The sequence below is a fragment of the Brevibacterium aurantiacum genome (assembly GCF_007558825.1).
GTDB classification, from domain to species: domain Bacteria; phylum Actinomycetota; class Actinomycetes; order Actinomycetales; family Brevibacteriaceae; genus Brevibacterium; species Brevibacterium aurantiacum_A.
In genome coordinates this window covers 1-40970 of record NZ_VLTK01000019.1, presented here as the reverse complement: position 1 = coordinate 40970, position 40970 = coordinate 1, and the positions used below count along the sequence as shown (strand labels likewise).

Here is a 40970-nt window from a genome sequence, read left to right as displayed (position 1 = left end):
TGCCTCATATACTTTTGCCCGCGAAATGGTGGACCCTCGGAAGCTATGGGGAGTGAACTGTCGATGGCGACTCGCACCGAGATCACCACGAAATACGCCAGGCAATACAAGAAGGCCTCGAAGAAGAACAAAGGGGCTGTTCTCAACGAGGTCGTCGCGGTGACCGGCTGGACTCGCGACAATGCTCGACGGCGATTGACCCAGGCAGCCAAGCACCCGCCAGGACCAGGCAGACAGGTGACGAAACAGCCCCGGAAGCCCCGGGCCAGGAAATACTCCTACGACGCAGTCAAGGTCCTTCAGCGTGTCTGGGCGATCTCGGGCGGCCAGTGCGGCAAATACCTTCACGCCACGATGCGCATCCTCCTTGACCTACTCGAAGCCCACGGCGAACTCACTCCCGGGGTCGACCGCTACACCACGACAGTGCGCAAGGAACTCTTAGCGATGAGCCCGGCCACAATCGACCGCTACCTGGGACCCACCCGCGCCAAGGACGCCATCTGTGGGATCTCGACGACGAAACCCGGGTGCCTGTTGCGTTCAACGATCACGATCCGCCGCGCCGGTGACGACATCGAAGACGAACCCGGCTTCTTCGAAGGCGACACCGTCGCCCACTGCGGCCCCGTCGAGTCCGGGGAATTCGCACGCACCCTCAACCTCACCGACTTCCACACGGGATGGACGTTTACTCGCACTGTGCGCAACAACGCGCACACTCACATTCTGACCGGGTTGAAGACCGCAGCTCGTGAGATTCCGTTTGAGATCACTGGACTGGACTTCGATAACGGGTCGGAATTCCTCAATCAGTACGTCATCGAGTGGGCCGGGTCGAGGGGTATCTATTTCACGCGGTCGCGACCGTATAAGAAGAACGATCAGGCCACGATCGAGTCGAAGAACAACCACGTCGTGCGCCGGTACGGGTTCTACTACCGTTACGACACTGACCTGGAAAGACGAGCACTCAACCGGCTCTGGCACTTAGTCAACGATCGAGTGAACTATCTGATGCCCACGATCAAACCCACAGGGTATGGGTCGACGCGCAATGGGCGACGCAAACGTGTCTACGATGCTCCCCGGACACCCTTCGACCGGCTCCTCGACGCCGGTGTTTTGTCCCCGCAGCAGGTGAAGGAAATGACAGCGTATCGAGATGGTCTCAACCCGGCGAAGATCGCTGCTGAAATTGCTAGGATCCAGGACCGGTTGCTGGTGTTATCGAGTAAGAAGACCGAGCAACTGTACCTGGCCTCGTTCCCGTCAGCCCTACCGGATGTGCGCAAGGGTGTACGAGTCAAGACTGGGTAGATTACGCGGGCAAATCTATATGAGGCNCGCAAGGGTGTACGAGTCAAGACTGGGTAGATTACGCGGGCAAATCTATATGAGGCACCGGAAACTGTTCGCGGGCATATTGACGTGAGGCATTACGGTCCTCGACGAGACTCATAGATAGTCCCCGCGTAGCCAGGGGTCGTGCCTCACATAAATTTCCCCGCGAAACTCTTGACCCGGGAACACGGACACGACGACGATGGGGTCATGGTTGTGAGATTCAAGGGTGAATGGCGGTGTTGTCTCACCGCTATGCGGCGGTGGCTTGCTTCCCTCTGGCTCATGGCTCTCCCTTGAAAGATGTCACACCAGATTACCCATCTCGGCGGATCTTGGACCCTGTTCAGAGAAGACAAACGCCCGCCAATGGCTGTTCAAAACCTGCCGCCAAATAGCGCTGAAGCTCACACCCCAGCCGTCAGTCGCCACGCAGGCGTTGAGTCGGAAGACTCGGCCAGGGGGCTCGGCTTCATAGCTGCCCAGATTTCGATGGACCGAGTCAATCCGGCTGAGCCTGATCAAGTCCTCCACCGGTTGCGCCAGTGATTCGTCTATTGCCGATGAGGCTCGCTGCCAAAAGCATCGGCAGGAAACGACTGTCTGCCATATCAAACCAGGTAGAACGTCGACTAGGGTGGAAATCGAGACTGCATAGCTAGTCAACGAGAAGGGGATCGTTATGCGTGGAAAATCTCGAGGCGAGAGTCGAAAGCAGAAGGTCCTGCGATCACTGCGCAACGCGAATTCGGACGTTGTTTCCGCAGTCCTCGGTGTTGTACTTGGTGTTCTGGCCGACCCCGGTCAATCGATCATCTTCTATTCTGCTCTGGTCGGTGTGCTTGTTGTCAGCTGCGTCTTAATTTGGGTTGGCCGCAGGGAGAGAAGTCATCAGCCGATGACACTGGCATTGATTCTGAACATCGCGTTTTACAGCGCTCTTGCTGGAAGCAATGGCACGATTTGGCTTATCGGCGGGCTGTTCATGGTCGGGGTATTGTCCGTGGTGCGACACCTCATGGAAGCGTTTCCGGATTACCCCTCGAGCCAATCATCCGGAACTGTCGACGCAGCGTGAGCCTTGGTCGGTCCTCGCACCGCCGCAGGTAGCTGAGACCATGGCCGCCCCGAGGTGGCAGTCCGTCGACCCCAGTCATGAGCGGTGCAGAAACGAACGTTTCCGCGACGTCCCATCTCCACCGTTGTGTTTCATCGTGACAGTGCGTCTGCACTGTCTCACAAACGTGTACCGCAACCAGGTGCGGTCCTCTAACGGGAATTGACACATCGTCCGTGTCAGAGACATGTGGTGTGAGCTTTAGCGTTGAACGGCGGTGATTGTTCACCGCACAATGGCGTCCGTTCCCTGCGGATGACGGGGATGCGCCTGGCTCTACCATCTCACTTCGACTGGGCCAGAGGGTCGTGAGTTCTGGAGGCTTGCCGATGACGGTACAAGGTTGCTATCGACCAGCCTAGAAGACAGCTGCGTCTTCGGCAGTGCGCCCTTAAATATGGTCGCCTCTTTGCCAACTCTGGTGCTGCTGATCGCTCATCCTCGAAACTTACCAGGACATGCCGGGACCATATAGCGCCTGCACCGCCACTGTGCGATGGAAGGGCNCACCGGAAACTGTTCGCGGGCATATTGACGTGAGGCATTACGCCCCCATGGTCCGCCCCATGGGATCGCTCGCTCCTGCAATGCGGGCCGTCTTCGCGGGGCTCCATCGCCGAGGTCGTTCTGCCCTTTTCCTCGTCTCCGTCGTTGCAAGCGAGTAGCGTACAGACCACAGGAGGTGTCCATGTCACGCAAGGAGCAGAAGGTCACCGTCGACGGGCATCGGTTGACGGTGACCAATCTTGATAAGGTCTTCTATCCGGAGACGGGCACGACCAAAGGTGAGGTGCTCGACTACTACGCTCGCATCTCTGAGCACCTGATCCGGCACGCCCATGATCGCATCGCCACCCGCAAACGCTGGGTCGACGGTGTCGGCACCCAGAAGAAACCGGGTGACGTGTTCTTTGAGAAGAACCTCCCCGAATCCGCACCATCGTGGATCACCTCCCGTTCCATCCGTCATTCCACCGGATCCAAAAGGTACCCGCTGGTCCAGGACCGTGCGACATTGACCTACCTTGCCCAGATGGCCTCGCTCGAGATCCACATCCCCCAATGGCAGGTCGCGAAGGGATCGTCCGACCCTGGCACCATCGACTCGACGACAAGGCATCCTGATCGAATGGTGTTCGATCTCGACCCCGGTCCGGGACGTGAACTGGCCGACTGCATCGAGGTTGCACAGTTGGTGAGGGAGCTGCTGACTGGGATGGATCTCGACGTCTATCCGGTGACCAGCGGTTCGAAGGGGATCCATCTCTATGCACCGCTCGATGGATCAGCCTCCAGCCAGCAGATCTCCGACGTCGCCCATGAGTTGGCGCGCAGCCTCGAAGCCGATCATCAGGATCTCGTCGTCTCAGCCATGAAGAAGACGCTGCGAGAGAACAAGGTGCTCATCGACTGGTCCCAGAACTCAGCGGCGAAGACGACAGTGGCTCCCTACTCGCTGCGCGGCCGGTTCACTCCCACCGTCGCGGCACCGCGAACCTGGGACGAACTCGACGACCCGGCTGCTGTCGACCAGCTGCACTTTGAGGAGGTCCTTGCGCGGATCGACGACCTCGGCGATCTGCTCGAACCGTTGGCGAAGACTGCAGGCGATTCCGCAGATCCAGCACCCACCTCGGCGCGGCCCTCACCTGCTTCGACGAAGGAATCGTCGAACTCATCGAAGGCGCCCCGCGACCGCCTGGACACCTACCGATCCAAGCGTGATCCGAAGCACACCAGAGAACCGGTGCCCGAAAGCCACGGCACCAGCGGGGACGAGCTGTCCTTCGTGATCCAGGAACATCACGCCAGCACCCTGCACTGGGACTTCCGACTCGAACACGAGGGTGTGTTGGTCTCGTGGGCACTGCCGAAAGGACCGCCCACCGACCCGAAGCACGATCATCTGGCCATCCAGACTGAGGATCACCCTCTTGAATACGTCCGCTTCAAAGGCACGATCGAGAAAGGGCAATACGGCGCAGGGGAGGTCACGATCTGGGACTCCGGGACCTACGAACTCGAGAAATGGAAAGACGGCCGCGAGATCATCGCTGTTCTCCATGGGGCCGAATACGGCGGGCTCGGGGGAGAACGACGATTCGCACTGTTCAATACCGGCGAGCACGGGCCGAACAAGGAACCTGAGAAGAATTGGATGATCCACCTGACCAAAGACTCATCCACGAAGCCGCCACGGCGGGGCGGTCCTTCGACTGCGCACACCGATTCCCAGCGAAACGGGCCCACAGGCCCCGAACGCAGCGGTTCCACAGATGTTCAGCCCACTGACATGACACCGATGCTGGCCAGTATCGGAAGCCTTCGCTCCGTGCGCCGACAGTCCGACGACTGGGCATTCGAAATGAAGTGGGACGGCATCCGTGCGCTCGCCTCCGTGCGTGCCGGAACCGATGATTCGTCCGGGTCGATCGCGCTGACCAGCCGCAATGGTCACGATATGACGAAGGCCTACCCCGAACTCATCGAGCTCGCCGACTGTGTGGACGGTGATTGCGTCCTTGACGCAGAGATCGTCGCTCTGGGCCCGGGCAGTCGCCCCGACTTCGGGCGGCTGCAGCGCAGAATGGGACTGACGCGTGAGAGCGACATCGAGCGTGAACGAGAGCGCACACCGGTGTACCTGATGGTCTTCGACGTGTTGAACGTTGACGGCATTTCCTTGCTGAAGACCCCGTATCTCGAACGACGCGAACGTCTCCATGATGTGGTCACCGAGGGTGAGTACGTCCATGTGCCGGCAGCCTTCGAAGGAACCGTGGACGAGGCGATGGAGGCCAGTCGTGAACTCCACCTCGAAGGAGTCATGGCGAAGCAGATCGGCAGCACCTATCTTCCGGGCCGTCGAACTCGGACGTGGGCGAAGCTCAAACATTCCTCGACCCGAGACGTGATCATCGTCGGGTGGCGCACCGGCAAGGGGGAGCGTTCCGAGACCTTCTCTTCGCTGCTGCTGGCGGCCCACGATCAGGACGGTCTGGTCTATCTGGGTCGTGTGGGCACCGGCTTCGATGACTACCAGTTGAAGGCTCTGCGGGCACAGCTCGATCGTCTGAGTCGGAAGACACCTTCACTGGAGGTTCCTGCCGCCGAGTCACGTGATGCGAACTGGGTGCGGCCCAGCCTCGTCGGGGAGGTCCAATACGGAGGAATCACCGAGGCCGGTCGGCTGCGTCATCCCGTATGGCGCGGGCTCCGAGACGACATCGACTCCGATGAGGTGACCGCCTGAGTCAGGAGGAGCTCGAGCATGATCCCCCGCAGACCACGTCGGTCACAACGGGGGTTACACAATGGGGGTTACGAGACTCCCGGGAGACTGTTACCGTGGCGACACTGGGCGGTGCTGAAGCTTCCTGGAGCACCGTGCTGATCGAGACCGAAACGAGTCTGATCCTTGCGTAAGCGGGATCAGCCGAAAGGGGATCAAGCGCATGAGCGACCAACTGACCTTCCAAGATCCGGTGACACGATTTCCAGACATCTCCCCACCCAAACAAGATCAGCCTGAGCCGGGCCTCGACGTCGAACTGATTCCAGGGACAGACCGTGGTGAGCAGAGCTATCGCGGCACCGGTCGGCTCAAGGGGCGCAAGGCGCTGATCACCGGGGCTGATTCCGGCATCGGCTCGGCAGTCGCTATCGCCTTCGCCCGAGAAGGAGCAGATGTCGCCCTGTCCTACCTGCCTGCCGAGGAGGAGGACGCACGCCATGTCTGCGACGTCATCCGCGAGGCCGGCGGCACAGCGGTCCCGCTGCCCGGTGACCTGTCTGATCCTGACTACTGCCAGCAGGTGGTCCATGATGCGGCAGATGGGTTGGGTGGACTCGACGCCCTGGTGAATAACGCCGGACGACAGATTGCAGTCGAAGAGATCGAAGATCTGTCCGACGAGCAGTGGGGCTCCACCTTCGAGACCAACATTCGCGCCATGTTCCGAGTGACGAAGACAGCCGTGGGTTATCTGCCCGCCGGCGCAACGATTGTGAACTCGACGTCCGTGCAAGCATATTCTCCGTCGACCCACCTGCTGGACTATGCGTCGACTAAAGCTGCGATCAACAACTTCACCAAAGGACTGGCCACTCAACTGGCTCCACGCGGCATCCGAGTCAACGCGGTCGCACCCGGCCCGATCTGGACGCCCCTGCAGGTCTCTGATGGTCAGCCGAAGGAAGCACTGCCCCATTTCGGGAAGAACACTCCCTTGGGGCGAGCCGGTCAGCCGACGGAACTCGCGCCGGCTTATGTGTTCCTCACCTCGGCGGAATCGAGTTACGTCCTGGGTGAGACCCTCAACGTCAATGGGGGCCAGCCCACGCCCTGACAGTGTCTGAAGCGGGAATCGGCCCTGTCGTGATGCAGGCTGCCTCTGCAACCGGACCGTTGAGGGCATCAGGGCTGAATTGCCCGTTCGGCATTGTCACGGCCCGCAGGCAGGTCGCCGATGTGGGACAGGCGCAGAGGCGCAAAGGGCCCGCTGGTCTCGCTTGAGATCACACGAGCGGTGATGGCGACGTGGTCTCCTCCATCGTCGAGCATGGTGATGCGCTCAACGATCACCCGGTTCGGCAGAGTACTGAGCAACGGCACTCCCTGCTCGGCGAGGTGAACATCGAGTCCGCGGAACTTGTCGGTGTCCTCACCAGATCGGGCACCGAAGCGCTGCGCCATGGCGAGATCCTCGGCAGTGAGGAAGTGAACCGCGAAATGAGTGGACCGTAGGCTCACCTGGTAGGTGTGATTGGCCTTCGACAGCCAGAAACCGTACTGCTGAGGAGACATGCTCGCCTGCGAGTGGAAACCCACCAGGCAGCCAGCCCATTCGCCCTCGGCGGAGGTGGTCACCACGATCAGACCGGCATCGGCGGAGACCATCAGGTTGTCGAACGTCTCCTCATCCATGACGGTTCCTCTCTGCAACACGGCGGTGCAGCGTTGAGCCGAGTTCGGCTGCCGTTCCTGCGCCGGTGCGCAGGCACCCGTGCGCACCACTGTCCTCGTGCGTCAAACGTACGCCCCTGTCCGACAGCGGACAAGGGGCACTGGTTCAAGGCGTCTCCGCCGGGCACAGACCACCAGCGATATGTCTGCGAAGCGATATCGACGCAGGCGATATGCGGCACGGTTCCTGACATGCGAGGGTGATCTGCGTTACCGTCGGGATAACCGTGACGTTCGCGTTCGTGAGGAGATGTGGTCACCATGCCGAAGATGAGCAGTTCAGGAGTCCCGAAGAAGTCAGAGCTTCCAGCAACTTTGCGACATTCGGATGCCAAAGCTCAGCGGACTTTCGCCAAGACCTACGATTCCGCAATGGAGGAGTACGGCGACGAAGAGCGCGCTCACCAGGTAGCCTACGATGCGCTCAAGCACACTCATGAAAAGGTCGGTGACAGATGGGAACCGAAATCCTCACCGGGGCCATCAGATGCCCAAGCCAAGGGCGGGAAGAATACCGATCGCTCGACCGCTGGTGGGGTGGACGCGAATGCGACGAAGGACCACCTGTACCAGCAGGCGAGCAAGCTGAAGATCCCAGGACGTTCGTCGATGACCAAGAAGGAACTCGTCGAGGCACTCGAACGTGAGAGCAGCCGGCGAACGAAGAAGAGCGACTGAAGTCTCGCCCACCCCTGGAATCGGACCTCAGAACACCGGGGGAGTCATCGTGGCGATGAGGACCGCCTCGGCGTCACCGAGGACACGGAACCAGTGCGGCTGATCGCCCCAATAGGTGATGCTGTCACCGGCTGCCAGCGTGTATCCGTCATCGCCGACCTGGAAATAGCAGGTTCCCTCGAGGACGAACAGGCACTCTTCGGCGCGGTGATGGTTGAAGGGCACCGACTCGTTGGAGTACCCCGATGGGACCCGCACTTTGAGGACCAGCAGCGCGCCGTTCATCGTCGGCGTCAGCAGCTCGTAGACGAGTCCGCGATCGGTGACCTGCAGCTGACGACGCTTGTCGGCGCGGACCACGCGATTGTCGGCCGGTTCCTCACCCTGGGTGAAGAACCGGCCGACGGGCACATCGAAGGCCTTCGCGATCTTGAGGAGCGTGAGATATGCAGGATTGCCACGACCGCGTTCGATCTGGCTCAGCAATCCCTGGCTCACCCCGGCGACGCGGCTGAGGTCGGTCAGGGTCATCCCCGCCGATTCCCGCAACTGGTGGATGAGCGCACCCATGTACTCCACACTGGGATCAGCCGCGTTCGGCGAGACATTCTCGGTGCTCATGGATACCTTCGGTCACAGGGTCATCTGAGGCTGAGAATATCAGCACCCAGCCGACGCGATCTCAGATCAGACCGAGACCGGTCACCGTCTCACGCTCCTCGGCGAGCTCTGCCGTGGTGGCGTCGATCATCCGGCGGCTGAAGTCGTTGATCTCCAGCCCCTGCACGATCTCCCAGTTCCCGCCCGAAGTTGTCACGGGATAGGAGGAGATCAGCCCCTCAGGCACCCCATAGGAGCCATCGGAGACCACAGCCATTGAGGCCCAGTCGCCTTCGGGCGTGCCGTGCAGCCAGTCGTGGGCGGCGTCGATCGTCGCCGCGGCAGCCGAGGCCGCGGAGGAGGATCCACGCGCCTCGATGATGGCGGCACCGCGCCCGGCAACGGTGGGGATGAGATCGTTCTCGATCCAGGTTTGGTCGCCGATGACCTCGGCGGCGTTCACCCCGCCGATCTCTGCGTGGTAGATGTCGGGATACTGGGTGGCTGAGTGGTTGCCCCAGATCGTCATTCTGGATATGTCGGCGACCGATACTGCGGCCTTTTTGGCCAGCTGTGCTAGGGCGCGGTTGTGGTCCAAGCGGGTCAGCGCGCTGAAACGGTCGGCGGGGATGTCGGGCGCGTTGTGCATGGCGATCAGCGCATTGGTATTGGCCGGATTCCCGGTGACGCCGATGCGGACATCGTCGGCGGCGACTGAGTTGAGGGCCTTGCCCTGAGCGGTGAAGATCGCACCATTGGCCTCAAGGAGGTCGCTGCGCTCCATGCCCTGAGACCTGGGGCGAGCGCCGACGAGCAGGGCGAGGTTGACGCCGTCGAAGATGTGCTCAGCTGAATCGCCGATCTCAACCGAGTCGAGAGTGGGAAAGGCACAGTCCTCGAGTTCCATGACCACGCCTTCGAGGGCGGTCAGTGCTGGGGTTATTTCCAGCAAGCGCAGCTGAACTGGAGTTTGCGGGCCGAAGAGAGCGCCGCTGGCAATGCGGAAGAGAAGACTGTAGCCGATCTGACCGGCCGCACCGGTGACGGCGACTTTGATGGGGGTATTCATCGATTGTGCTCCTTACCTGTAACGGGAGTTTGCCGCAGGCGATGCAGGCTTTCTTCTCGTGTGCAACGGCGTTCTTCATCGGTGAATACGCCGTCAGGTCACTTGGGTGAAGAGGAGGCCGAGCGGCATGACGAGGAGTCGACTTCCTTGTTGAGGCCCGTCAAGGTCGCTTGTGCGGCATCGCTGCGTTGGACGTCACTGCAACTCCTCAGGAGAGAAGTATGTGACCAGCCGATTCTATCGGTTGGCCACCGCGGGACATCAGGAGCGCGTCACATTGTGTCTCCGCGCACTCAGGTTGCGGTCATCCGGTGGCCCGGGCCTCACGAGTTCGGCCTCGGACAGTCGTCAGAACTCTGCTGACTTTCCGAGGCCGAATACGTTGCCCTCTGGTTCGGGGCATCGCCCGCTAGTTCGTCCAGGCGTCGTCGGTGAAATAGCCGTCGATCCAGCCGGGCAGGCGGTGCCCGTCCTTCGACGTCGCGAGGGTATAGGGCGCAACGTGGAAGCCTGCCTTGTCGAGTTTGCGCAGGTCTCGGGTCGGCAGATTCTTGCTGGGTCCGACCCATTCGATGCCGGCATCGGAGATCTCGTCGAACGATTCCGTCGGCAGCGTTGCGCCTGTGAGGTAGAGCGAGGTGTATCCGCGCTGCGCGATTGTCTTCGCCGCTTCGAAATCGAAGGACTGGACGACGAGTGAGTCCTTGAGTCCGCGTTCGTCGAAGACGTCGAGAACCTGATCGACCTCCGCCGAGGTGGCTCCTGGCTTGATCTCGGGAACCATGACGACCTCCCCGCCGAGTTCGTCGAGTGCCTCATCGAGGGTGACCGTCTGCGCCGGCTCTCCGCCTTGTGGGTGCTTGATGGTCGCGGCGTCCCATTCCTCGAGGCTGAGATCGCGGATCGGTCCACTGACACCGTTGAGGGTGCGATCGGCTGTGTCGTCGTGGATGAGGACCGGGGTGCCGTCTTCGAGGAACTGAATGTCCATCTCGGGCAGGAATCCATCCTTCGCCGAGGCGGTGAATCCTTCCATGGACTCTTCCGGATAGACGTCGGCGCCGCCGCGGTGAGAGACCGTGACGGGAAATTCGATTTCGGAGACCTTGTCCGGTGCGGCGAAGTCGGATCCCGGTGACGAGTCGAGACCGTTCGCGCAGGCTGGGGCGGCTCCGGAGCCGAGTGCTGCGGTGAGGGTGAGAGCGGCGGTCGCGAGGATCGCTGACGAACGGGGACGGATGAGTTTCGCTGGGTGTGTATTCACCTCGGCGACGCTACGGCCGCCAAATGATCTCCCGACGACTCAGGAATGAACAAGGAGCCTAGGGGAGAAGAACGAGTAACATCACATCCACTTCTTCACCTTGAATACGATGTAAAGAACTACGCCTAGTCCTACCATCAGTCCGAGTGCCATGGGATAGCCGAAGGCCCAATGCAGTTCCGGCATATCGTCGAAGTTCATGCCGTAGATCGCTCCGATCAGGGTGGGAGCAAAGAGAATCGCGGCCCATCCTGAGATCTTCTTCATGTCTTCGTTCTGGCGCTGGGCTACCAGGGTGGAGTTGACGTTGAGGATCTGTGACAGTGCTTCGCGCAGTTCGGCTGCCTCGGCGAGGACCCGAGTCAGATGGTCGGTGACGTCGTCGAGGTAGGCCTGCAGCTCGGTTGGTATCGAATATTTGGCGGCACCGTTGCCCAGTCTCTGGGTGAGGCGGTTGAGGTGCGTCGTCGTGTGGAGGACATCGATGACCTCTTGGCTGAGCAGGTAGATCCGTTCCGCTGCCGCGGTGTCTCCGCTGAAGACCTGTCGTTCGATTCCGTCTTTGTCGTCCTGCAAGCCATCCAAGACAGGGAAATAGGTGTCGACTGCGGTGTCGAGCAATCGGTAGACGAGCGCCTCGGGGCCCAAAGATAGAAGCTCCCTGTCCGAGGCCCACTGGTGTTTCTCATCCCCGAAATAGTCATCCATGTCTTCAATCCGTTGTGGGATGGGTGATCCGTCGATGAATCGATCGTCCTGGCAGATGATGACGAGAACATCGTCCTTCATGAGCAGGTGGAATTCCTTGAACTCGACCTCCTCGGCCGAGTCGATGTAGACCGCGGATTTGAGGACGACGAAGAGAACATCGTCGTAGCGATCGATCTTGGGACGTTGGTTTGCATGGAATAGGTCCTCGACGAGGACCGGGTGCAGCTCCCACACCGAGGCGATTTCGGCGAGAAGCTCCGGCGTGGACTTGGGGACGACGACCTGCGTAAATGATGCAGGACTGGGGGAGTGATCTGTCGGCTTCTGGGCAAGAGCTTCGGCGAAGGTCGACGAGGCCGACAGCTCGCCGGGCTCGCTGTCGACGATCCGGCGACTGAGCAGTACCGGCTTCTCAGATTCGCTTAAGGCAACAGTGCTGCGCCTGCGCTTGGAGATCGGTTCGGACTTGTGTCTGTGTGCTCGTGCCATGGTGGATCTTTCGGTCGACTAAGACTCAAACGTAGTCGAGGACGAGGAAGTGAGCACAGCTCTTCACTCAGCTCGACCGATCATAATGTCAAGTCGTGTTGTGCAAAAAAGGAGAGTCGGTTCAGGGTCTTCGAATCTGCACGTGCACAATAGTCCTATGACCAATCTCCCGGAAGACCTGTCGCATCAAGCGGTCAAAGGCGCTAATTTCGCCCAGTCAGCGGCCAAGCTTGGAGCGCGAAAGTTCCGCGACCGCATTCACGAGTCGAGGCTCTCCGCTGACTTCTATCCTCAGGACACGGACGAGTTCATTGCCGCTGCGTACTTCGGCGTCGGGATGGACTCGGTGTATCAGCTTGAACAGTGGCTCTGGCCATTCGAGCAGCTGGAGGCCGAAATGAAGCGATCAGGCCACGGTGAGCAACCATTTGGAATCATCGTTCGCAGCCCAATGGTGGCGAAGCACTTGAGGAATGTCACCCATCTCCCGGTTCGGTTCTCGCGTCTCACGAAGGGCCTTGACGAGTTCATGACGTCCTCGTCGTTGAGGACCGTCTTCTATGTCAATCAGTCAACTCCGAATTTTCAGGCCTTGCGTTATCCGAACCCGGCCCACGTGCATCTCAGCCACGGTGAGAGCGAGAAGATCTCGATGATCTCCAACCAGCTCAAAGCCTACGATTATGTTTTCACCGCGGGGGAAGCGGCTAGGGAGAGAATTGAGCACACCCTAGTGGGGATGGACTCGGAGCGTTTACTCGATGTCGGTCGTCCCCAACTTGACCGCCCGCGTGAGATCGCCCAGGCATGGCGTGAGTTCGACGCCGAAGCTCCTGCAGGAATGACCGTGTTCTATGCGCCAACGTGGGAAGGCGATTCACCATCGATGGCCTATGGCACACTTGCTGACAACGGGGCCATGCTCGTCTCCGCCATGCTGGCTGCGGGATATCGTGTGATCTTCCGCCCGCATCCGCGTACGGGAGTGCGCGACCGCAAGTTCAAAAGAGCGTTGGACGAAGTCCGTTCGATCATCGAGGCGGCTCCGAGGGGATTTATGGATCTCACGTCAGACGTTTCGTGGCAGTTCGATGAAGCCGATCGGGCACTGGTCGAGATGTCATCTGTGGCCTTTGACTGGCTGTCGACCAGCAAGCCGCTGGTGATGATCAAGCCCTGTCATTCGGACTCCATGGTGCTGCCTGGCGGCCTGCTCGATCGCACTCCCACTATCGGCAAGGGTTCAGAAGATAGCCTCATCGAGCTGTTGTCCGATCAGACCGATTCTGTCGAGACGGCTGCGCGACTGTGTGAGCACTATCTGGGCTCAACCGTCCAGGGAGCGCAAGTCAACCGATTCATTTCGGCTGCCAAACAAGTCATAGTCGAACGCGATACCAGCCTTTCTGGCAGCTTGTGAGTGGCAGACTGAATACACGAGCGCCGACCCGTGGTTGACCGTCGGAGGGTGTTGAGTTCAGCCCTCAGGTAACAAAATGGTAAAGTTGCGATGAAATTCTTTGGGTACCTGTGTCCAGAAGTTCTGGCCTGTGCTCTCCTGGACGTTTGAAAAGAGGACTGATGCGCCGAGTCATTACATATGGCACCTTCGACCTGCTCCATTACGGTCACATCCGTTTGCTGCAGCGGTGCAAAGAACAAGGTGACTATCTGGTGGTTGCACTCTCTAGTGACGAGTTCAATGCCGGCAAGGATAAGAAGTCCTACTTCTCTTACGCGGAACGCAAGCACATGCTCGAGGCAATTCGCTACGTTGATCTTGTCATCCCGGAAGACAATTGGGAGCAGAAGGTCACGGACGTCGAAAAATACCATATCGACACCTTTGTGATGGGCGATGACTGGGAAGGCAAGTTCGACTTCCTCAAAGATAAATGCGAGGTCGTGTACCTGCCCCGCACTCCCGAAATTTCAACTACTCGGATCAAGACGGAGCTCGGCAAGTCCTGACTGCTTGGTTGCCACCCCTATTCGTTTCACCCTTGTGCATTCTCACGGGCATCAGATGTGGTGAAAGTAGAATGCCTCACAACACTAAACACTTGCCTTGAAGCAGAGAGGAGCGGGTGTGTCTACACGGGAACCGCAGAGCCACCCGACCTTGTCTGAGCTTCGAGCTAAAGCTCAGCCCATCGAGGTCCGCAGCCGTAAGAACGCCGAGCACTGGAGCGCGCAGCTCTATCTCAGACACTTTTCGATCTATTTCACGATGATCCTTGTACGTACGAGGATCAGTGCCAACGGAGTCACAGGTCTGATGATCCTCGCCGGTTGGTGCATTGCGGCCAGCTTGCTGATTCCTGGGATCTGGGGAGCAGTCCTGGCGGTTTTCTTCTCCCAGGTTCAGATGTACATCGACTGCTGCGATGGTGAAGTGGCCAGATGGCGCGGGACCAGCGGAGCAAAGGGCGTCTTCCTCGACAAAGTCGGGCATTACACTACGGAAGGCCTAGTCGCTGTAGCGCTGGGCATTCGAGCGGTGGGGGAGTGGAAGAACCTTGGAGACGATCCCGCTGGAACCTACCCTTACCTGCTGGCCGGAACCGTCCTGGCTGGATTCGTTTTGCTGAACAAAGCACTCAATGACATGGTTCATGTCTCGAGGGCGTTCAATGGTCTGGACAAACTCGCGGACTCACAAGCGGCGACTGCGCTGAACCCGGGGTTTGTTGCGAAGCTCAAAAGAGCAGCTCGATTCGTACCGTTCCATCGCATCTATCATTCTGTGGAGATGTCGCTCCTCGCTTTGGTTGCGAGCATCGTCACCATTATTGCTGCGTCGGCTGGTGCTGCTCCTCTGTTCGGTGAGCGTTGGCTTGTCGTTATTCTGGTGCCCTTGTGTCTCCTATCTGTCATCGGACATTTCATGTCGATTATGGCCTCGAGGAGATTGTCATGACTGAAAAGACGAGAATCCTCAACCAGCGATTCGAATCCACACGGAAGTACACCTTCGGTGTCGTCGTCCTCTCACAGGGGAAGCGCCTCGATGATCTGAATCGTGGATTCCAGACGCTGCTCGCACAGAAGGGCGTCGAGCTCGACATCGTGTGCGTGGGCAACGGCTGGGAACCAGGGGGAATCCCTGCCGGAGTCAAGAAGCTTGCGCTTCCTGAGAACCTGGGCATACCAGCTGGTAGGAACGCCGGAGTACCGCATGTCGATGGGGAATTCCTGTTCTTCCTCGATGACGACGCATGGCTGCCTGATGACACAACGTTGATGCGCATGGCACAGCTCATGCGCACCAAACCGAAGATCGGACTGGTCCAGCCGCGAGTGGAGGAACCCGGGGGCCCCGAAGCGCCGAAGCGATGGATTCCTCGCTTGAAGAAGGGTGAAGCTGACCATTCGTCGAACGTCTTTTCTGTGTGGGAAGGAGCTGTCTGCATGCAGCGAAAGGCATTCGACGAATGCGGCGGATGGCCTGCGCCGTTCTGGTACGCACACGAAGGAATCGAATTGGCTTGGCGTGTATGGGACGTCGGCTACACAGTCTGGTACATGGGTGACGTCTCCGTGGCACACCCGGTGATCGATCCCAGGCGACACGACGAGTACTTCTACATGAACGCTCGCAACAGAGTGTGGCTGGCCAGACGGAATTTGCCGTGGCCATTCAACTGGGCCTATGTCGGATCGTGGACGGTGATGCAGTGTCTGAAATGGGCCAACAAGCCTGAACAACTCAAGCCATGGTTCACCGGCTGGAAAGAAGGCTGGAGGCTCGACCCGTGGAGCGAAGACGAGGAACCTCGCAAACTGTCCGGCCGAGGTGTTTTGAGGATGTCCCGGCACGGACGACCACCGATCATCTGAACCGCTGAATGAGCACACTGATTGGTCTGGCGGGCACCGTGAGGTGCCGAAAGATGAATCTCCATCGAGCCCACAGTGTCCTCTCCGAGTTTGAAGATAAGACAGCGACTGCAACAGAGTCACTGCCAACCGACTGAGAAAAGTTCTGGACGCGAAACATGCAAATGACGGCCACCGGTAATGACGCTTCGCCGAAAGCGGATAGTCGCAAGGGCAAGGGAGGATTCCGATCCGATATCCAGGGTCTCCGGGCGCTGGCCGTCGGAATCGTCCTTCTCTATCACCTGTGGCCTAACCGTTTCACGGGGGGATTCGCAGGGGTAGATGTCTTCTTCGTCATCTCCGGTTTTCTTATCACGAGCCACCTGATCAAATCGCCGCCTCGGACGTGGAAAGACGTGGCGAGCTTCTGGGCTCGGCGCATCCGTCGATTGCTGCCAGCGTCCCTGCTGGTTCTTTTTGTCGTGGGCGTGGCCACGTATCTGGTGGCGCCGCAGTCGATCTGGGTTGATACCGGACGGCAGATATTTTCCGCGGCTTTTTACGTGGTCAACTGGGACTTCGCGAACTCGAGCGTCGACTATCTGGCAGCAGACAATGCGCCGTCGCCTGTGCAACATTTCTGGTCATTGTCTGTCGAGGAGCAGTTCTACTTCATCTGGCCCGTCATCATCGGGCTGGCGTTCCTCATCGGGACGAAGATGAGGAGGTCGAACGCGGTCATCGGATTCACTGTTCTCGGCATCTTCACTGCGTCGCTCGTCTTCTCTGTGTGGTACACGATCGCCCAGCCGGCGATGGCGTATTTCATTACGCCGACCCGTATGTGGGAGCTGGCGACCGGTGGTTTGGTCGCGGTCTTCGTTACCTATGTTCGCCCGAAGCGCCTACCGTTCAGCTCGCTGATCGGTTGGGTCGGATTGGCAGGAATCGTCGGAGGGACCTTCCTCATTCGGCCGGACATGCCATTCCCTGGGTATATCGCGCTTGTCCCGGTGGTGTCGACGGCATTGGTCATTCTCGCTGATTCGCGGGGACGTTTTTCCGTGCTGAGTGTGCTGTCATTGCGCCCGGCGCGGTTTCTTGGTGATATCTCCTACTCCGTCTACCTCTGGCATTGGCCACTCATCGTTCTTGTTCCATATCTGTCGACGAAGATGGGACTGTCTGAGAACCTGGGTCGTCTCGACAAGGCGGTGATCATCCTCGTATCACTCGGAGTCGCTTGGGCCTCGACGACGTGGGTGGAGAATCGCTTCCGGAAGACCGCGGTCCTCGGAGGGCAGAAGAGGACCTTCGGCTTCGCTGTAGCTGCCATGGTCCTCGTGGGAGCTCTCGGGTTGAGTCAGATGTGGGTGTCGGACAGGATCGTGGAGGAGAATCAGGACGATCTTCAGATTGCGATGGATGATCCCAACTCGTGTTTGGGAGCGGCGTCGTTGCTTCCCAGTGCTAAGGACAACCCGAAGTGCGAGGACACGAAATCGATGATGATGGAGCCGGCTGCAGCGAAGAACGACAAGTCGAAAGCCTACGCTGACGGGTGCTGGGCAAGTTCTCCGTATAGGGGCCACCCTGAATGCACCTATGGACATGGCAAGAAGAAGGTCGCACTCGTCGGCAATTCGCATGCGGGACATTGGCTGCCGACCCTAGAACGACTAGCAGAGAAGAATGATTGGACGATTACCACGTTCCTCGCTTCCAACTGCAGCATCTCCACCCTGCCCCAAGACATCAAGACACCGGAAGGTATCAAGGGCTGTCAGAAATACGCTGACTGGGTCGTCGATCGGACAACCTCTGGCGGGTTCGATGCGGTAGTCACCTCTGAGCGACAGTCGACCCCGTTGCAGGGCAAATCATGGGAAGAGACTGAACAGCAGGCACCTGATGGACACAAATCGATCCTGCAGAGCTGGGTAGATGCGAAACTCGACGTCGTGGTTATTCGGGACACGCCGTATCCGGGCGGAGCCGACATCCAGGTCCCAGACTGTGTGGCGAAGCATGAAGATGACTTGGAGAAGTGCTCGGGGACACCGAAATCGTGGCACTGGATGGATCCGCTTGCAGCTGCGGCCAAGTCGATCGATTCGAAGCACATGTCGATCATCTACCCTCAAGATTGGTTCTGTCCCGGTGGTCGTTGCGAACCTGTCATCGGCGGAGTCATCACGTACTTCGATACAGCACATATCACGGCAACGTACGCACAAACGCTGGCTCCCCAGTTCGACTATCGGCTCAGACATACAGGGCTGGAGACGTTTGAATGACGCGACATTAGGTGTCGATTATCCGGATCTGCCAGATATCAGCGTTTCAACGACATGCACAATCGATACAATCAGCCAATCACCCAATCATCTGTAAAGGACTAGGCGAGTGAGCAATCAGCCAAATGCGAAGGACACATTCATCAGCAAGGGACGAGAGCTGGTGAAGCCTGTCGTCCATGGCATCGCTCGCCGTGCCCTGCCTGTTGTGGAGCGTGCCTCCGGAACGAGGTATGTCCGTGAACGGAGTGCAACCGGAGCAGCCGCTTCGCCGTCCAGCGCCAAAGGTGCGAAGAAGATCGCGCTCGAAACTGCGCGCTCGTATCGCAATCTGGCATCGGCGGTCAAAGGCCGTACCGCAGCCGATATCGATGGCTGGACCGTTGCTCCCGCGAAGAAGGAAGTCGATTCCAAACTTCGCGAGATCGCGCGGCTGAACGCAGACTCGATTCTTGCTGAGTCATTGATCAGTGGTTCCTCTCTCGGCGATTCAATGGTTGAAGCCGGAAGGGCGCTGATTGATGCGGGGCTCCATGGCGAGGCAGTGTCGATCGGCCTGAACCTGCGCCAACGTCCCGGCCACGAGCAGATCGGTCGCGTCCTGTTGGGAATGGCCTACCAGGGGTCCTCAGATTCAGAGTCCGCATGGGCCGAGTTCGAGCGCGTCGAGGATCGCGAACTCATCACGGCTGCCGCGCTCGAATACTATCCGACCGCGATCGACACTCTCGGCGACAATGCGCTGCCGCTGATCGAGGAATCGAATCAGAAGGGTTATACGGAGGAATGGAGCTCCAAAGCTGTGCTCCGGACAGCGGAATCCGCTTTCTGCATTGATGCCTTCGACCATGTCCGGACCTTGATCGAGAGCCGACTAGCCTGGGGTGAGGACAAGCTCAACGAAGCCGTCCACTACGAACTCAAGCGGATGCGCGAATGGCTCCCCGGCGGAATTCACCTGCAGCCGTTGCCGACGACGCCTGGCAAACGGAATTTCGGAGTTCTTAGCTACGACCAGCCGGGGATCCGTTCCCGGAACATCGGAGACTACATTCAGACGCTGGCTTCGATCGGTCACCTTCTCAGGTATGAGAACCTCGGGTTCACTGGTGATAAGGGGCTGACTAACCTTTTCACCGAGCTGCGCAAGTCGGTGAAGCCCGAGCGCAAGTACGCCGGGCCCGAAGCAGAGCTCAACCTCGTCGAGGTCTACCGCGACGGCAACGTCTACCAGGACATTCCAGAAGACACCTGGTACATCGCCTTCGGCTGGTACATGCATGACATTTTCGGCAAATCATTCAACATTCCGTTCCATCCCAATCTCCGTCCGATCCTTCTCTCAGTGTTCGTGCGCTACCCCGAAATGCTGACTCCTGACGCGATCGCCTACCTGAAGAAGTACGGGCCTGTGGGGTGCCGTGACTGGCAGTCAGTGGCTCTGCTTCGCGCGGTCGGAGTCCCGGCTTTCTTCTCTGGCTGCCTGACGACAACGGTGGACACAGTCTTCCCTGTTCGCGAGCACGACAAGCGGTCGGGAACCCTGCGCGTCGACTGGATGAAGGGTGGAAAGGGGCCATCGAAGAAGCAGACAGTCACCGCGATCAGGGACAAATCGTTCCCTGAAAACATCGAACTGGCTCGCAGTTGGGTCGCCGACTACGCATACAAGTACTCACGCGTCCTGACCTCGCGCCTGCACGCTAATCTTCCCGCACGTTCGGTCGGAGCCGAGGTCGAATTCGAGCCGAAGAACAGGTCTGATTCTCGATTCGGCGGGCTCTACGGCATCAACGACGCAGAGTTCGACGCCATCCGCTCGGGCATTTTGAACAAACTGTCGATCATCATTCCACTCATCGCCGAGGGCGCCGCCGAAGAAGAGGTCTACGCCAAATGGATCGAAATCACCGAAGAGGATATGTCAGCCGCCGACGCGTATCTGGCTGACTCGGCCCTTCCCGATGCCACCAGTGCTGACATTGCGTCCGCGCTGAGTACAGTCCAGCGACCGGAGCCGGAAGCTGGGACGACTGATGTCTACCTGTCTGTGAACAAGGGCGAAGAGTATCTTGTCGCAACGGCGGCGAAGTCCATCGATGAACACGTATCCGGCCGCTATCGCCTGTGGCTGGCATCGGGGGCGATTGAGGATTCGCGAATCGCCGAGATCGATTCGAGCCTCACCCAGGGCAGCGTTCATCTCCTCGATTCTGTGTCCTATCCGGGCGTCAGCGCGCGGGAGGATGTTGTGCAGGCTCTCCTGCCGCAGCTGTTCGCCAACCATGATCGTCTTGTGGTGCTGCCCGCAGCGGCCGAGGTGTCTGCGGACATCGCAGAACTCGTCGGTCTGAATCTGGGCTCTGCGCTTCTCAGTGCGAAGAAGGACGTCCGGAAGACACGGACCAGTGGACTGACTCTCATGCGTCGCGTGGCCAGCGCCTTCAAGAAGGATCACGTGGGGGCCTTGGACTTCGTCTTCTCCAGCCACAGCACACTCAACGAGGACTTCGTCGTGTTCGATCCGCAGATCGCAGTTCTCGACCTCGCCCGCCTTCGGAGCGAGAACGTGGTCGAGCGAGTACTCGGACTGCTGAAGACCGTCGGCATCAACTACACAGATTCGCTTCAGTTCGCAGTTGGTGGGCAGTACACGGAGCTTGCTCCCGAATGGAACATCCGAGCGAACTGGGAGACTACGGACAGCCCTAAGATCGTCAACTGGCGCGGTCAGATTCGTCACTTCGGCAACATGGCGCTGCCAGCATGAGCACGATGCCGTTCATGACTGTCACCGCCGCTGAGAGAGGGCATCGATGAGCCTTTTCCAGCGACTGCTCCGAACGGTGTCGGAGGGCGGCACTGAAGTCCCGCGGCGTGCGGTCGTTGCCGGCACGGACCGCGTTCATGTGTACAGCGCGACCTGGGGAATACCGCAGTCAATCGGAGGAATGACGACTGCTGCGCTGCGGCGGATACGAAGTTTTGAGAACTTCGGTCAACCGCTGTCTCAGACGTTGCTGACCTTCAGCCCACGGATGGATGCGGACGAGGCAAGAGACCGTCTGCTGTCCGAGGGGCGGATTGACGTATCGCTCAAGCTGCTCAACGTCTGGCAGGACCTGCGGGGGAGGTCTGACTCGGAATGTGCAGAGTTGGGAGGAATGACCCCGACCGATCCCGTTCCAGAGGAGGACGGAGAGGTCGAGAGCATCACCGATTTCTACGATGTTTTCCGTGCACCTGGCCGTGGCCGCGTTCTCCGTCGTAACTATCTGAGAACCGATGGCAGCCTGTTGCTCGCTGATGTCAGTGACCCGAAGATCGGCCGACGCTTCGTGCTCTACTCGTCGGCAGGAGCGCCGATGGCAGAGTGGCGGCGTCCTCGAGATTTCTACAATTCGTGGATTTCATCAGTCATCAGCGAAGACCCCGCAGTCCTCATCGTCGACGACAAGAAGATCAGCGAATTCGTCCATGAGATCACTGATCGAAAGTTCGCCCTCATCCTGTTCATGCACGGTTCCCATCTTCGGCAACCGTGGAACGGCGCACACGGGGAATTTCTTCAGCGGCGCGTGGAGACCATGCGCAACTTCGATCGCTTCGATGTCGTCGGGGTGCAGACGCAACAGCAGGCAGTGGCGATGAGGGCCCGAGGCATCTCTGGGGCGAACATCCGACTTCTCACGGGGGAGCTTCCGCCGACCGCAGTGGTTGACGAAGCCCCGACTGATCGCTTGCAGAACAGCGGTGTGATGATTGCCAACCTCATCGGTCTCAAACGTGTGGACCATGCGATCAGAGCCGTGGCGAAGCTGAAAGACAGAGGGGTGGATGTCACTCTCACAGTCCTTGGCGAGGGCGCAGAACGTCCGCGTCTGGAGAAGCTCATCACCGAGCTTGACGTCGGCGATCGGATCGAACTGCCGGGGTATGTCAATGACGTACCTGCGCGTCTGCAAGCCGCGTCATTCTCAGTTCTGACGAGTACCAGCGAGGGCCTGCCTCTGGCCATGATGGAGTCGATGGGATCCGGTTGCGTGCCGATCGTCTACGACATCACCTACGGTCCTCAAGATCTGGTGACGTCGGGATGCAACGGGTTCATCACTCCGCGTGGAGATATCGATGGGCTCGCAGATCAGATCGAGAGCTTCCTCGAGATCGAACCGGAACGTGTGGCGTCAATGCGTGCCGCAGCCGTGGACACCGTCGCGAACTACCTTCCCGAGGTGGGATACCGGCGGTGGAAGAAAGTTCTGGAAGAGCTTGAACCCGTGCCCCTGCTGCCCGTTGACCCCCGCAAGAGCGGCGAAGCGATCAGCGTGAAGGCAGTGAGCGTGACGCCTACCCCGAACGGATCGCAGGTGGCAATCGAGTTCAACCAGATTGCTGATTCGACGGCGGCAGGATTGCAGCTGGTCCTTACGGGACGTACGCTGAACTCGTATTTCCTGTGTTCCAAGCCGAAGATTGAGTCGCGAAAAATCAGCCGGGTGACTGTTGCCACGTTCTCCGTCGATGATGGCAAGTTCTCGGAGTCTGACGGCGAAATCTTCGATGTCTTCCTTCGGCGTCCTCATGACCCGTGGAACGGCAAACGCAGAATCCGCACACCAAAGGAGTTCATCCCAGCACGCTCAGGAGGCCGGGAGTGGTACTCGACGAAACACGGGAACCTGTCGGTTCGGCCTCGAGCCTGAGGCCTCCGCGCCGCCCGAAGGTGAACGACGAGACTTACTCGTCGTTTGCCTCGTCGTTTGCCTCGGCGTTGGTGGGCATTTCGAAATGATGGCCCGCCATCTCTGCGGTCCTCTCGGCGATGAGTGAACTGATCGCCTGGGTGAAGAGAACAGTGGACGTTCCCTTCTCGCCTTCGCCGAAGTAGTACTTCCGAAGTTCGCTGCGAGCATCAGCCGAGGAGTCGTCGCTCAGCATGTCCTGGAGCAGAACACCGGCCTCGGCGACCGTCGAGCTGTTGATGATTGGGGTGGCCCTGCTGATGGGCGCCTCGTCGTTGAGCTTGGCCGTGTCGTCGCGGCGGTCGGTCAGAATCAGAGGCTTGCTGGGCTGCAGGTAGAGGAAATCGAGACCGACGCTGGAGATGTCCGTGACGAGCAGATCAACAGTGTCGAACATCGCCAGTATGTCGCCCTCCAGCAGGATTTGGTGCTGGAGAGACTCGTCGGCAATTGATTCGTTCGTTGTTTCGATGAGCTCGAGAATACGGGCATTGGCATCGGCCATGGCCGGATCCTTCGAAGCATTGACCCGAGGATGAGGCTTGTAGATGACACGAGCATCGCTGAGTCCTAATGCTGCTTCGACGATCTGCGGGCCAAAAAGGTCGACCGACGTGTAGTTGTTCGCGTCATTCTCTCCCTCCCACGTGGGTGCGTACATGATCGTCGTCTTCGGTGAGGGTTCCAGCTCAGAGGGCCGCTCGATGTCCAACTGCGGGCGTCCAACTTTCACCAAGGAAGATTCGTCGAAATCGGCGAGCGACATGCGGTGACGGTTGATTGCGGCGTCGCCTGCGACGAAGACTCTGTCATATGACTTGGCCTGGTTGGAGACCATACTCAATTTGTCCGATTCGCCATGATTGACGTGAACATGGACCATGGGAGCAAATCCGAGGGACTGGAAGTTCGTCATTCCGTTGTTCACGTACAGGGCGAGGCGGAAGTCATTGGCGTGGTAGAAGGTCTGCAGGGGGTCGAATTTGCGCTTGAGGACCATCGGCAGGTTCGTGACCTCGCGGGCTGCGTTCAGCGCTGAAGGCTTGCGAAACACGAGAACTACCCTGTGGGTCCTATGCAGCTGCTCGAGCACTGGAAGCCACTGATCGAGCTGATAGAACTTGGGTTTGCGGTCACCGAAATAGACGACGACTTCGGCCTTGACGTAGCTGCCGTCGTATTCGTCCTCCATCTGATTCCAACGTTCGGTTCCGCGGATCCATTTGCTGGTGTTCTTCCAGGCAGATGATCGCACAGCCTTCAACGCCGTCTTACGAAGCAGATTCTTCACTGTGGACCTTTCAAGATACAGAGCAGGCTCGTTCTGGACAGCAAATCGCTATAGGCAACGATGTCACCCATAATCGTACGGGCAAAATTTGAATGTGAAATCTGCAGGGGTCCTCTGCGCTCTATCAATCGTTGCTTGATGGGGAGTGGGCCTTCCGAGCAACGCGGCGGGAAAAGCCAGGAGTTGGTCGACCCGTGCAAACGAGGCAGAATTGTGTTGGGTTGTTGGGAGCCATCTTCGTGTCCTTGAAGAATGAGGACTGTAGCGGCAATGCGGCAAAGTTGCGCGACTCCCTAAGCCCCATGATGGAAGTCATCGTTCAATCTGCTGTCCAACTATTCTTGGGCCGACACCAAGTTGGGCGACAGCAATACGGCACAGGAGACCTCGCCACTGGCATCATGGTCAGAACTAAGACTTCAAAGGATTGGTGCTCAATTGACCGGAATTCGTAGGGCCCTTGCGAGTGTCAAGAAGATCGTCAGCGGACAGCGGCCTCACAGAGAGAGCGAGCAGATCCGACTGGCAGACGCGCACGTCTACTCCGGACTATGGAGCGTATTCGCTGACTTCGGCGGAATGACCCGCGCTGTCATTCGAAGGACAAACAGTCTTTTGAAGCATGGGCACGTTCAATCGGCCACTATTCTCACATATGCGCCGAATAACGACGCCGAGGCTACTCACGAACGGCTAGTTGCCATGGGCATCATGGACGAGCGTACTGAGATCAGGAATCTCTGGTCTGAGATAAGAGGCTGGAACGATGACGAGCTCCAAGCGCTCAAGGGCAACGCCGTCACAGGCCCCGTTGAGGCGCCTGTAGGCGTGAGAACTGAGTTGTCACCACTGTACGTACTGTACAGAGACAGTGAGAGCCGTTCCATCATTCGTCAGGAACACTATCGGCCCGATGGGTCGCTTCTTCTGATAGACATAAAATCAAACGGCTCGAGACGGTTGATTCTGTATCAAACTGACGGGGAGCCTCTAGTTGAATGGGACAGGGCTAGGGATCTCTATCTGCAGTGGACTGATCACGTGATCGTCCGCAGACCAGCAATCTTCATCGTCGATGCCGGGCCGGTATCGGTCTTCGCACATGAACTGCGACCTCGTGATTTCGTGATGATTCACTATCTGCACGTTTCTCAGTTAAAACGGCCTGAGCGCGGTCGAAATGGCGAAATAGTATCCAATCGTCTAGAGTCTTTTCGAAACTTCGACAGTTATGATTTCACTGCAGTGCAGAGTCGGCAGCAGATTGACGATTTAGCGCACAGGGGATTCTCCGGTGAAAAGATGAGACTTCTGCCGAGCGAAATTTCGGAGAGCGCGTTTCAATACCCCGAGGGTGGATATCGAGATGAACTCAGGGGATGTATTGTTGCCCGTCTGGTGGAACTCAAACAGATTGATCATGCAATACGTGCCGTGGCTGAAGCGCGGCAGGAGTTCCCCGGGCTGAAGCTGGATATCTATGGAAAAGGAAATGACCTCGGCAGACTGAAAGAACTTGTCGCTGAACTTGGAGCAGACGACGCGGTGATGTTCAACGGGCATGTAGATGATTTACCAAAGCGATTGGCAGAATCTTCATTCTCGTTGTTGACAAGCAAGCACGAGGGACTGCCGCTGGCTGTACGGGAATCAATGGCTGCAGGGTGCGTTCCAATTACTTATGACATTACTTATGGTCCTCGAGATATCATCACGCACGGGGTTAATGGGTATGTTGTGCCGCAGGGCGACGTCAAGGCATTGACGGATCATATCGTCGAATTTCTCGGAGCGGAGCCCAGTAATCGGCAGTTAATGCGCGAATCTGCTGTCACGCGCGCTAAAGATTTTCTCTCCGAAAGTATCTATCCGGAGTGGAAGAAGGCAATTGAGCAGTCAACGTCGATTGTCGATCCTGAGCCGTTCCGTGATGAGAGATATATTCGCTCGCGCGAAGTCTCTCTAGAAGCCGTCGACGCCGGATTTGTGCTATCTATTGCTTTTGCTGATGAAGAATCGGTCTCCGCAGAACATTTGCAACTTGTATTGGCATCACGGCGCTCGAATACCTTCTTTTTGCGCATCAATAGGCCAGAGGTCAAGCGTGGTAGAGGCAAGTCGGCACAATACAGATTCTATGTTGAATGCGAGCTGTTCGACGAGTCAAAGAAGCAAACATTTGACGTTTTCGTTCGCAAGCCGGGTGCAGCATGGGAATCCAAAGTGCGCGTGAAGGTACAAGAGCAGTTCGAGGCGCTCGAGGCTGGCGGAATGAAATGGTATCGGACGGAATACGGAAATTTCAGCGTCAGCGTCTCGGGCCGATAATCATTTTCTTACGTTGGCAGTGTGGTGCACCCGGGTTTCGCGCTCTGATTGAGCCCATCCGCCGGGCTCGCTGTTGCTAAGTGATGCCACACGGCAGGGAGAGCCGGCCGCGAGGCGCTCAAGAGATTGAGTGAATTCAAATTGAACTACAGGCAAAATTGCACTGGTAGACTTGCAACCGTTGTTCGCGGGACTGCGAATGTTCCGAGGCGAAGTAGCTGGGAGTGGGTCATTGGAAAGTACACGCAATATCGCGGTCATCCTCGCGGGAGGCGTCGGCACCAGGATCGGTCTCGACACGCCCAAGCAACTGATCAAAATTGCGGGGCGTCCGATCATGGAACACACTCTCGCCCTCTTTGACGACCATCCGCTGATTGACGAAGTCATCGTTCTGATGGCTCGGGGTCATCTTGACAAAGTTCACGAAATCGTTCGAAAGAACGGGTTCGAAAAGGTCAAACTGGTCATGGAGGGCTCGGGGACTCGTAACGATACGACTCAAGTGGCTCTCAACGCGATTTCTGAACAATTTGACGAGGAATCCAACGTCATCTTGCATGATGCAGTGCGACCACTGCTTGCTCCCTCGATCATCAATGACGTCGTTCTCGCTCTGGAAACGAATGATGCCGTGGACGTTGCAATTCCATCGGCGGACACCATCATCGAGGTCGAACCCGGCACCGGGTCCTACCCGGTGATCAAGGATGTGCCTACGCGCGCGAATCTGCGCCGTGGTCAGACTCCGCAGGCTTTCAAACTGTCGGCCATTCAACGTGCCTACGCGCTCGCTAACCAGGACCCCAATTTCGAGGCCACCGACGATTGCACAGTCGTGCTTCGTTACACTCCGGACGTGCCAATTGCTGTCGTCACCGGTGACGACAGCAATATGAAGGTTACTGAACCGATCGACATCTACATTGCGGACAAGCTGTTCCAGTTGCCTGCACGAAACGAACATGCGGTAACAGAAGAGAAGCTGAAGAGTGCTTTGACAGGCAAGACGGTAGCTATCTTTGGCGGTTCCTATGGAATCGGCGCGGACATCGCCGCACTGGCAGCTGATTTCGGGGCGACAGTCAAGACATTCTCTCGGTCAACGACGAAGACTCATATCAATAATCGTGAGGATCTCGTTGCTGCTCGAGAGGAGATCGTGAAGGACACAGGTCGTGTCGATTATGTCGTGAATACGGCAGGCGTTCTGCCGCTTGCCCGTTTGGAAGATACGAGCGATGAAACGATCTACGAAGCCACAGAGATCAACTACATCGGACCGATTCTGCTTGCACAGACTTTTTACCCGGAACTGGTCAAGACACAAGGATCGTTGCTGCTCTTTACGTCAAGTTCCTACACTCGTGGCCGCGGCAACTACAGTTTGTACAGCTCGGCGAAGGCTGCAACCGTGAATCTGACACAGGCACTGGCCGATGAATGGGCTAATGAGAAGGTTCGGGTCAATTGCGTGAATCCCGAAAGAACAGGAACGCCGATGCGGACCAGAGCCTTCGGCGAGGAAGATCCGAATTCGCTTCTGGAATCAAAGACTGTTGCCAGGGCCTCGCTCGAGGTGCTGGTGGCCAATAAGACGGGGCATGTGATTGATGTCCGCCGCGAGGACCCGCTTGCAGGTTATGCAGACGACGTCGGCTGATCACATTGATTTTTTAGGCTAGTCCGAAACTATGTGGTTTCGGTCTTCCGGACCAGCTGACCTCGGATGTCTTCGGTCCAGGAGTTGAGAACCAGACAAGGTAGTACAGAGTGACAGATACCGATCTCGCGTCGTCTCAGGATATTCACGCTGGCAACGGCCCGGCCAGAGCTTTCCTGAGAAGTGCATTGACCTCGCTTGCGTCGTATGGTGCGCTGGCGTTGCTGGCCCTAGGTTGTGTGTTCATTGCGTCGGCGGATGGTGCCTCGCTGCCCTTCATCGTCGGCGTAGTGGCAATAGCAGCGTGGGACACTTTCCGGCTGTGGAGAAAGCGTTCACGGTTGGGCCATCGCGCAGTCATCAGAGCCGTATTGGCAATTGCAGTCAGTACTGCATTTGCGACGGCGGATGTTACCGAAGGCCTGTTGAGCGCCATCGCTGGAGTTGCAGTGGTCGGTCCCATCTTCTTCGAGAGTCTGCTGGCTAAAGGAACGAACAGCAAAGAGACTTTCATCTCCGGGCTGCCAGGAATCCGTACCTATGCGCCGTTGAAGAATTATGACGGGCCGCTGCTCACTGCGAGTGAGGCTGTCATCGTCTTCGGCGCGTTGACTGCCTGGGCCGGATCTGGTCCGTGGGTTTGGCTTGTGGCTACGCTCGTCCTCGACGGTCTGTACTTGGCCCTGGCGGTCGCTGCATATCGTCGGATCCGTCGGAATGCTCAAGCCAAGATGGATCTCCAAGATGCCATCAGAACTTACCAACCAGAGTTCTATGTCTATACCTCAAGGCCGGACGACGCTTCGTACCAAGTAATGATGTGGTTGCCCTATCTGGCACGAACCGGGAAGAAGTTCGCCATCATCACCCGCAACAATATCCCGGCAAAAGCTCTTGCTGAGCTGACAGACGCTCCGATCATCACCTGCCCGAAATCGGCAGACCTTGAAAAGACCTTGGTTCCTTCATTGGGTGCCGTGTTCTATGTCAATGCCTCCTCTCGCAACGGCGAGATGATCCGGCACCAGGAATACACGCACGTGTATTTGGGGCACGGCGATTCCGATAAGCCGCCGTCTTACAATCCGACGCACGCGATGTACAACCGGATCTTCGCAGCCGGCCAAGCTGCAACCGAACGATATGCGGCGCATGGAGTGACGATTTCGCCTGAGAAGTTCGAAGTTGTGGGACGGCCGCAGCTGGAAACCGTCGAGGTGACTGCTGAGCTTCCCGCCGACGGAAGTTCAACGGTGCTCTATGCCCCGACCTGGCGGGGACATGTCGATGAGACGATGCTCCACTCCTTACCTGTTGCTCAGCATTTGATCTCTGCGCTGATCAACAGGGGAATGATCGTGGTATTCCGTCCACACCCGTTCAGCTACGAATTCGAAGAAGATGCGGAAACTATCCGTCAGGTCCAAGAAACCCTCGCAGACGATCGTGCGAGGAGTGGCCGGCAGCATGTCTTCGGTGATGCTGCCGAGAAGGACATGGATGTCATCGAATGCATGAACGTGTCCGACGCCATGATCTCCGATGTCTCAAGTGTGGTGTCTGACTATCTATATTCGGGCAAACCGTTTGTTATGACAGCAGTGAGTGCTCAGGGCGACGACTTCATCGAGCAGTATCCGATCGCTCGAGCGTCCTATGTCCTCAATGGGGATCTAAGTAACCTCGACGAGGTGCTCGACGCGATTCTGCAGGAGGACCCTGATCGACAGAACAGACTGCAGTACCGAAGCTTCTATCTCGGCGACTTTCCTGACGAAGGCTACGCTGAGAATTTCGTATCTGCAGCAGCACGCATGGTCACCGATACTCACAACAGAGTGAACGAGATCGACGAGCCAGACAGTGACGTAGACGATGTCGAGCCTGAGACGAGCTTTGAAGGCAACGGAGTTCTGCAAGGAAGCGCCGACCCATCCGACGACACAGAAACAGCGTCACTGGAAACAGACGCGGACCTGGCTGACTCCAAAACCGCTTCAGCCACTCTGTCACTGATCTACCGAAAACTCGGCGGAAGAACCCTCGTCCCGGCTGGATTTGCAGCGCTAACTCTCATTTTTGCTTTGGCCCAAGCTCCTACTCTGCTGGTGTGCGCATCAGGGATTTTGGTTGGCTTCGGCTTCCTTTTCGTTCATCGTCGCAGCCTCAAATCGAAGAGCCGATTGGCTGGAGTGCTGCGCGCGAGCAATTCTGCACGAGCAGTTGGAGCCGCAGTTCTTGCAGGCTTTTGGGAGTACGAATTCGGGTCAAGCTGGGCCGTGAATACGTGTGTCGCCATCCTGACATTCACCATTGTCATGGAGTCGAGTCTGGCCAAATCGTGGAAGGTGACCGGACTCGAAGCGCGGAATTTGCCGAATGCCGAGACCCGCGGGTTCCAACCGATAGGGCGGGGCGTAGTTGCTGTTGCTAACGCGATAGTGATTTCTGTGGGCTGGTTCTTCGCGATATTCGGCGTGCTCGAGTACCTGCTTCTGGTTCTTTCCATTGTTCCGACAGTGCTCGCAATTGCTCTGTTTGCGGCCGGTCTCAAACGCGGGATGCGCAGTCTCCGGTTGGAAAGCAGGCTGCACGACTTACTGAACGAGTACGGCGCGGAGTTCGTGGTCTACTTCGGCTCGAATGTCGGGATCAGCTATCAGTTGGGTATGTGGGTGCCGTACTTCGAGCGGATCGGTCAGAAATTTATCGTTGTCACCCGTAGCCTGAAGATGATGAGGGCTGCAGGGCAGATCACCGATGCTCCGGTGATCAACCGCCCGACGTTGCGTAGCCTCGAAGAGGTGATCACTCCATCGGTCGGTGCCGCGTTCTATGTCAACAATGCAGGTAAGAACACACACTTCATCGAACGGCGAGAGATGAAGCATGTATGGCTCAATCATGGAGACTCTGAGAAGCCTGCCTGCTTCAATCCGGTCCATGCGATCTACGATGTCATCTTCGCTGCAGGTCAGGCCGGAATCGATCGTTACGAGCGGCATGGCGTCCGAATTCCGCGTGAGAAATTCGAGATCGTGGGCCGGCCGCAAGTCGATCAGATCAAGTTCGATGGGACCGAAGCCGATTCCGGTACCGAAAAGACCGTGCTCTATGCCCCCACATGGAAGGGTGCCTACCAAGATTCAGAGCTGTACTCGCTTCCGTCAGGAACTGACATCGTCCGCGAGCTCATTGGACGAGGTTGCGCTGTCATCTTCAGAGCGCATCCACTGAACTACCGATATGTGCGAGCTAAGGAGTACATCGCCGAGATCCAGGAGATTCTCGCCGCCGATGCCAAAGTCAGCGGCCGCCAGCATATCTGGGGAGCCGCAGCAGAGAAGGACATGACGACTGACGACTGCTTCAACGCATCAGATGCCATGATCTCTGATGTTTCGGCTGTCGTCACCGATTACCTGCAGTCGGGAAAACCACTGTCGGTCGTCTCTGTCGCGAAGACCAGAGAAGAACTCCTCAACGAGGTCCCTGCTGCAAAGGCCGCCTACGTCCTCGAAGAAGACCTGACGAACCTGTCCGAAGTCCTCGATGGTCTGCTCGTCAACGATGTCAAAAGCTCCGAGCGTGACAGCATGCGAAAGTACTATCTTGGTGATTTTCCCGCTGAGACATACGCGGATGCGTTTCTCGATGCCTCGAGGCAGATGATTGCAGCGGGACAGCAACGTCATAGCAATGATGGCGTTTTCGATACAGATCAAGGTGGAAGCAATGACTGAAATTTTGCTGAGGGCCTCGAAAGAGCCGTGGGAATTCGTATCTGCGTCGGAGGTTCTGAAGTCGAACACGATTGCGAACAACTCCGGTAATCTTCTGTTCGGTCAGTCCGTCTATCGCATACTCTCGGCTCCTGGGGTGACGATCACACCTGATCGATACGCCAGCCACAGGGCCCAGAACACACGGGAGTACGCTGCCTGGATAAACGACTCGTTCGACCACTTCGTCATCCCTCTGGCCAACGCATTTCGTCCGGCGTTCAGGCCGGCCCTGAAACGATTGACGAAAGTCATTGAGCGGCTCAAGATCCCCGTGACAGTGATCGGAGTGGGTAGCCAACATAAGCTCGAAGGTGGCCAGGCAGACGAGGAGCTCAATGGTGACGTTCAGTCGTTCATGGCGGAGGTCCTGGAGCGCTCGGCAAGCGTCGGTGTCCGTGGCGAACGGACTGCGGCGTTTCTTGCCACATTGGGATTCGGCGACGATCAGGTTGATGTGATCGGCTGTCCTTCAGTCTTCATGTACGGGGACCCCCAGCCCATTGAAAAGACTGCGGCGTCTCTGACTGATGATTCGAGGATCGCAATGACGATCTCGCCCTATGTGGGCAAACTCAACGCCCTCGTCGCATCGCATACGAAGAGTTATCAGAATCTTGTCTATGTCCCTCAGAATCTCAAAGATCTCAACATGATGGTGTGGGGAGAAGACCGCGCGACGCCGAAGAGTCGTTGGAACCCCACTCATGTTGCACATCCGTTGTACACCGAAGACCGAATGAGGTTTCCGCTCGATCCTCGTACCTGGGTCGATTATCTCACCGACTTCGACTTCGTCTTCGGCAGTCGCATCCATGGTTCAATTGCAGGAATCTTGGCCGGAGTGCCGACTATGTTGTTGGCACACGACTCCCGCACCCTCGAACTTGCCGAATATCATGCCATCCCTCATCTGAAGGTGACTGATCTGAGTTCGAAGACCGATGCCAAGCAGCTGTATGAGCAGACGGACTATGCCGAATACAACTCGCGGATTCCGGAGGTTCAACGGACGTTGGCAGCCTTCCTGGAGAAGAACGGTTTGCGTCATGCGCTGACCGAGGCTGATACGGCCACAGAATTTGACGATAGGCTTGCGGCCGCAAAACTGCCGGACATGGTGACTACTCTTTATGCGGCTCAGGGCGAAGGCCGAGCCGCTATTCTCGATCGAGTCCGTGGCCTACACCGGGAACAGACCGCGCTCGAAAAACGGGTGGAAGGACTGGAACAGCAGGTTGCGGGCTTCTCCTTCGAATCCGAGGTTCGAAGCCTGATCGGCTCGTGGCGGAGGCAGACTGCGCGCAAGCTGGGGTTGCGGAAATGAAGAGGCGACTTCGGCAAGCGGCGAGAGTGGTGCTGGACTCGAAAGCGGGCCGCTATCTCAAGTCTTTGGTCAGCGACAGCGGTCCGGCTCGCAGGAAAGGCATCAAGCTCAATGGTTCCCGCCGGTTTGCAGATGTCATTGCCTACTTCGGTGATAGCCCGGACAAGATGTACCAACTGGAGCAGTGGCTGCCGGCGTTTGAGGAACTCAGTCAGAGTCGGCCAGTTGTCGTCGTGACAAGGAATGCAGAGTCCTTTTCACTCGTCACCCAAGTCACCCACCTCCCGGTGGTGTTGGCGGAGACGCAACCCGACCTCATCGATCTGTATGCGGACGCCGACTACAAGCTGGCGATCTACGTCAACAACAGTATGCGCAATTTCCAATCGATGGCAGAGCCTTCGATCATCCACGTACATGTTGACCACGGTGAAAGTGACAAAACGAGCTCGATCTCGAATCAGCTGAAGGCCTACGACAAAGTGCTCGTCGCCGGTCAAGCAGCAAAGGACCGCTGCCTTGCTGCATTGTGGGGACTCAACCCAGGTAATTTGGTATCAATCGGAAGGCCGCCACTCGATGGAGACTTCGCTTCGGTGCTGCCTCCTGATGAGAGGCTCACGGTCCTCTATGCCCCTACGTGGCAGGGTGAAAACGAAGCGAATAATTTCACCTCACTGGACCTTCTTGGCCCCGACATTATCCGCGGGCTGCTGGGTGCTGGCGTTCGAGTGATATATCGGCCGCACCCGCGGATGGCAGAGATGGGAACGTCTGAGGTCCTGCGGGCAGACGAATCGATCAGGCGAATGCTGAAAGACGCTAACGCTGAGAACGCCGGGCACGTGGTCTCAATTGATCACGCTCTCTTCGACCTGTTCAAAGATGTCGATGTTCTCATCACCGACGTCTCGAGCGTCGGGCTTGATTTCCTCTACCTGCATACCGACAGGGGCCTGATCCTCACTGACCGACACGGTGACACGGAAAGAATGCAGAAGTCCTCACCGATCGGTGCCGAACTTGCAGTGGTTTCTGCCGGTACGATTCACGATCTCCCGAAGCAACTTGGCATCGCCCGGTCAGACGAATCTGCTTTGGCAGCGCGTCTGAAACTCAAAGCCCTTTACTTCGGAGAGTTAGAGGAGGGGCGGTCGACGACCGCATTTATTCAAGCCATTGGTGAGGCGATCGACGAACGAAGTGAGGCGAGAGAAGCTATCGCCGACAGGTAGTTGAGTATTCCACAGCTTCAAGCTTCAACGGTCGCAACATCACGAAAAACTACACAATGGCTCAGTAAGTATTGCCAAAATCGCAACACATGTGCAGACTGTAGTGGTGGTTGAGACGAGCGAAGGTGCAGAAAATGGTCGGCAGACCCTGATCGACCGTCTTCGCGAGGCCATCGCCGGGGCGGGGATCAACCACAGCGAGGTCGCCCGAAAAATCGGCATCGAGCCGAGCAAACTCTCCAAATCCCTCGCCGGAACACGGAAATTCCGGGTCGAGGAGATCTCTGCCATCGCGACCCTGACCAACGTCACCGCTGACTGGCTCACGACCGGACGTTCGGCACGGCCGCCTCTGCGCGGGGCTATTGGCCAGATGCATCACGAACCTTCAGATTCCGCCGTCCTGACGGATATGGTGCCTCCTCCTCCGCCCGTAGAGTCGGGCGAGTGGATGTCCAAAGGAACCCGGAACCGGCGGAGGATCGTCTCCGCAGCGTGGGAGCTCTATGCGGATCGGGGCATTGACAACGTGCGCGCCGAGGATGTCGCGGCGGCGTGTGGGCTGAGCGCCTCAGCGGTGAATTACCACTTCCGGACGAAGCCGCAGCTTCTGCAGGCCGCCCTGCGGTACTCACTCGAGACTATCGCCGGGGTCCGCGACCTCAACGAGCCGTCGGACCCTGTCGCGACGCTGCGGCACTTCGCCCGCGTCCACGCCGGCGTGGACATCACAGTTCGCAGGGTGTGGTCGATCTGGATCCAGAGCTGGGCGCGGGCGGAATCGGATGACCAGACGAAACGCAATCTCACTGCCGTCTACTCCGAATGGCTCGACATGATCACCGGCGTCGTCGCTGCCGGCCAGAGCCAGGGAACCATCCGGACAGGCAACACCAGTCTCATGGTCAAGGCTCTGAGCGTCTTCATCGACGGACTCGGCGTCGCCCGCAGCACGCAGCACATGCCCATCACAGACGAGGAGGCGCTGAGCATGCTCGATGAGTACCTCGATGCCCACATTCTCACTGGCACGCACCCGCAGGAAGAAGGCACATGAACACACCGAATCGAAGACAAGCGCTGGGGGCGGGGCTGTCGATATCAGCACTCGCCGGCTTGAGCGCCTGCGGGGGCGGCTCAGTCGGTGCCGCCGACGCAGGGAAACCAGTCAAGGGCGGAAGCCTGCGCGTGGGAGTCACGGGAGGCAACTCCGCGGACACCGTCGACGCCCACATTCCGGTCAACAGCGGCGACGTCTGCCGCGCCGTGAACCTGTACAACGCGCTCTATGGGTGGGATGACGACTCTCAGGTTGTGCCGCTGCTGGCGGAGTCCTTCGAATCCAACGCCGACGCCACCGTCTGGACGTGCACCCTGAAGCAGGGCATCAAGTTCTCCGACGGCAGTCCGATCACCCCAGACGATGTGATCTTCACCTTCAAGCGGATCACGGACCCCGATGATCCCAAGACCGCGGCAGCGAACTTCTCCATGCTCGACAAAGTCGTCGCCAAGGATGACCGCACCGTGGAGTTCCACCTCAGTGAGGCCAACGGACTGTTCAAGGACGCAGTCGCCGAATACACAGCGGCGATCGTCCCTGAAGGCTACGACCCGGAGAACCCCGTGTGTTCAGGGCCATTCAAACTCAAATCGTTCACCCCGGCCCAGTCGACGGTGCTCGTGCCCAATGAGCACTACTTCGATTACGACAAGATGTTCCTCGACGAGGTGCAGCTGCTGAACTTCAACGACTCAGACGCACTCATCAACGCGCTCCTTTCAACCCAGGTCGACGCGATCGCGCAGATCCCTGTGGCACTGGTCGAGGTCATCGCCGCCGATGAACGCATGGCCATTCTCAACTCCGAGACCGGCATGTGGTTGCCGCTGACCATGCGCGTGGACAAGAAGCCCTTCGACGACGTCAAGGTGCGCCAGGCCTTCCGCCTCGTCGTCGACCGGGAGCAGATGATCGAACAGGTCCTGTCCGGCTTCGGCACCATCGGCAACGACATGTTCGGGCCGCTGAGCGAGAACTATCCCGAGTTCCCGCAGCGTAAGCAGGACATTCCCAAAGCCAAGAAGCTCCTCGCCGAGGCGGGCTATCCCGATGGTCTCGACGTCGAGTTGGTGACGGCTCCGATTCAGTCCGGTGCCGTCGAATCCGCTCAGGTCTTCGCTCAGCAGGCCGCCGAGGCCGGTATCCGGGTGAAGATCCGCAGGGTCGATGCGACGACGTTCTTCGGCGAGGAATATCTGCAGTGGGACTTCGCGCAGGACTTCTGGTACACCCGAGATTTCCTGCCGCAGGTCATCTCCTGCGCTCTCGAAGAGTCGCCGTTCAACGAAACCCACTGGGACGAGCCCGCCTTCAACAAGGTCTTCGACAAGGTCCGCGGCATTCCCGAGGTTGAGAAGAGACGCGACGGCGAACACGAGCTGCAGAAGATGCTCTACGACGAAGGCGGCTACATCGTGTGGGGATTCGCCAACCAGGTCGACGCTTTCCAAAAGTACGTCGGCGGGCTGGTCAAGAACTCCACCGGGCGGCCTCTGGGCGGCTGGCGGTTCGACCGCGTATGGATCGGAAAGGTGTGACATGTTCGGAAAAGTCATCGGACGCAGGCTGATCTTCTCCGCCTTCATCCTCCTCGCAGTCTCCCTCCTCGTCTTCGGCGCCACGTTGCTGCTGCCCGGCGATGCGGCTCGAGCCATTCTCGGCCAGCAGGCCACTCCGGAGCGCATCGCGGCGCTGAACGAACAGTTGGGTCTCAACCAGCCTGCCTGGCAGCGATACTTCTCCTGGCTGGGTGGACTCTTCGTCGGCGACTTCGGCACCTCGACGGCCAGCGGCGGTTCCGTGGCGCAGCTTCTCGGCGAGCGAGTCGGAAACTCGTTCATCCTCATGGCCGCGGCCGCCATCATCTCTGTGCCTCTGGGCATCGGCTTGGGCGTCTACCAGGCACTGCACCGTGGTGGCCGACGCGATCAGGCCATGACGGGCCTCAGCCTCGTCTTCGCAGCCATGCCGGAGTTCGTCATCGGCATCGGCCTCATCGCGATCTTCGCGACTTCCGTCTTCCAGATTCTGCCGGCCGTGACCCTGGCTCCGCCGGGCGAACCCGTGTGGGGTCGACCCGAGCAGCTCATTCTGCCTACCCTGACCCTCATCCTCGTCGTCACTCCCTACATTGTGCGGATGATGCGCGCGACGATGATTGAAGTCCTCGACTCCGGTTTTGTGGAGATGGCCCGACTCAAGGGCGTACCCGAGACACGTGTCATCATGCGCCATGCTGTGCCCCACGCGCTGGGACCGGTTGCGCAGGTCGTGGCGATCCAGCTGGCGTGGTTGGCCGGCGGCGTGGTCGTCGTCGAGTTCCTGTTCCGCTATCCGGGTCTGGGCCAAGCGCTCATCGATGCGGTGACCTACCGTGATGTGCAGGTCGTGCAGGCGATCTCTATGCTTGTCGCCGCTGTCTACGTCGTGGTGAACCTGGCGGCCGACATCGTCGGCATCCTCACCAACCCGAAGCTGAGGAGTGCAGCATGAGCACGAACACGAATAGCCTCGACGACCTCAAATCCGCAGCGGTCGACGGTGGTGAGGTGCCCAAGGAATCACAGACCACCTACACGCCGTTCTTCAAGCGCGTGCTGGCGCAGAAGCAGGGCAAGATCGGTCTGACACTGACCATCATCGTCCTGCTCCTGGCCTTCTGCGGACCGCTGCTGCTGCCCTGGGCGACAGGCAACACGGCAACCGAATTCGTCGCCAAGCCCTTCAGCCCGCATGGGCTCTTCGGTTCGGACAACCTCGGCCGTGATGTGCTCTCCCGGTTCTTCGCCGGTGGGCTCACCCTCATCGTGTATTCGGTTCTCGCCACGGCGCTCGGCATGATTCTGGGCGCAATCATCGGCATGCTCGCAGCCTATGTGGGCGGCACTTTCGATGCGATCATCATGCGCCTCAACGATGTCATCCTCGCCGTCCCACAGCTGGTGTTCGCGCTGCTGGCCATCACCGTGTTGGGTCCACAAGGGTGGGTGCTGGTGACCGTCATCGGCGTGACCCACGCCCCGCGCATCGCCCGCGTCGCACGCTCAGCAACTTTGGGCGTCATCACCGAGGACTACATCCTCGCCGCAGAGATGTATGCGATGCCGCGGTGGAAGGTGCTGCTGCGTGAGCTGCTGCCCAATATCACCGGGCCGCTGAGTGTTGAAGCCGGGCTGCGCCTGACCTACTCGATCGGCTACATCGCTTCTCTGTCGTTCTTGGGACTCGGACTGCAGCCGCCCGCTGCTGACTGGGGTCTGATGATCAACGAGAACCGGATCGCGCTGAGCATCCAACCCTGGGGTGTGCTGCTGCCGGTGATCGCCATCGCGCTGCTCACCATCGGCACCAACCTGCTTGCGGACTCCTTCGCCAGGGCCACCGCATCGACGTCAGTGGAGGCATCATGACCACAGAGACAACCACGGTCCATCATGATGATGCGAACCTTCCCAATGAGAAGATCGTTCTGCGTGTGACCGATCTGAAGATCGCGACGACTGCCGGCAATGAGATCCTCCACGGCGTGAACTTCGCGCTCAGCCGTGGGGAGATCCTCGGCCTCGTGGGGGAGTCGGGATCGGGCAAGACCACAGCCGGTCTGGCCTGCATGGGCCACTTCCGGGAGGGGCTGAAGTTCGCCTCCGGGTCCGTGAGCCTGTGGCCTCGCGGTGATGACACCGCCGTCGAGGTGGTCGAACTCGACGAGGTGGCTGTGCGGTCCCTGCGCGGGTCGCGGATCGCCTACATCCCCCAGGACCCTGCGCTATCGCTGAACCCTGCGATGCGGGTGGGCGAGCAGATCCGTGAGGTCCTCGACATCCACGAATTCGGCAGCTCCGAGGCCGAACGCACCGAGAGGGTGGCCGCAGTCCTCGTCGATGTGGGACTGCCCGGTGACAAGGCCTATCAGAAGCGGTGGCCGCACCAGCTCTCCGGTGGTCAGCAGCAGCGCATCGGCATCGCCATGGCCTTTGCCATGTACCCCGATGTGCTCATCCTCGACGAACCTACGACCGGTCTCGACGTGTCCACGCAGGCCGTCGTCCTCGATACGATCCGGCAGATGACTGTGGCGAACAATGTCGCCGGTCTCTACATCACCCACGACCTTGCGGTGATCAAGGACATCTCCGACCGGGTGGCAGTGATGCTGCGCGGTGACCTCGTCGAAGAGGGCCCGGTGGATTCCGTGCTCCAGGACCCGCAGCACGGGTACACGAAGATGCTCATGTCCGCAGTGCCGGACCTTGCCGGTCGCAAGACCATCGGCGAAGGTGCGGCAGCGGAACCGGAGCCCGAATCCAAGGCCACGCACATTCTGGTCTCGGACAGGGAGCCGAAGTCCGAGGACTCGAGCGAAGCTGCCGGGGCGCAGGGGTCTGCGGATTCAGGGGCTGGTGCAGCCACCTCGGCGAGTGCACCGTTGCTGCAGGTCACGGATGTGGCACTGGCCTACGGGAAGGCGCAGATCCTCGACGGGATCAACCTCACGTTGGAACCCGGCGACTGCACGCTGCTGTTGGGGGAATCAGGGTCGGGCAAGACGACTCTGTCCCGCTGCGTCGCCGGGCTCAACGATGACTACTCCGGTTCTGTGCGGCTGCGCGGTCAGGAGCTGGCGAAGTCGACGCGGAAGCGGACGAACGAACAGCGGGTCGGCATTCAGTATGTGTTCCAGTCCCCGTTCTCCTCCCTCAACCCGCGCCGGTCGATCGGTCAATCGTTGACCGTTCCCCTGGAGATGAGCGGTGAGGGCACTGCCGCGAGCCGGAAGGCAAAGGTCGAAGAAGCTTTGGACTCTGTACGTCTGGGGCGCAGCTTCTATCACCGTCGGCCAGGTGACCTCTCCGGTGGTGAGCGGCAGAGAGCCGCGATCGCCAGAGCCTTGGTCAACCAGCCCTCGGTGCTGGTCTGCGATGAGATCACCTCAGCGCTCGACGTCAGCGTGCAGGCCTCGATCATCGGGCTGCTGCGCACGCTGCGCCAGGAACACCAGTTGGCGATGCTGTTCGTCACGCACAACATTGCGCTCTCGCGCCATATCGCGGACAACCTCGCTGTGCTCAACAAGGGCACAATCGTCGACTACGGGCCGACTGCCCAGGTTCTGGAGACTCCGAAGCACGAGTACACGCGCACGCTGATCGCGGACGTGCCGAAATTCTGAGACCTCGGG

General features: G+C 58.7%; 28 protein-coding genes. 22 read left to right on the top strand and 6 right to left on the bottom strand.

Annotation, left to right across the window (positions count from 1 at the left end; translation table 11 throughout):
• Nucleotides 1-63: 63 nt before the first annotated feature.
• From FO013_RS23055 to FO013_RS20570, 4 genes are all read left to right on the top strand, one after another.
• Entirely contained in the window at nt 64-1320 is a 1257-nt protein-coding gene (locus tag FO013_RS23055) for an integrase catalytic domain-containing protein (protein WP_186293243.1), read from the top strand.
• Nucleotides 1321-2026: 706 nt separating this feature from the next.
• Nucleotides 2027-2422: a sugar porter family MFS transporter gene (locus FO013_RS20580; RefSeq protein WP_143924429.1), complete on the top strand. Its 396-nt coding sequence runs from the start codon at nt 2027-2029 to the stop codon at nt 2420-2422.
• A 727-nt stretch (nt 2423-3149) separates the two neighbouring features.
• Nucleotides 3150-5714 carry an ATP-dependent DNA ligase gene (locus FO013_RS20575; RefSeq protein WP_143924428.1) on the top strand — a complete coding sequence of 855 codons (2565 nt, stop codon included), beginning with the start codon at nt 3150-3152 and terminating at the stop codon, nt 5712-5714.
• Between the two features lie 202 nt (nt 5715-5916).
• Nucleotides 5917-6810: an SDR family oxidoreductase gene (locus FO013_RS20570; RefSeq protein WP_143924427.1), complete on the top strand. Its 894-nt coding sequence runs from the start codon at nt 5917-5919 to the stop codon at nt 6808-6810.
• 68 nt (nt 6811-6878) lie between these two features.
• Here the strand turns inward: FO013_RS20570 and FO013_RS20565 are convergent, their stop codons facing one another.
• Nucleotides 6879-7388: a flavin reductase family protein gene (locus FO013_RS20565; protein ID WP_143924426.1), complete on the bottom strand. Its 510-nt coding sequence runs from the start codon at nt 7386-7388 to the stop codon at nt 6879-6881.
• A 300-nt stretch (nt 7389-7688) separates the two neighbouring features.
• Between FO013_RS20565 and FO013_RS20560 the strand changes: the two genes are divergently transcribed.
• Nucleotides 7689-8105, top strand: coding sequence for a ChaB family protein (locus FO013_RS20560; RefSeq protein ID WP_143924425.1), 417 nt, complete (start codon nt 7689-7691; stop codon nt 8103-8105).
• Nucleotides 8106-8132: 27 nt separating this feature from the next.
• Here FO013_RS20560 and FO013_RS20555 read toward each other — a convergent pair whose 3' ends face one another.
• From FO013_RS20555 to FO013_RS20540, 4 genes are all read right to left on the bottom strand, one after another.
• Nucleotides 8133-8726: a helix-turn-helix domain-containing protein gene (locus FO013_RS20555; protein ID WP_143924424.1), complete on the bottom strand. Its 594-nt coding sequence runs from the start codon at nt 8724-8726 to the stop codon at nt 8133-8135.
• A gap of 61 nt (nt 8727-8787) precedes the next feature.
• A complete protein-coding gene (locus FO013_RS20550; RefSeq protein WP_143924423.1) occupies nt 8788-9774 on the bottom strand; it encodes a malate dehydrogenase in 987 nt (328 codons plus the stop codon).
• Nucleotides 9775-10183: 409 nt separating this feature from the next.
• On the bottom strand, nt 10184-11038 hold the full coding sequence (locus tag FO013_RS20545; protein ID WP_143924422.1) for a glycerophosphodiester phosphodiesterase: 855 nt from the start codon (nt 11036-11038) through the stop codon (nt 10184-10186).
• Between the two features lie 81 nt (nt 11039-11119).
• Nucleotides 11120-12238, bottom strand: a complete 1119-nt coding sequence (locus tag FO013_RS20540) for a magnesium and cobalt transport protein CorA (protein WP_143924421.1) — start codon at nt 12236-12238, stop codon at nt 11120-11122.
• 157 nt (nt 12239-12395) lie between these two features.
• On the opposite strand from FO013_RS20540, the gene FO013_RS20535 reads away from it, so the two are divergent.
• The 7 genes from FO013_RS20535 to FO013_RS20505 all read left to right on the top strand — a co-directional run bounded on the left by FO013_RS20535 (nt 12396) and on the right by FO013_RS20505 (nt 23063).
• Nucleotides 12396-13658 carry a CDP-glycerol glycerophosphotransferase family protein gene (locus FO013_RS20535; RefSeq protein ID WP_143924420.1) on the top strand — a complete coding sequence of 421 codons (1263 nt, stop codon included), beginning with the start codon at nt 12396-12398 and terminating at the stop codon, nt 13656-13658.
• 161 nt (nt 13659-13819) lie between these two features.
• Nucleotides 13820-14209: a glycerol-3-phosphate cytidylyltransferase gene (tagD, locus tag FO013_RS20530; protein ID WP_092106519.1), complete on the top strand. Its 390-nt coding sequence runs from the start codon at nt 13820-13822 to the stop codon at nt 14207-14209.
• 118 nt (nt 14210-14327) lie between these two features.
• Nucleotides 14328-15158, top strand: coding sequence for a CDP-alcohol phosphatidyltransferase family protein (locus tag FO013_RS20525; protein WP_260848305.1), 831 nt, complete (start codon nt 14328-14330; stop codon nt 15156-15158).
• Nucleotides 15155-16078, top strand: coding sequence for a glycosyltransferase family 2 protein (locus tag FO013_RS20520; protein WP_143924419.1), 924 nt, complete (start codon nt 15155-15157; stop codon nt 16076-16078). Before FO013_RS20525 ends, FO013_RS20520 begins: the two co-directional genes overlap by 4 nt.
• Before the next feature lie 164 nt (nt 16079-16242).
• Nucleotides 16243-18357, top strand: a complete 2115-nt coding sequence (locus FO013_RS20515; protein ID WP_186293242.1) for an acyltransferase family protein — start codon at nt 16243-16245, stop codon at nt 18355-18357.
• Nucleotides 18358-18466: 109 nt separating this feature from the next.
• Nucleotides 18467-21127, top strand: a complete 2661-nt coding sequence (locus FO013_RS20510; RefSeq protein ID WP_143924417.1) for a glycosyltransferase family protein — start codon at nt 18467-18469, stop codon at nt 21125-21127.
• 46 nt (nt 21128-21173) lie between these two features.
• A complete protein-coding gene (locus FO013_RS20505; RefSeq protein WP_143924416.1) occupies nt 21174-23063 on the top strand; it encodes a glycosyltransferase in 1890 nt (629 codons plus the stop codon).
• A gap of 34 nt (nt 23064-23097) precedes the next feature.
• Here FO013_RS20505 and FO013_RS20500 read toward each other — a convergent pair whose 3' ends face one another.
• Nucleotides 23098-24393 carry a CDP-glycerol glycerophosphotransferase family protein gene (locus FO013_RS20500; protein ID WP_260848304.1) on the bottom strand — a complete coding sequence of 432 codons (1296 nt, stop codon included), beginning with the start codon at nt 24391-24393 and terminating at the stop codon, nt 23098-23100.
• Between the two features lie 711 nt (nt 24394-25104).
• Here FO013_RS20500 and FO013_RS20495 point away from each other — a divergent pair.
• The 10 genes from FO013_RS20495 (at nt 25105) to FO013_RS20450 (ending at nt 40961) form a co-directional block, all read left to right on the top strand.
• The gene (locus FO013_RS20495; protein WP_186293241.1) at nt 25105-26721 is read left to right on the top strand and encodes a glycosyltransferase; all 1617 of its coding nucleotides are present in this window, start codon (nt 25105-25107) and stop codon (nt 26719-26721) included.
• Between the two features lie 232 nt (nt 26722-26953).
• Nucleotides 26954-28384, top strand: a complete 1431-nt coding sequence (locus tag FO013_RS20490) for a bifunctional cytidylyltransferase/SDR family oxidoreductase (protein WP_222103693.1) — start codon at nt 26954-26956, stop codon at nt 28382-28384.
• 110 nt (nt 28385-28494) lie between these two features.
• Complete coding sequence (locus tag FO013_RS20485) at nt 28495-32127, top strand: CDP-glycerol glycerophosphotransferase family protein (RefSeq protein ID WP_143924413.1); 3633 nt, start codon at nt 28495-28497, stop codon at nt 32125-32127.
• Nucleotides 32057-33493, top strand: a complete 1437-nt coding sequence (locus FO013_RS20480) for a polysaccharide pyruvyl transferase family protein (protein ID WP_186293240.1) — start codon at nt 32057-32059, stop codon at nt 33491-33493. The genes FO013_RS20485 and FO013_RS20480 overlap by 71 nt, the downstream gene beginning before the upstream one ends.
• Nucleotides 33451-34728, top strand: coding sequence for a CDP-glycerol glycerophosphotransferase family protein (locus FO013_RS20475; protein WP_143924411.1), 1278 nt, complete (start codon nt 33451-33453; stop codon nt 34726-34728). The genes FO013_RS20480 and FO013_RS20475 overlap by 43 nt, the downstream gene beginning before the upstream one ends.
• 106 nt (nt 34729-34834) lie before the next feature.
• The gene (locus FO013_RS20470) at nt 34835-35785 is read left to right on the top strand and encodes a TetR/AcrR family transcriptional regulator (RefSeq protein WP_260848303.1); all 951 of its coding nucleotides are present in this window, start codon (nt 34835-34837) and stop codon (nt 35783-35785) included.
• Nucleotides 35782-37329: an ABC transporter substrate-binding protein gene (locus FO013_RS20465; protein WP_143924410.1), complete on the top strand. Its 1548-nt coding sequence runs from the start codon at nt 35782-35784 to the stop codon at nt 37327-37329. The genes FO013_RS20470 and FO013_RS20465 overlap by 4 nt, the downstream gene beginning before the upstream one ends.
• 1 nt (nt 37330) lies before the next feature.
• Entirely contained in the window at nt 37331-38284 is a 954-nt protein-coding gene (locus tag FO013_RS20460; protein WP_143924409.1) for an ABC transporter permease, read from the top strand.
• A complete protein-coding gene (locus FO013_RS20455) occupies nt 38281-39201 on the top strand; it encodes an ABC transporter permease (RefSeq protein WP_222103691.1) in 921 nt (306 codons plus the stop codon). Before FO013_RS20460 ends, FO013_RS20455 begins: the two co-directional genes overlap by 4 nt.
• Nucleotides 39198-40961 carry an ABC transporter ATP-binding protein gene (locus tag FO013_RS20450; protein WP_222103690.1) on the top strand — a complete coding sequence of 588 codons (1764 nt, stop codon included), beginning with the start codon at nt 39198-39200 and terminating at the stop codon, nt 40959-40961. Before FO013_RS20455 ends, FO013_RS20450 begins: the two co-directional genes overlap by 4 nt.
• Nucleotides 40962-40970 lie beyond the last annotated feature (9 nt).

What these genes read in the sequence shown, in the direction of transcription:
- FO013_RS20505 (WP_143924416.1), top strand. Translation starts at nt 21,174, where the DNA reads ATGAGCCTTTTCCAGCGACTGCTCCGAACGGTGTCGGAGGGCGGCACT.
- FO013_RS20520 (WP_143924419.1), top strand. Translation starts at nt 15,155, where the DNA reads ATGACTGAAAAGACGAGAATCCTCAACCAGCGATTCGAATCCACACGG.
- tagD (WP_092106519.1), top strand. Translation starts at nt 13,820, where the DNA reads ATGCGCCGAGTCATTACATATGGCACCTTCGACCTGCTCCATTACGGT.
- FO013_RS20465 (WP_143924410.1), top strand. Translation starts at nt 35,782, where the DNA reads ATGAACACACCGAATCGAAGACAAGCGCTGGGGGCGGGGCTGTCGATA.
- FO013_RS20495 (WP_186293241.1), top strand. Translation starts at nt 25,105, where the DNA reads ATGGACGAGCGTACTGAGATCAGGAATCTCTGGTCTGAGATAAGAGGC.
- FO013_RS20515 (WP_186293242.1), top strand. Translation starts at nt 16,243, where the DNA reads ATGACGGCCACCGGTAATGACGCTTCGCCGAAAGCGGATAGTCGCAAG.
- FO013_RS20570 (WP_143924427.1), top strand. Translation starts at nt 5,917, where the DNA reads ATGAGCGACCAACTGACCTTCCAAGATCCGGTGACACGATTTCCAGAC.
- FO013_RS20540 (WP_143924421.1), bottom strand. Translation starts at nt 12,238, where the DNA reads ATGGCACGAGCACACAGACACAAGTCCGAACCGATCTCCAAGCGCAGG.
- FO013_RS20450 (WP_222103690.1), top strand. Translation starts at nt 39,198, where the DNA reads ATGACCACAGAGACAACCACGGTCCATCATGATGATGCGAACCTTCCC.
- FO013_RS20455 (WP_222103691.1), top strand. Translation starts at nt 38,281, where the DNA reads ATGAGCACGAACACGAATAGCCTCGACGACCTCAAATCCGCAGCGGTC.
- FO013_RS23055 (WP_186293243.1), top strand. Translation starts at nt 64, where the DNA reads ATGGCGACTCGCACCGAGATCACCACGAAATACGCCAGGCAATACAAG.
- FO013_RS20535 (WP_143924420.1), top strand. Translation starts at nt 12,396, where the DNA reads ATGACCAATCTCCCGGAAGACCTGTCGCATCAAGCGGTCAAAGGCGCT.
- FO013_RS20550 (WP_143924423.1), bottom strand. Translation starts at nt 9,774, where the DNA reads ATGAATACCCCCATCAAAGTCGCCGTCACCGGTGCGGCCGGTCAGATC.
- FO013_RS20580 (WP_143924429.1), top strand. Translation starts at nt 2,027, where the DNA reads ATGCGTGGAAAATCTCGAGGCGAGAGTCGAAAGCAGAAGGTCCTGCGA.
- FO013_RS20560 (WP_143924425.1), top strand. Translation starts at nt 7,689, where the DNA reads ATGCCGAAGATGAGCAGTTCAGGAGTCCCGAAGAAGTCAGAGCTTCCA.
- FO013_RS20575 (WP_143924428.1), top strand. Translation starts at nt 3,150, where the DNA reads ATGTCACGCAAGGAGCAGAAGGTCACCGTCGACGGGCATCGGTTGACG.
- FO013_RS20460 (WP_143924409.1), top strand. Translation starts at nt 37,331, where the DNA reads ATGTTCGGAAAAGTCATCGGACGCAGGCTGATCTTCTCCGCCTTCATC.
- FO013_RS20565 (WP_143924426.1), bottom strand. Translation starts at nt 7,388, where the DNA reads ATGGATGAGGAGACGTTCGACAACCTGATGGTCTCCGCCGATGCCGGT.
- FO013_RS20555 (WP_143924424.1), bottom strand. Translation starts at nt 8,726, where the DNA reads ATGAGCACCGAGAATGTCTCGCCGAACGCGGCTGATCCCAGTGTGGAG.